Source organism: Cohnella massiliensis, from assembly GCF_900169535.1.
Taxonomy (GTDB): domain Bacteria; phylum Bacillota; class Bacilli; order Paenibacillales; family Paenibacillaceae; genus Cohnella; species Cohnella algarum.
The window spans coordinates 860,675-918,345 of the sequence record NZ_LT821258.1; the positions used below are offsets into that span (position 1 = coordinate 860,675).

The 57,671-nt window shown below is 51.0% G+C and carries 51 protein-coding genes and 1 pseudogene (2 of these 52 running past the window's edge); 15 read left to right on the forward strand and 37 right to left on the reverse strand.

What is annotated here, in order from left to right; genetic code table 11:
- Both B7E11_RS13465 and B7E11_RS30270 read right to left on the reverse strand, forming a co-directional pair.
- Positions 1-691, reverse strand: the beginning of a protein-coding gene (locus tag B7E11_RS13465; RefSeq protein ID WP_245809710.1) for a helicase-related protein. 5,249 nt of this gene lie to the left of the window's left edge; the window shows 691 of its 5,940 coding nt (coding positions 1-691); the start codon lies at positions 689-691; its stop codon lies off the left edge, out of view.
- A 149-nt stretch (positions 692-840) separates the two neighbouring features.
- Positions 841-1,182, reverse strand: coding sequence for a TnpV protein (locus tag B7E11_RS30270; protein ID WP_245809711.1), 342 nt, complete (start codon positions 1,180-1,182; stop codon positions 841-843).
- Positions 1,183-1,501: 319 nt separating this feature from the next.
- On the opposite strand from B7E11_RS30270, the gene B7E11_RS30275 reads away from it, so the two are divergent.
- Positions 1,502-2,065, forward strand: a complete 564-nt coding sequence (locus tag B7E11_RS30275) for a hypothetical protein (RefSeq protein ID WP_080835128.1) — start codon at positions 1,502-1,504, stop codon at positions 2,063-2,065.
- Here the strand turns inward: B7E11_RS30275 and B7E11_RS13480 are convergent.
- The 4 genes from B7E11_RS13480 to B7E11_RS13495 form a co-directional block, all read right to left on the reverse strand.
- On the reverse strand, positions 2,052-2,318 hold the full coding sequence (locus tag B7E11_RS13480; RefSeq protein WP_080835131.1) for a helix-turn-helix domain-containing protein: 267 nt from the start codon (positions 2,316-2,318) through the stop codon (positions 2,052-2,054). The genes B7E11_RS30275 and B7E11_RS13480 overlap by 14 nt on opposite strands.
- A gap of 21 nt (positions 2,319-2,339) precedes the next feature.
- Positions 2,340-2,780: a hypothetical protein gene (locus tag B7E11_RS13485; RefSeq protein ID WP_080835134.1), complete on the reverse strand. Its 441-nt coding sequence runs from the start codon at positions 2,778-2,780 to the stop codon at positions 2,340-2,342.
- Between the two features lie 211 nt (positions 2,781-2,991).
- A complete protein-coding gene (locus tag B7E11_RS13490; RefSeq protein WP_080835137.1) occupies positions 2,992-3,477 on the reverse strand; it encodes a hypothetical protein in 486 nt (161 codons plus the stop codon).
- 24 nt (positions 3,478-3,501) lie between these two features.
- Positions 3,502-6,939 carry a DUF5704 domain-containing protein gene (locus B7E11_RS13495; protein WP_080835599.1) on the reverse strand — a complete coding sequence of 1,146 codons (3,438 nt, stop codon included), beginning with the start codon at positions 6,937-6,939 and terminating at the stop codon, positions 3,502-3,504.
- Between the two features lie 160 nt (positions 6,940-7,099).
- Here B7E11_RS13495 and B7E11_RS28975 point away from each other — a divergent pair, with 160 nt between their 5' ends.
- Positions 7,100-7,357, forward strand: a complete 258-nt coding sequence (locus B7E11_RS28975; RefSeq protein WP_139787176.1) for a hypothetical protein — start codon at positions 7,100-7,102, stop codon at positions 7,355-7,357.
- Here B7E11_RS28975 and B7E11_RS13500 read toward each other — a convergent pair.
- The 17 genes from B7E11_RS13500 to B7E11_RS13585 all read right to left on the reverse strand — a co-directional run bounded on the left by B7E11_RS13500 (position 7,327) and on the right by B7E11_RS13585 (position 24,639).
- Positions 7,327-8,439 (reverse strand): copper amine oxidase N-terminal domain-containing protein, encoded by a 1,113-nt coding sequence (locus B7E11_RS13500; protein ID WP_080835140.1) that lies wholly within the window; start codon positions 8,437-8,439, stop codon positions 7,327-7,329. The two genes, B7E11_RS28975 and B7E11_RS13500, sit on opposite strands and share 31 nt — an antisense overlap.
- Before the next feature lie 114 nt (positions 8,440-8,553).
- Complete coding sequence (locus B7E11_RS13505) at positions 8,554-9,537, reverse strand: hypothetical protein (protein WP_080835143.1); 984 nt, start codon at positions 9,535-9,537, stop codon at positions 8,554-8,556.
- Positions 9,524-10,072, reverse strand: coding sequence for a hypothetical protein (locus tag B7E11_RS13510; RefSeq protein ID WP_080835146.1), 549 nt, complete (start codon positions 10,070-10,072; stop codon positions 9,524-9,526). The genes B7E11_RS13505 and B7E11_RS13510 overlap by 14 nt, the downstream gene beginning before the upstream one ends.
- Positions 10,073-10,082: 10 nt before the next feature.
- Entirely contained in the window at positions 10,083-10,472 is a 390-nt protein-coding gene (locus tag B7E11_RS13515) for a hypothetical protein (protein WP_080835149.1), read from the reverse strand.
- Between the two features lie 82 nt (positions 10,473-10,554).
- Complete coding sequence (locus B7E11_RS13520) at positions 10,555-11,034, reverse strand: hypothetical protein (RefSeq protein ID WP_054819667.1); 480 nt, start codon at positions 11,032-11,034, stop codon at positions 10,555-10,557.
- Between the two features lie 83 nt (positions 11,035-11,117).
- Positions 11,118-13,187 (reverse strand): hypothetical protein, encoded by a 2,070-nt coding sequence (locus B7E11_RS13525; protein WP_080835152.1) that lies wholly within the window; start codon positions 13,185-13,187, stop codon positions 11,118-11,120.
- Positions 13,177-15,048: an ATPase, T2SS/T4P/T4SS family gene (locus B7E11_RS13530; RefSeq protein ID WP_080835155.1), complete on the reverse strand. Its 1,872-nt coding sequence runs from the start codon at positions 15,046-15,048 to the stop codon at positions 13,177-13,179. Before B7E11_RS13530 ends, B7E11_RS13525 begins: the two co-directional genes overlap by 11 nt.
- A complete protein-coding gene (locus B7E11_RS13535; protein WP_080835158.1) occupies positions 15,045-15,890 on the reverse strand; it encodes a CpaE/TadZ family protein in 846 nt (281 codons plus the stop codon). The genes B7E11_RS13530 and B7E11_RS13535 overlap by 4 nt, the downstream gene beginning before the upstream one ends.
- Positions 15,891-15,923: 33 nt before the next feature.
- Positions 15,924-16,631, reverse strand: a complete 708-nt coding sequence (locus B7E11_RS13540; RefSeq protein ID WP_080835161.1) for a hypothetical protein — start codon at positions 16,629-16,631, stop codon at positions 15,924-15,926.
- An 11-nt stretch (positions 16,632-16,642) separates the two neighbouring features.
- The gene (locus B7E11_RS13545) at positions 16,643-17,749 is read right to left on the reverse strand and encodes an SAF domain-containing protein (protein ID WP_080835164.1); all 1,107 of its coding nucleotides are present in this window, start codon (positions 17,747-17,749) and stop codon (positions 16,643-16,645) included.
- A gap of 45 nt (positions 17,750-17,794) precedes the next feature.
- Positions 17,795-18,403, reverse strand: a complete 609-nt coding sequence (locus B7E11_RS13550) for a hypothetical protein (protein WP_080835165.1) — start codon at positions 18,401-18,403, stop codon at positions 17,795-17,797.
- A complete protein-coding gene (locus tag B7E11_RS13555) occupies positions 18,391-18,600 on the reverse strand; it encodes a hypothetical protein (protein WP_139787178.1) in 210 nt (69 codons plus the stop codon). Before B7E11_RS13555 ends, B7E11_RS13550 begins: the two co-directional genes overlap by 13 nt.
- A gap of 90 nt (positions 18,601-18,690) precedes the next feature.
- On the reverse strand, positions 18,691-19,635 hold the full coding sequence (locus tag B7E11_RS13560) for a ParB/RepB/Spo0J family partition protein (RefSeq protein WP_245809713.1): 945 nt from the start codon (positions 19,633-19,635) through the stop codon (positions 18,691-18,693).
- The gene (locus B7E11_RS13565; RefSeq protein WP_080835175.1) at positions 19,583-20,410 is read right to left on the reverse strand and encodes a ParA family protein; all 828 of its coding nucleotides are present in this window, start codon (positions 20,408-20,410) and stop codon (positions 19,583-19,585) included. Before B7E11_RS13565 ends, B7E11_RS13560 begins: the two co-directional genes overlap by 53 nt.
- 294 nt (positions 20,411-20,704) lie before the next feature.
- Complete coding sequence (locus B7E11_RS13570; protein ID WP_080835602.1) at positions 20,705-22,171, reverse strand: hypothetical protein; 1,467 nt, start codon at positions 22,169-22,171, stop codon at positions 20,705-20,707.
- Positions 22,172-22,928: 757 nt separating this feature from the next.
- Positions 22,929-23,408 carry a hypothetical protein gene (locus B7E11_RS13580; RefSeq protein WP_139787179.1) on the reverse strand — a complete coding sequence of 160 codons (480 nt, stop codon included), beginning with the start codon at positions 23,406-23,408 and terminating at the stop codon, positions 22,929-22,931.
- Between the two features lie 892 nt (positions 23,409-24,300).
- On the reverse strand, positions 24,301-24,639 hold the full coding sequence (locus B7E11_RS13585; protein ID WP_027093224.1) for a helix-turn-helix domain-containing protein: 339 nt from the start codon (positions 24,637-24,639) through the stop codon (positions 24,301-24,303).
- 224 nt (positions 24,640-24,863) lie between these two features.
- Here B7E11_RS13585 and B7E11_RS13590 point away from each other — a divergent pair, with 224 nt between their 5' ends.
- The 8 genes from B7E11_RS13590 (at position 24,864) to B7E11_RS13625 (ending at position 35,588) form a co-directional block, all read left to right on the forward strand.
- Positions 24,864-25,889: a phospholipase D-like domain-containing protein gene (locus tag B7E11_RS13590; RefSeq protein WP_027093225.1), complete on the forward strand. Its 1,026-nt coding sequence runs from the start codon at positions 24,864-24,866 to the stop codon at positions 25,887-25,889.
- 232 nt (positions 25,890-26,121) lie between these two features.
- The gene (locus B7E11_RS13595; RefSeq protein WP_027093226.1) at positions 26,122-27,444 is read left to right on the forward strand and encodes an S-layer homology domain-containing protein; all 1,323 of its coding nucleotides are present in this window, start codon (positions 26,122-26,124) and stop codon (positions 27,442-27,444) included.
- Positions 27,445-27,713: 269 nt separating this feature from the next.
- Entirely contained in the window at positions 27,714-29,195 is a 1,482-nt protein-coding gene (locus tag B7E11_RS13600) for a hypothetical protein (protein ID WP_027093227.1), read from the forward strand.
- Positions 29,196-29,211: 16 nt separating this feature from the next.
- Positions 29,212-30,942, forward strand: a complete 1,731-nt coding sequence (locus tag B7E11_RS28980) for a hypothetical protein (RefSeq protein ID WP_139787180.1) — start codon at positions 29,212-29,214, stop codon at positions 30,940-30,942.
- A gap of 29 nt (positions 30,943-30,971) precedes the next feature.
- Positions 30,972-31,907, forward strand: coding sequence for a hypothetical protein (locus B7E11_RS13610; RefSeq protein WP_027093229.1), 936 nt, complete (start codon positions 30,972-30,974; stop codon positions 31,905-31,907).
- 90 nt (positions 31,908-31,997) lie between these two features.
- Positions 31,998-32,198 carry a helix-turn-helix domain-containing protein gene (locus B7E11_RS13615; protein ID WP_027093230.1) on the forward strand — a complete coding sequence of 67 codons (201 nt, stop codon included), beginning with the start codon at positions 31,998-32,000 and terminating at the stop codon, positions 32,196-32,198.
- Entirely contained in the window at positions 32,195-34,603 is a 2,409-nt protein-coding gene (locus B7E11_RS13620) for a DNA primase family protein (protein ID WP_051318316.1), read from the forward strand. Before B7E11_RS13615 ends, B7E11_RS13620 begins: the two co-directional genes overlap by 4 nt.
- 799 nt (positions 34,604-35,402) lie before the next feature.
- On the forward strand, positions 35,403-35,588 hold the full coding sequence (locus B7E11_RS13625; protein ID WP_027093231.1) for a helix-turn-helix domain-containing protein: 186 nt from the start codon (positions 35,403-35,405) through the stop codon (positions 35,586-35,588).
- A gap of 172 nt (positions 35,589-35,760) precedes the next feature.
- On the opposite strand, the gene B7E11_RS13630 is transcribed toward B7E11_RS13625, so the two are convergent.
- On the reverse strand, positions 35,761-35,979 hold the full coding sequence (locus B7E11_RS13630) for a helix-turn-helix domain-containing protein (RefSeq protein WP_027093232.1): 219 nt from the start codon (positions 35,977-35,979) through the stop codon (positions 35,761-35,763).
- 236 nt (positions 35,980-36,215) lie between these two features.
- On the opposite strand from B7E11_RS13630, the gene B7E11_RS13635 reads away from it, so the two are divergent.
- The 3 genes from B7E11_RS13635 (at position 36,216) to B7E11_RS13645 (ending at position 40,273) form a co-directional block, all read left to right on the forward strand.
- Complete coding sequence (locus tag B7E11_RS13635) at positions 36,216-36,422, forward strand: hypothetical protein (protein WP_027093233.1); 207 nt, start codon at positions 36,216-36,218, stop codon at positions 36,420-36,422.
- Positions 36,423-36,488: 66 nt separating this feature from the next.
- Positions 36,489-37,730 (forward strand): tyrosine-type recombinase/integrase, encoded by a 1,242-nt coding sequence (locus B7E11_RS13640; protein WP_027093234.1) that lies wholly within the window; start codon positions 36,489-36,491, stop codon positions 37,728-37,730.
- 443 nt (positions 37,731-38,173) lie between these two features.
- On the forward strand, positions 38,174-40,273 hold the full coding sequence (locus B7E11_RS13645; RefSeq protein WP_080835193.1) for a DNA cytosine methyltransferase: 2,100 nt from the start codon (positions 38,174-38,176) through the stop codon (positions 40,271-40,273).
- Here B7E11_RS13645 and B7E11_RS13650 read toward each other — a convergent pair.
- The 10 genes from B7E11_RS13650 to B7E11_RS13695 form a co-directional block, all read right to left on the reverse strand.
- Positions 40,270-40,740 (reverse strand): very short patch repair endonuclease, encoded by a 471-nt coding sequence (locus B7E11_RS13650; RefSeq protein ID WP_342744468.1) that lies wholly within the window; start codon positions 40,738-40,740, stop codon positions 40,270-40,272. The two genes, B7E11_RS13645 and B7E11_RS13650, sit on opposite strands and share 4 nt — an antisense overlap.
- A 242-nt stretch (positions 40,741-40,982) precedes the next feature.
- Positions 40,983-42,782 (reverse strand): 23S rRNA (uracil(1939)-C(5))-methyltransferase RlmD, encoded by a 1,800-nt coding sequence (gene rlmD, locus B7E11_RS13655; RefSeq protein WP_245809714.1) that lies wholly within the window; start codon positions 42,780-42,782, stop codon positions 40,983-40,985.
- A 204-nt stretch (positions 42,783-42,986) separates the two neighbouring features.
- Positions 42,987-43,904 (reverse strand): diacylglycerol kinase, encoded by a 918-nt coding sequence (locus tag B7E11_RS13660; RefSeq protein ID WP_080835196.1) that lies wholly within the window; start codon positions 43,902-43,904, stop codon positions 42,987-42,989.
- A gap of 42 nt (positions 43,905-43,946) precedes the next feature.
- Complete coding sequence (locus tag B7E11_RS13665; protein WP_080835199.1) at positions 43,947-44,792, reverse strand: sirohydrochlorin chelatase; 846 nt, start codon at positions 44,790-44,792, stop codon at positions 43,947-43,949.
- Between the two features lie 171 nt (positions 44,793-44,963).
- A complete protein-coding gene (locus B7E11_RS13670) occupies positions 44,964-45,806 on the reverse strand; it encodes an Rpn family recombination-promoting nuclease/putative transposase (protein WP_080835611.1) in 843 nt (280 codons plus the stop codon).
- Between the two features lie 192 nt (positions 45,807-45,998).
- Positions 45,999-47,606, reverse strand: coding sequence for an ABC transporter substrate-binding protein (locus tag B7E11_RS13675; RefSeq protein WP_080835203.1), 1,608 nt, complete (start codon positions 47,604-47,606; stop codon positions 45,999-46,001).
- A 116-nt stretch (positions 47,607-47,722) separates the two neighbouring features.
- Entirely contained in the window at positions 47,723-48,658 is a 936-nt protein-coding gene (locus tag B7E11_RS13680; protein ID WP_080835206.1) for a carbohydrate ABC transporter permease, read from the reverse strand.
- Positions 48,659-48,678: 20 nt separating this feature from the next.
- The gene (locus tag B7E11_RS13685) at positions 48,679-49,671 is read right to left on the reverse strand and encodes an ABC transporter permease (RefSeq protein ID WP_080835209.1); all 993 of its coding nucleotides are present in this window, start codon (positions 49,669-49,671) and stop codon (positions 48,679-48,681) included.
- Positions 49,672-49,794: 123 nt separating this feature from the next.
- Positions 49,795-51,516 (reverse strand): response regulator, encoded by a 1,722-nt coding sequence (locus B7E11_RS13690; protein WP_080835211.1) that lies wholly within the window; start codon positions 51,514-51,516, stop codon positions 49,795-49,797.
- On the reverse strand, positions 51,494-53,344 hold the full coding sequence (locus tag B7E11_RS13695) for a sensor histidine kinase (protein ID WP_080835214.1): 1,851 nt from the start codon (positions 53,342-53,344) through the stop codon (positions 51,494-51,496). The genes B7E11_RS13690 and B7E11_RS13695 overlap by 23 nt, the downstream gene beginning before the upstream one ends.
- A gap of 396 nt (positions 53,345-53,740) precedes the next feature.
- On the opposite strand from B7E11_RS13695, the gene B7E11_RS13700 reads away from it, so the two are divergent.
- On the forward strand, positions 53,741-53,998 hold the full coding sequence (locus B7E11_RS13700) for a hypothetical protein (RefSeq protein ID WP_080835216.1): 258 nt from the start codon (positions 53,741-53,743) through the stop codon (positions 53,996-53,998).
- 151 nt (positions 53,999-54,149) lie between these two features.
- Here B7E11_RS13700 and B7E11_RS13705 read toward each other — a convergent pair whose 3' ends face one another.
- Positions 54,150-54,866 (reverse strand): helix-turn-helix domain-containing protein, encoded by a 717-nt coding sequence (locus B7E11_RS13705; protein WP_139787181.1) that lies wholly within the window; start codon positions 54,864-54,866, stop codon positions 54,150-54,152.
- A gap of 274 nt (positions 54,867-55,140) precedes the next feature.
- Between B7E11_RS13705 and B7E11_RS13710 the strand changes: the two genes are divergently transcribed.
- Positions 55,141-56,340, forward strand: coding sequence for an ISAzo13 family transposase (locus B7E11_RS13710; RefSeq protein WP_080835221.1), 1,200 nt, complete (start codon positions 55,141-55,143; stop codon positions 56,338-56,340).
- Positions 56,341-56,818: 478 nt separating this feature from the next.
- Here B7E11_RS13710 and B7E11_RS13715 read toward each other — a convergent pair.
- Both B7E11_RS13715 and B7E11_RS28985 read right to left on the reverse strand, forming a co-directional pair.
- Positions 56,819-57,106, reverse strand: a pseudogene (locus tag B7E11_RS13715) (YerC/YecD family TrpR-related protein); the annotation flags it as partial.
- Positions 57,107-57,336: 230 nt separating this feature from the next.
- A protein-coding gene (locus tag B7E11_RS28985) for a VOC family protein (RefSeq protein ID WP_139787182.1) crosses the window boundary here: on the reverse strand, positions 57,337-57,671 show its 3' portion. Its footprint extends 28 nt past the window's final position; 335 of the gene's 363 nt are visible here — the last part of the coding sequence; the start codon falls outside the window, past its right edge; it ends in the stop codon at positions 57,337-57,339.

A 57,671-nucleotide genomic window follows, 5' to 3' on the forward strand; every position in this document is an offset into this window, starting at 1 on the left:
GCTGCGGCAATTCGCGCCTGGCCATTTCCGCCATTTGCTCCCACCGCTTTTCCTCCTGCTGCTCCGCAAAGGCAGGAAACCGCTCGGCTTCCTTCCGGTTCAAGTAACGACCCGCTGCCAGCAGTTCGCCGATACGTTTCTGCACCTTCATCCACGGCAGCACGACTCGCGTATCCGGGTTTAGGATCGAGCCGCGGGTCAGCGTGATGCCTTTGCTGTCATAATTCATGTGAATATCCGTGCCGATCAGCGCGGGAAGACGCCCGCCGGTCCCGTATTCCCGTTTCAGGAAATCGGCGTTCTCCTGTGCGGACAGCGACTGCTGGAAATGCAGCGCAATGCGATACTTGCCGTTCTCAAAACCGCTGCCGTTTTGCAAAATGGCGTCAATGACCGCTTGCGGCATGAAAAAAGCGGAGGCTTTTGCGTCCTCCGCTTGTTCCATCCACAGCGTCTGTTGCTCGATGGATGGTTCTGACTTTCGCGACAAGTCAAATTCGTTCAACAGCATCATGCTGGCGAGATGCCCGGCGATGACACCCCAATCGTAAAAGCTTTGCGCCGTGCGTTCCTCCGCCGTCCCCGTCCACAGATGCAAAACGTTGCGATACGGTTCAAACCCGGCCTGCACGCCTTCATCAAGCGTCAGTTCGGTGATGCCTGCCGGAAACAAACCGCGCACATACAACATGCGCTCGCGCTCGTCCTCATGAGCAAGGAAAAATGCTGTGATGTCCGACTTGCTCTCCCGCAGCGGCGCGGCTCGGAGCATGCCATTGATGATGGCATGGTCGTGAAAAAACGGAAGACCTCGGTCCTCCGTTTCCCGATCAAACCATTTTAATGATAAATCAGTTCCGCCAGAATCAGTTCCTCCGCCTGCTGCTTCAGGTTGTTCATATGTCCCGTCCAGGCCAGCGGATCGCTCGCCTTGTCCGGTGCCGGGTTCAGCCGAAGCATCTCCTTCATCGTCCGGTCGATCTGCTCCCGCGCTGTCCGGTCGATGTCCGCCAGATGCCGGTTCAACTGCTCCGACAACATCAGATGGGCGTACATGCCCTTCCGCTCGGTTTTCAGGAACGTCTTGCGCATCATCCCGTACTTCCCGATGGTCGTCTCCGCTTCGCTCAGCGTCAGGTTGGGCAGCAGATAATCCCCTTGCGGCGAGTACGTCAGTTCCATGTTCATCCTTCCTTTCTTGTCGAGTAGCTTCATTGTGCGGCAAGGAATCGGGTCTTGCAAGGGTATGAAACGATTGCCCCTCATTTGCACGTTGTGCCTCCCGGCGCAACGCTCGAACGGTCGATTCCACTTCCCGCAGCATCATCTCGGACACATCGCTAATCGCTGCGCCCAAGTGAGACAGCGCAGGAAGCGTGTTGAAATACCCGATGCCGGACAAATCCTCGATGCTGATGTAATGTGCGGGATCGAGTCCGCAACGGGTCATCGCCGTGTAAGCGACGGCCGTTTCGGCCATTTGCTTGAACAGTAATTCCACATGTGGTATGTCCAGGTCTTCCAGCAAACTGTGTTCCCGCTCTTTCATCAACTCCGCCACATAATCGGCGCTGTTGTCATCCACCGCATTCCACGCAGCAGCGAGCAACGCAGCAGGCAGATCCGCACGTGGTTCCATCTCATCCGACGCGCCGAACGCATTTTCCAGCGTTTCGATGACATGAGCCGTATCGCTGTCCTGCAATCGCCAAAGCGACACCTGCGGCTGGCGTCTGCTCTGGGTATCCGATACGTCAAACACATGGCGCAGGCCCAGGTGGTTGCCCCGATCTTCGATCAGGGCAATCCCTTTTGCGCCGCGCTTCACCCAGCGATCCAGCCGCTTGTTCCAAACTTCAATCGGCGCGCAGGCCGTTGCGTCCGGACGTTGGGCGTAGATCAACAGTTGATCCTGAAACGGATATTTATAGTTCCAGGCCGCCGTCCGCAAAAAATCCGCCCAGCGGTCAGGGTGATTCGTCACCGTGCGAGCCGTGCTGGCAGCCAGTTCGACGATGCGCTGCAACTTGGCTGTCATGAGAGCACCTCCCTTACCGAAACGTGATTTGATTGGTCAGGCGAATGCCTTCCTCGGAATAACGAGCCGTAATCCGAATGAGTCCAATAAGTTGCAGTCGATGCAGATTTCGGCGGACAGTGGAAGGAGAGAGACCCACCTCCGAAGCCAGCTTTTTGCCGGACAACAAGACGCAGCCATGCCGCCCGCCCGCGCGGTCCATCAGGTAGCTGTACAATAGCTTTGCTGCAGGAGGGACCTTCGCTCCGGCCAGCAGTTTATACCTGGTGAGATCGTTCATAGGCTTCCTCCTCAGCAGACGCTAACGCTCCGGCGACCGTTCCGACAAACGATCCGGCCGGATGTAGCAGTACAGATAGAAATTGTAGTCTCCCGCATGCGGGAAACAACGCAGGTAGTACCGATGGCGCTCTGTTTGAAAACAAAAGCCGTATACGCCGGAATGCCACGCCCCCGATAATCGGGCCTCCGGATGCGACAGGCAAAAACGGTGCATCTGGCTGCGGCTTTGAAGAAGTCCCTGCTCCGTCAATGCCCGCACAACCGCATCCAGTTCCGCCCGGAAAGCCGGCGTTTTTAGCGCTGGCAAATGCTCGAACCAGTTTGCCCAGAATGTCTCGCCGCTGCTGCCAAAATAACCGCGCAGGTGCCCGATGCAACCCCGTTCCGTATCCTTCTTTATCGAAGCGGAATAAAAATAGGCCGCGTCCTCCGACACGGCCGTTTGCAGTCTTTCCAGCATATTCTTTTCCTCCCGGCTGGTAGGTGTTCGCTCTAGGTTGCGACACACATAGAAGGGGAAAGTCCGATATCTGCCACAAGCCGACGGGAGGAAAGCGGCTGTTTTTTCCGCCCGCCAAATTCAGTAAATAGCAGTACACCAACTTGGCCGCAAGCGGAAGCGAGGCTCCGTCCAGCAGCCGATAACGAGTGAGATCGTTCATTGCGTCCTCCTATCGTTGCGTTTCCGTTTTTTTCTTCTGTGCGGCAGGCGTGGAAGGCGCTTGCTGTTGCTGCTCCACCAAGCGCTCCGGCCGGGCATAGCAGTACAAGTAAAAGTTGTAATCCCCGGCAAAGGGAAAGCAGCGCAAATAGTAGCGGTGATCCTGCGTTTGCATGCAAAACCCGTATACATCCGTGCTCCAAGCACCGCCGATGCGCGCCTCCGGGTGCTCGCTGCAAAATCGTAACATATGCTTGCGGCTTTTCAGCACCTTCTGATCGCCGATAGCTTGAAAGACCTTACCCAATTCTTCTTTAAAAGCAGTCGTTTCAAAGGGAGAGCGCCGGGGAAACCAGGTTACCCAGAACTCCTCGCCCGACCGCCCAAAATCGCCGCGCAGGTGGCCGATGCAGCCACGTTCGATCTCCTCTGCGGCAGAAGCGGAATAAAAATAAGCCGTATCCTCTGGCGCGGCACTTTGCAGCTTTTCCAACATGTTTATCCCTCCCGTCTGGTGAATTTAATGGGTGCCTCCCGTCCCAAAGTCGTCGTAGCTGGACAAATTGGCATGATAAAAGACGACGTCGCCGTCCAGCAGGGAGAACGTTGCCCCGTATGGATCGACGAAGCTGCGCTGAAACCCTTCCATCCGCCACTGATTGTCCAGCGGCGCGTTTTTGTATTGCAGATGCGGATGGTTCAAGTCTTGATCGCGGATCGTTTCGATGTTGAAATTGACGATGATATACCCATCCTTTAGAAATACGGGCGCATGGTCGTCCAGCCGGTGCGTGCGGCCGTACTCGGCCAGATTGAAGCCTTTCGGCACCACGTACGGCGCGGCGGGCAAACTGTAGTCCCCCCGCCATCGCTGAACCGAAGCGTTGGCGCGGGCCGCACCGATGCCGGAGGGCACCTGCGTGCTTCCGACAAACGTCCGAAGCTGAGGCGGCAGCAGCATGATATCGTAGCCGCCCACATAGGTCGGCTTCTGCGCATCCTTTACATATTGATCGATAAACGTCTGCCTGTCTCCGGGCGAACCGTTTAGCGACCAAAGCGTTGCGGCGGTGTCGGTCAACTCCTGCTTCGGCACATTGCGCAGGCGAGCGTCGAGCGTCACATAACGTTTCTCCGCATCGTCGCTGGAGCCGATACGAATAAACCGCCGACTGCCTGAATGATAGTACAGATCGACTTCTTGCCTGTTCTTCCCCTTGCTGTCCACAAAATAAAACGTCGGTGTAATGAGGATGCCGTCGCCCGAGCCGAACATGTTGCCTTTCGTCATGACTTCGAATTTGAAATGGTAACCCGTTTTGACCGCTACGTTTTTCTTGCCGCTCTCGGGATGACTGCTTTGCCGTACCGGCAGCACGTAAGGTGGGGTATTGCCGCGCGGTGCGCCGTCAATGCCTTTCGTTCCGACCCAATAGGCGTTTCCTGTCGGCGTCGCGCTGCCCTTTTGGGTGCGGAACACCGATTCCCATGCAAAATCGGCAATGTCGGTGATGCGGAAATCATAGAGACGTCCGATCACTTCCACTGGAACCGCTTGCGCAGCCACATGGTTGGACAAGTCCAGGTTGGCATTCATTTGGGACGTGAAGGAGGCCGGACTATTCTCGGCAAACGTTCGGAATAACACGTCGTAATGGCCCTCGTCCACCCAAACGGGCAAGTAGAAGGTCGTCTGCAACTGGCCGACCGGGATGGACACCCACGTGTCCTTGGGGACGAACGTCGTACGATCCGCTTTGTACACATCGAACGGAAAGCGTACCTGCTTGTCCCTCATATACTTGGCATAATCCCGATTGCCGTAGCCCTTGATGTCCTTGTGCGGGCCGCTTGTCGGAATCGTTACGGTAAAGGGCCGGTCCAGAATGAGCGCAGCACGTCCGGCGGTTGGCTGCGTTTTCTGATTATGCGCCTGGTCGTCGGATACGGACGCCCAATTGACGACAGGCGTATGCACCGTCACCGGATTGATGCCGCCGATCGGATAGCTCTTGTTTTCCCCGCCGCCAATGCCCTTGACCAGCGTATAAAAGATAGTGCCGGTGCTCGGTTGATTCGCTTTGTTTGTTTTGAAAGCGTCAATGAGATAACCTTTGCCGTACAGCACATCTTGCCCAATCATCGGCGGGGCCGGTATCGCCCCCGGCGTCGGCGCTTTTTCCTCAACGATTCGGTTGTCCATGATTGTATTTCCGTTAAAAACGAACGAGTCGTTTTTTACCTTGATCTTGCCAATAGCTCTCTCGGCCTCGTTTGTCCAGTCCTCGTTCGGTACGGAAGGCCGGCTGGAACCGCCGGAAATCGTTTGTCCGGGCAGCGTCACATTCGAATAGACCGGATCGGTCATATGCGCGCTGAGCGACGCATCATGCGCAGCGGAAACGGTTGGCGGCGTATAGCCATTCGGCTCCAGCGTAACTGTTCCCGAAGGAAGCGCATAATTGGAGACCGTCGCCTTTTGAATGCCGTACACTTCGAGATTTTGAATCGTCCAGAAGCTGTACTTGCGTTCAATCGAATAGTTTTTGGTGACCGTCTGTGTATCTGAACGCGGAACGGTAATGGTGGTCGGATTCCCGTCCGCATCGGGCGGGCCGGATCGCGTCTCCGTCCAGGTGAGGGTATATGTTTTACTCACCTGAATCGGGTATTGCTTCGTGCCGGTCGTTTCCGTGAACGTGTTGCGATACAAGTACGATTTGGCCAAAGCGTTCACATACAGGTTCTCTGAAGTCGGAATGCCTTGCAGCACATCAAATTTTTCTGCGCCGCGCGCATCCGCCTGAATGACAGCAGAAGCGCTTGGCTCCATCGCTTCGGCCTGCTGGGAAGCGCCGGGCTGCGGTTTTCCGTCGCCGTCGCCTTTGCGTACCGTATGATCGGATGTCGAGTCCCCCGTATTGCCGTCCACATCCTTCACAACGACGGTGATTTGCACGCTCACTTTGTCGCCGGACGTGAACGGGATTTTGATCGGAATCGTTTTACTCGTTGACGTGCCGGAGAGGTTTCCGGTTTTGTCGCCCGTTTGAACGAGCCTGGCATTTCGAATATCCGTGATTTCGTATGACTGCAAATTTTTTAACGACTTGACTTCAAAAACAAAATTCCCGTCCACTTCGGTCACGTTTTGGTCGACCGTTTCCGGCGCTTCAATCCGGGACACGACCGTTACCGAGGAGGGAATTTTGTAAATGCCGATAAAGTTGGAGCCGCCCGATCCCACCAGAATGGAGCGCTCTTTGAGCTTGGGGTCGCCTTTTTCCTGAATGAACAGCTTCTCGTCGGGTTTGTTATTGTTCGTAATGTAAGAGCGGATGATTTCATACGTCTGACCGCCGGAAGTGATTTGTCCTTCGAACGTATGGTTCGCTTCCTCGCCGGTTGCGAAAACGCCTTTGTCCACTTCTTTGAGTTTGGTGCCGTCTTCTTTTTGATAGATGGCCTTCACCGGATTGTTCTCCGCATATTCGGCAACCGCGTCCGTTCCGCCCAGATGCACCGTAAAGCTTCGCATTCGCACCTTCGGATTCGTTTCGGGATTTTCTTGCAGCCAGTCTTTCCGCGTCGGGTCCTGCTTGGGCGATAAATAGGAGCGAACGATCGTATACGTTTTTCCGTTGTCCTCAATCGTTTCGGGAAATTCATGATTGATCGTTTCCCCGACTTTGTACTCGCCCTTTAGAAATGTAACTTCCGGTCTTTGAATGACTATGCCGTCTACGGTTTTTGCAATGACATCGACGGGAAATTCCGCGCTTCGATAGGGTACATGAATGCCGAAATAATCGTCCAAGTCGTCCGGGTGCGCCCAAGGTTCGGCTCTCTTGATCTCATCTAACGTATAAAAGGGCCCTTTGCGCACGTTGCCGTTTCCGTCGATGGACACCATGATGGCATACAAATATAAGTCGTCGTTGTCTTTGATGTCGCCCATGCCCGCGTTCCACATGCCTTCCGTGACAAGCGCCTCGCTGATTTCATAAAATGTCGTTAAAGGCGCTCCGGGGATCGGCGGATTCGGGTCTTGACCTACCTGCCGCACTTGCTGGTCCAAAAAAGAAGCATGTTGGCCGCTTCTCGGATCGCCACACTGCTTGGGCGTCGTATTCGAACATAATTGGTCACGGCGCACCGTCCAACCCACGGTTCTGTATTTAATGGACGATGTTGCAGCCGTACTTGTGATTTCAAAGCTGATTTTTCCTGCCTCCGTTCTTACTTTGGGGGTTTCGGCTTTCGCTGCGAAAGGAAAACCCGAAAATAAAAAAGAGCATGCCAGAAGCACGCTCAACGCCGATTTTATGAATTTGTTTCTCTTCATCTACTCCGAGTCCGCCTTTCTGATGAAATAATTGCGGAATAAACTGGCTCCCGGATCGACTTTCAATGTACTGCCCCAATCGCCGCCAACATTCGTGGAAAGGGAAATATCCGCGTAACCTTCGTACCAAACCTGCTTATCGAATTTGCGTTCATTGGGGAACCGCTCATCGTACAGCAAATTTTTACTTTCCGTGAATGAGTTGAATTTGATTCTGAACTTGGAACGTACATAATTATTTCCAAACCCGTCTTTATAGATCATGGAAGGCTCGGGATCAAGGTATCCTTCGATCTGTATCTTGTTTTCTTTAACCCACTCCACATACCGCCGGATATATTTCAATTCCGCATTGGAACTTTGCATTTTCGTGGCGAATACCGCCTGCGCCCACGTATCGTCAATCGTTTTGTAGTCCACATTCAGCCACAGCGCGCCGAACATTTTCAGCCGGTTCATCCATATATCCACGTTTTTCTTATTGAATTCCGGTATGGTTGAATACAATACCGATGAAACCTTGCTGTCCGTAGGATGCGAGTAGGGACAGGCCATTTCATAGGCTTCATTCGGCACATCGGCCAGAATGTACGGGTAATCTTTCGCGTTCTTCGGCAAATGGGTTGTGCGAATCAGACGGCCCCATTCATCATACTTCGCATTGGCGTCTTCTTGTGTGGAAATGAAGACGGTCGATGTTGGGCTATCCCAATTCACTTCCGCCCCCAGCGCTTCGCTGACAAAACGCAGCGGGACAAACGTCCGGCCGCCGCTGGTGATCGCCTGCGAATCGAAAGCCACCTCTTTGCCGTTGACGAGCGCCTTGCTATCGCCGATGGTAAGCACAATATGCAGGTCGTCCCGCTCAATCGGTACGGTCATCGTTTTGGGCTCCCAGCCTACGTTTGCGCCCATCTGTTCCGCGATGAATCGAATCGGCACGAGCGTCCGGTTGTTTTCATCGACAAATGCTTGTGCATCGGGAAACCAGATTTTTTGTCCGTCCATAACGACGCTGACAAAAGACGGAGGTCGGCTCGCCGCGCTTGCTGTTACGGTGAACAAGCTGCAAAGCATCGCGGCGGCAAGTCCTGCAATTATCCATTTTCTCACGCCATTTGCTCCTCTCTTGATAGGGGTCATGACAAGTTTGGAAGATTTCGACTGACACGTTCATCATAGAACCGATCCGACGGCGTGTCCACTTTCCGAAACATCGCCGTCTCGTTAAGATGGCGAGACCGGACAGTCCAGCGGCATATAGCCTTTTTGCGCGGCCGCTTTTTCGCTGGAAAACGTCTCTTCCACCGGATAAGTAAAGCCGCATGTGCTGCGGTAATACACCTTCATGCTTCCTTTCCTGGCTCCGACAATCTCTGGCTTCTTGAGCAAGCGGCTTCCGCCGAGGGCGTAATTGTTGTAAAACTTGCCTCCCATCGGAATGCCCTGGATGAAAGCAAGCACCCCGACGTCATCCACGGTATTGTTCCAATCTTCCTGTGAAATCGTTGGCAATGTAAACGTGTAGGAGAGACCAAATCGGGAAACCGATTCGTTGTGTTTATTGATCCGGTACGCGAGTTCGTCTTCAATTGCGCGGACGATGGTGCTCCGGCGCACCTGCTCAAATCGCTCCGCATCCTTTAATAACGCAATATTCGTCTGCTGCCCGACGTCGGCCCGCAAGCCTTCGTGCCAGCTCCGGCTGACCGCATCGTAAGCGAGGACGAAATCGTCCAGCGTGAACGAAAGGCTGTTGCCCGTTGAATCGGCGTAAGCATACGGCTTTTTCGCTCCCCAAACCGGTTTCTGTTCCGTGTGCCCATCGGCTCCCGTCCACTCCTCCTCGGCATAGACGTAGAAGCCGTCGTAACCAATCACCGCAATAGCCGGGATATACCGACTCAACACGCCTTGCGCAACGGGATCGTCGGCAATGCCGAAGCTTGCGTACAGCGTCCGATAAAAAGCGGCAATCGCCTCGTCCTTGTTCAGCGCCACCCGCTTGGCCGATTCGTATTGCGTCTCCCGCTGCTGGTTCGCATTGACGGTCAACATCCGCGCAGCATCATCCACCGCCGCATCCAGCGCGGTGTTATAGCGCAGCTCGGAGAGTAGCGCCTTCCGCTGCGTTTCGACCTCGATCCGGTTCACGGTCGCAAACGGCAGAAAAATAAGCGCTCCGACAATGGCCCATTCAATCAGCCTCATTGCGCACCACCCCGCCGTAAGGAATGAAGATTTTTTCGTTCGGACTGATGGCCTGGTTCAGAAAATCGAACAGGATCGTGCCGGGAGTCCGGTTCGTATTTTTAACCGTGACCGCAAACGTATCGCCGACCCGCAGCTTGTAGCGTCGCGCCGGATCGTCTTTTGCGGCCGTGTTGTTCGGGAAGAGAACGGGCAGGATCTGCGCGTTGTAAAACATGTCGTAGTGCACTTCGTAGCTGCCCCGAAACGTATCCGGCCTTGTCGGGTCGTCGTAAACCGGCACGTACTTTTTGCTTCCGTGTTCCATTTGCACATCGAAGGTGTTGCCCGTTGCCGCAATCGCCTCCATAAAGTCCGTATACATGCTCGGCGACACAAAGCCCTTGTCCCGCACTGCATCCACAAATGTTGTCGTCGCCTTCAATACGACCAGTTCCGAAATATCGTCCTGCTGGTCGAAGGCTGCGGAAATGGGGTAGAGGTAGAGCAAAAGAACGGCAATGAGCACCGCGAAAACTTTCGAGAAACTGTTCATGGCATTCTCCTTAGCGTAAAGCGAAAATGAGACGCACCAGTTGTCCGGACGCATCTCGCTGGGCGACTGCCGTATACCGGGCATTCAGCTGAATCCCGGCGGGGACGAACAAGTCCCGATCGAGCGGCGGCGCGTATCGAACGCCGTCCACCACAATTTCCGCGTCTCCCGTCTCCAGCCGGGCAATGGACTGAGTAACCTCTGCGCCGGATACGGTGCCGTCGCCGGCAATCGGCGAAAACGCCATCTGCACGTTGCGATCCAGCGACTTTCCCGACACATAGGCGGTGGCGTTCAGCGCGGCCCCGGTTTGAAATAGCATGAGTCCGCTCGTTACGGCCATCAGAAAGAGAAGACAGGCCACACTCATTTCCAGCATCGTTCTGGGGGCATATTCCATCGGCTTCCTCCTTGAAAACGCCGGGGCGTCCGTCTATACCCGAAAGGACGCCCCGTCAGCGTTGTGATGTCAGTACGGACGCTTACTGCTGCCGGAACACGATGCCGCGAATGACGTTGCTTCTGTCATGCACCAGTTGCGCCCGAAATTTCCCGCTCGGATTCACGTAGTTGATATCCGATTCATCCACCGTATCGCTCATTTTCCCCGGCGCTTCGCCCATCACCGAGCCGTAGGTCACGCTGTCGATCGGAACACCCGTGTTAATGACTTTGCCGTACCACTGACCTGCCGGATTTTTCCCGGTGACAATCTGGATGCCGAACTGATCTTGATCGCTGAACTTGCGCAGCGCGTTGACCACCTGACTGCCCGACAACGTCGTGTTGTCGTACACCGTAAACGCCGTTTGCGACAGCTCCGTCTGGATATTGCTGAAATTGCTTTGCGCCGCCTTGGTGGAGTCTTGCGCGGAAATAAACAATACGACGGCGAGGGTAATGAGCGCGATGGCAAGAAAAATGCCTGCCGCCATCACGAGTGCTTTTTGCGCGTTCGACATGAACCGATCTCTCCTTCAAATTCAAAATGGTGTAGGAAATAAAAAAAGCACTTCCCGTTTGGAAAGCGCCGCAACATGTCCGCTTACTGAATGCGCTGAAGCTGTTCGTAGTATACGGACATCTGGTGCAAGCTGACGATGACGAGCGGAATGACCAGATAGCCGAAAATGAGAGCCATCATCGGCGCAAACCCGATCCATTTTCCCCAGCCTGCCTTTTGCTCGATCAATTGCTCGTACTCCTGTTTGCGCTGCTCCTGCGCGTAAGCCTGTTCCGACTCCAGGTCGTCGAACGCTTCCCGGATCGGCAAACTTTGCGCAGCCAGTTCCAGCTTTTCGACCGTGCGGACGAACGGCACAAACGGCGCATCCTCTTTCAGCTGCGCCAGCGCCTGATCCGCGCCCTGTTCGAAATGGAGCAAGCAGGTTTGCAGCGGTTCCTTGAACACGCGGGCAAACTGTTCCATCCAGATGAGCAGATGCTCGACCGACATCCGGTCCATATCTGCCAGCATGGCGATGACGGCATGCAGTTGATCCACTTCATGCTTCATCTCCATCTGCCGCATGCGCCGCTGGAACAACCGAACGCCGACCGGCATGGCGTAGCCGCCCCATCCCGCGAGAGCGGCGAGGAGCGCTTCCCACCACTTCACATAATGATTGTCCAGCTTCGTGAGCTTGACCATAATGCGCCGAGCCGCGGCGCGAAGCTGATCGTCCTGGCCCGTCATCGGCGATTCGCTGCGGAGCAGGGCCATCACCGTTTCTTCGGTGCGATGCTTCACCTCCTTTACGCGATCGATGATGCGGCGATCGAGCGCCGCCGCCTCGCGCGTCTTGGCTTCCTCCTCCGGCGACAGTTGGCCGAACAGGATGCCCGGCTTTACCGGCGCATACAAGATTTGATGCCGGCTTGCGGCATGAAGCGCCATAAACATCCCGAGCACAGCCAGAAAAGCCATGCCCGCCGCCACGATGCGCTGCACATAGAGCCATTCCAGCCGAAGCGGCGACGCGGTGTCTTTAAGCAGCTTGACCATACGGTCAGCTTCCCGGGAACCGGGGGCGGGACCGAAACGATGCACAAGCCAGCGCATCCATGGCCATTCGTAAACCCGTTTCTCCCATCTTTTCCGGCCGGTTGGTTTTGGACTCACGTCCAGTTCCTGAATGTTCCTCAGCAGAACGTAGGACAGCCATACGACCGCCATCAGGCCGATTTTCACGATCCAGCCGGTCGTGCTCGCATAAAAGGCGTCCATGGCCGGAAAGTAATGGCTGGCCCAAGCTTCGATCGGCCGGGTAAACAGCAGCGGCAACAGCGCGATGGCGGTCAGTCCTTGCAACAGGAAACTGAGGCGCTCGCGGCGCAGCAGTTCCAGATTCAGTTCGGTCGCAAGCTTCCCAAGCGCCTTCAAGTACACGGAACCGGTTGCGGTTCGTTTGTCGCCGTATTCCTTCACCAGATGCGACAGCCCGGCCAAGCCCTGCAAATAGCGGTTCGGCGCGCTCTCGATATACTGCGCCAGCCGCTGCTCGGCGTCGCTTGCCGTGAGCACTTCGTATATTTCGTGTCCGTGCAGCGCCATCTCATACGGCGCACCGTCTGCCGCTTCATAAATGGCTTCTTCCACCATGCCATGGCGATGATAGTGATGACGTACGTCCGAGAAGAATAGACGGAGTTGGCGAAGCAGGCGCGTCTCCAGCCGATGCACCAGATTGTCCGACAGAATGCCATGGCCAACCCAGAAACCGATGGCGATCATGCCAAGCGTGGCCAGGTCGCGCACGCCCAGCGCCAGCGGAACAGCCGCTGCAATCAGCATGCCCCAAATAATTAGAGCCGTCTTCATCGTCTCCAACCGCAGCTTCCATTCGTCGCCAAGCTGGAGAATGGTCATTCGTTTGCGAATATGAATCAAATAAGCGCTCAGAATCGGCACGCGCTCACATAGACGGTACAACTGCTGCATGACGCTATACAGCGCTTGCTTCTTACGGGCTTTGCCCGGTTTGCGCAGCGCTTCATACCGCCGAATGGCCTCCACATCTGAACCGTGGCGGGATACCCATTGAAATGCGGCCGCCATCGCGAGGAACAGCACCGTCGCCGCGCCGAGCAACAGGGACAGCCATTCAAGCCTCATCGCCATCCCCCCAATGAACCGCCAGAAACGCCTCGAACGCCGCCTGATCCGGGCCTGTGAGGCAAGCGGCGATTTCGTTTCGGCTTCGCTCGGACAGCGGATGAACGGCGACATACTGCCCGTCCCGGTATTCGACGACGTTTCGTGCGTCGTATAGGGGGCGATCCGTCGTGCGGCGGAAGTATTCGAGCATCGTCTCCATAAACGCCGCCATTTTCTCTTCGGTCGTAGGTTTATGGCGGAACGAATCCGGGTATGCCGTCTCTTGCTCCACCGGGACGCACTCGGTTATTCGTTCAATGTAACGATGTCCGTCCGCGTCCCGTCTCAGGTGAATATCGAAGTTGATGACGCTGACGACCTGCTGCTCGGCCACTTTTTCGTTTGTAAACACTCTGGTTTTCAGCAACGAATTGCGCAGCGAGTAAACAAGATCGCGGAATGTTTTGGCGTGATGCGTAAACAAAGTGAACAGCGAAGCGACCTGCGCCATCTGCACCATCCAGGCGGCAACCGGGTCGGTCGCCACTTCTCCCAAAATATTGACCGATCCGTCCGTTTTCTTCTGAATGTCCAGCCCGTCTTGTCCGGAGATCGTTTCGGTTTCCCGCAGGCTTAAAATGTTGCGATCCCGATATATTTTCCGAAGCTGAAGTTCAAAACTCATTTCCTGCACCCGAATCGGCAAGATCGCCGGAATGTAGCGCACCATGGCCATCAAGAGCGTCGTCTTGCCGCTGCCTTGTGCGCCGGTGATGGCCGTGATGCGTTCCCCCATAACGAGATAGCGGATCAGCCCGATAGGCAGTTCGGCGTTGTCGTCCTGAATCAGTTGTTCGAGCGCGGCGTTTTGCACGTCGAATTTGCGCACAAAAAAAGCCCACGATTCGCTGAACCGGGGGCGCAACACAACAACGCGGGAGCCATCCGCCATTTCGTTTACCTTAAAACCGTTCGCTTCGGACAGCTGGCCGGGAAAATTATGTTTGTACACGTTCTGGCACACGCGCCTTAGCTCTTGTTCCGAGCCGAAGGACAGAAAGCTCAAATGGATGGACTTTCCTTTATAAAATATCCATACGCTGTCATGCGACCTTGGCACCTCACGAAGCTGCGCTTCTTCCTCCAAACTCCACTCGCCTTCCCACATCACGGGTGGAATGCCGGATACACCGCCCGATACGCCGTCGATTTTCATGTCGCGGATTTCGTCGATGACGCTGAATCCTTTGTATTGCTGATAGATCCGCTGTACAACGATCTGCATTTTGTCCTCGGCGGGCAGCTTGTGTACTTCCTGCTTGTAAATGTCGCGGATTTCGTCGGCGGTAATCCGATAGGACTCGGTTTCTTCGTCTTCCATACTTCGTTTGGGGCGATCCAATTCGTATTTTTGAATCAGTTCGTCCAGCGCTCTCAATCGATGCTGTTTCTTAAACAGATGGAGCAAAATGTCGAACTGATCTTGCGGCGATAATTTTTTCGGATCGTCAAACGGAAGAAGACGGTTCAGGTTATTGTCGTCCAAGCAGTAGCGCTGTTCGAGCAAATCGGCGATCACTTGCTTCACATAGGCCTTATCCCGCAAATCGCCAGACGTGCAGCCCCGCAGCGCTTTTTTCAGTTCCGCACGTTTGTTTTTGCGGCGACGGTATTCTTCTTCCGACAAGCCATAGTCAATCAAGTTGCTGCTGGTCATCTCATGCAGCGCCTCTTTCACGAACGCGGTCATCGAATCCAGCGTGTAGACCGGCTGTTCGTCCGGCTGGTCCGGTAAACGGCGGCTCATGCGCAAATAAAGCAGAACGCCGACCGCGATGAGGATGCCCACGATAAGCAAAGCGTTCAGCATGAACATCATCCTCGATCGTCCTCCCTCCCGCCGAAAAGAGGCTTATCTAATCCGGCGTACCGGACGATCGTCTGTGCCAATGCCCGTACGTGATGCACAAAAAGATTGTTTTCGTGATCGCGCGGCACTTGCCGGTTGCGAAATAAAAAATGGATAGCGTCTCCTTGCTGGAGGGCATCGTGCCATCCTGTATTATGAATAATCGGGTACGCAGGCTCCCGCCGGTGGAACTGACGCATGATGTTTTTGACGGTAAACGCCGAGCGAGGGTCATATTGCCCGAATACGAGCAAAACCTGGCGGCTCGCCAGAAGTTGCACCTCCGCTAATGAAAAAACTTGCTCCAGTTTGAGCAAGTTTTGCGGCAGGCAAACGACCAGCAAATCTGCTTGATGCAAAAGCGCCCGTGTCCATTCCGTCTCATTGCCGCTTCCGCCATCCAGCAACACCAGATCGTAAGCGCGTTTTGTCAGTTCTAAGAGCGGCCCGAGCCAGTCCTGCGCCGACGAAACAAACGATACATCCGGCTTGTTCGATCCCGGCAGGATGTCGAGGCGTTCGGCGAGCAGCGGCAGCGTGTAATCCCGCAGCAATTTTGGTTCGAGCTTGCGGTTTTGCAATAGCCTGAGCAGCGCGTCGATTCCGACATCGGATGGGACATCCACTTTGCTCATCCAGGTCCGCCTTGGATAAAAGCCGCGTTCAATGGCTGCATATTCGCTTTGCAAATGCCCATGCAGCAAAAGACGCGAAGAATATTCAAGTCCGAGCAGCGCGGCGGAGGCGATCAGGTTGCTTGTCGTCCCGGCTTGTCCCGAAATCGGACTCCAAAACACCACGGTAAAACCCATTGCTTCATCTCCTTTCGTGCGACTTTACCGGCTTCACGCACGCTTTCGCGCACGCGCCCATGCCCGCCGGGCCGTTTTGGCATCGCAATCAAACAACTGTTGCAGCATGTCGAGCACGGTCCGGCGATACGTTCCAGTCAGCCGCTTGATGTTGATGCGGCCATGATGCTGGTTGTCGAGCTCTACGGACATGTCCCGTTCGTCCAGCGGAAAACGGAACACGGCATCCTCCCAGCGTACAGCCTGCTGCGGCAACAGCGAATCGATATACGACTCGGGTATGGTGATCGGCAAGGTAGGGGTGATCAGTTTGTAAAACGAGAGCGGCTGGCCCTCCGCTTCGTGAAGGCACAGCCGCTGCATTAGCTCCGCGTTTTTATACATGCCGAGCCGACTATAATTGCTGCACCAAACCCGCTTGTCATAGCCCGGCAACTCTTGTCCTTTCACAAATTCCGTGTGATCGGTGTCAAGCAGCATAATATCGTATGCCGCTTCGTCTACGGTTTGACGGATGGACCGCTCAAGTTGAGCTGACGTGATCAGCCCGGTCGCCACGTCGAATCCTTCAAACTCCCGCAGCGAATTTGAGAATTCCACTTGCGGCAAATAGCCTTGCATGGATTGAGCGAGCGTGGAATCCACGATCAGCACCTTTTGATCCAACACCGTGAGCAGCTTGCCTAACACAAGAAGCAAATGACTCTTATCCGGCGCGCCGAAAAACACGACTTTTTTCATGACGGCCTCCTTTACTGGTTAAAAATGTTCTCCAGTTTATCTATGCCGGGCGACTCCCCCGAGGGTGAAGCTGGCGCTGATGGCGTTGGCTCCGCGGGTGCTTCCGGCCGATTCCCATTCGTCGTTGACGAACCGGAAGGGGAGGGTAGCGGCTGCGCGGCCGGCGGCTCGCGATCATTCGTAGCCGTTGTGCCCGACGGTTGCGGCGTGGGTGTCTTAGATTGCGTGGCATTGCCTTGCTGCGAGACGATCCTTTCGTTTTGCAGTTGCTGCTGAACCGTCACGCTGCCGCTTGTCACGCGCAGTTTGTCCGACTCGCTCATGGCTTTCAGATTGTCGTCAAGTGTCTTGCGAAGTTTGCGGGCAAGCTCGGTTGTCGCTTTTTCGAGCAGGTTCGGATCATGTTCCATCAAATCAAGCACTTTCGGATTTGCGGGATAATTGACCACAGCTGCTTCCTGCAATCCCGGTTCGATATAGGGCAAGGCATACAGCCGTGCGCCTTGCAAATAGGCATCGATAATCGCGCTTGACGTTTGCAAAATATCCTTCTCGTTCATTTCGAGCCAGATGACCGTTCCCGACAACTCCCGTGCTTTCTTTTTAGCTAACAGGACATAATCTTCTCCTGTCGGAAAGTTGATTCGCACGTCGATGTACTGTCCTTTTTGAAGGTTGGAGGGAAGTTGAATGACATGAAATTCTTGCACCCGCAAATCCTTCGGGATCGGCGTGCTCTCGTACAGCATAGATGGCATCAGCGGTGTTCCGGGCTGCAATTCGATTTTGGCGCTTTTGCCGATGGCCGCTTCCCGTTCAGTAATCATCCCGGATGGCACCAGACTCGCGGGCATCGGGACGGACAGGAGATCCTCTGCCGTGACGGTACCACCGGCCGGAATGGTTCGCGACACGGTCCAGACGTTTCTGCGCGATTGTTCCTCTATCGTTTTCAGTTCCTTGATCTGCCTTTCATAGTGCTCCTTCATTTGCTGCTGATTCTGCTCTTGCTCCGATTGCTTTTTCAGAGAATAAATGACCGCAGCCACAAGTAAACAAACGCTTATGGCGATCGCGGTGATAATGAGTGCCTTGCGGTGCCGATACGTCCACGACATCGCTCACGTCTCCTCTCAATCAATCTTAAACTGCTATCGAAATTTTTACCGGGCATCGTCACGGAGCTTCTGCTTTTGCTGGGTCGCAGCCTGATGCTGCTCCAGTTTTTCTTGCGCCCATGCAGGCATATGCTCCGGTTTTATCAGACCCATAAAATCCTCCCGATTCCAGCGAGCCTCTTCTCCGGTATACAAATTGATCACGTAGACGGCGCGACCTCGGGAATTGGCGGAGGTGCCAAAGCCGCTTAGCGCCAGCACAAGCTGGTTAACAGCGGTGCGATATTCGGGTCGCAACCGTTCCGGCCGGATGACAACAACCTGGTGGTCAATGCGCATGTCTTCGCGAATCGGCTGGCATTGGACTTGGGTAAGGGGAGATAAGGGCACCTTGACACTGGCCCTTTCTTCTTTGAGATCCTCCAGCTCCCATTGCACGCGGGAAACAAAGTCATGCACGGCTTCAAGATAATCCGCGCCGGCTGCAAACGCGTAAAATTGCTCGACACCCAACGAATGGTTTCGGGTGCAGGTACAAACCATGTACGGACGCTCGGCATTGGTTTCGTCTATGCCAAGCAGCACTTCCACCTTCCCGATGGAGATGGCCTGAACGACTTCATAGTTGTCCGCCATTCGCTTTAATTCTTCCATCGTCCGTCCTCATCTCCTGGAAAATTGCGGTCATTCTTCGTTCCCGGGCTTCGCTTTGATTGACCGGTTTCACGAGATTTCTTGTTTCGCGTGCGCGGCTGCTCGGTCTCATCCTCCAAAACTTCAAAGCGGTTGAACCCCGGCTTTTCTTGCATCAGGCGTTCATACTGACGACGCCTCCCTTTCGTAAAATACATGTATATCGCCTCCCCAAAAATGGGCATAAAAAAAGCTCTCCGACTTAGGGGAGAGTGCTGCCGAACAGGTTGGGATGCTTCGGATACAAGTTAGCGTTCCTGTTCCCGCTGCCGTTTTTTATACCAGCTTTCTAATAGTTGCACGATCAGGTCTTCCTTCTGCTTTTCGGTAAAGTCCCTCGGGAAGAAACGGTCAATTCGCTCGCGCTGAATGGTCATCTTTTCTTTCTGGTTCGGCTTTTCCTCCGTGAGAATCGAGAAGATGACATCCACGTTAAGCCGCCCATCCTGGCTCAGTTTTTTCATGCGCTGTGCCTGCGCCAGTGAAGGAGTGCAGTCTTCGGACTGCATCGTTTCGTACAAGGCTTGCTGTTCTTCTTCGGACAAGTAAGAAAGTTCTACGGCCGGATTGAAGGCGATCCGTTTATCGTCCACCATTTCGAGAATGGAGGGGGTCAGTTCGGTAAGGCGGATATAGCGTGAAATCTGGTGCGGGCCTTCCCCAGATTGCTCGGCGATAATTTGCCTTGATGTTTTATTTGCCGACTTCTGCGCAATTAGCGCAGAAGTTAAATCCGTTCTGGCTCCTTGCCTTTTTATTGCTTCCAGTTTCATCTTATAAGCAAAAGCCTTCTCGCTAGGCAAGATATATTCCCGTTGCAGGTTGCTGTCCACCATAATAATGGTCGCCTGATCGTCGTCCAGTTCGCGAACGATACAGGGCATTGTCTCCATACCTGCTAATTCGCTTGCCTTCTTGCGCCGGTGTCCGGCTACCATTTCGTAGCCGCCGTCCGCCTTCGGACGTACCAGGCCGGGAACAAGAACGCCGTATTGCTTCACACTGTCCGCCATTTCCAGCATCGCTTCATCTGCCTTCACCTTGAACGGATGGCCGGGAAAATCGCTGATTTCCGACAGAGGAATATCCATCACCTTCTCCCGCTTTTCATCAGCGCGGCTTTCCTCGGTTGAGAATAAATCAGCGACTGTGGTCAGTTTGATACTTGCGAGCCTGTCTTCTCTCGATGTCAATGCCCTGCACCTCCTTCGTAAAGGCGGCATAAGCCTCCGCCGCTTTTCCATCCGGGTCATGGGCATAAATGCTTTTTCCCTTGGCGCTCGTTTCCGCTGCGCGAATGGATAATGGAATCTCTGTGTTGAACACGCGCAACTTGTCCCCGTAATCGCGCCGAAGAACGAGCGCAATATCTTTGGCAAAATTAGTGCGATTGTCTACCATCGTGAGCAGCACTCCGTCCAAAACCAATTTCGGATTGATCTGCCTACGCACGCGGGCAATCGTCTGCAACAGTTGTGTCATTCCCTTGGCGGGCAAATAGTGCGCCTGAACGGGGATAATGACGCTGTCTGCCGCAGCCAGAGCATTGATGGTCAACATGCCCAAACTCGGCATGCAATCGATTAGTACGTAATCGTAGTCAGCTTTAACCGAATCGATGTATGAACGCAAGATCGTTTCTCTGCTCATCGTATTGACAAGCGATACCTCGACAGCAGACAGTTCAATATTGCCCGGCATTAGGTCAACGCCTTCGCTGTGTTGCAGAATTCCTTCCCGTGCTTCGTAGGATTCTTCCAGCATCGTTTTGACCAGCAACGTGGCTAACGATACAGAGAGACTATCCGGCTCATGGAACCCTAACGAATCCGTCAGGTTGCCTTGCGCATCCGCGTCTACTAGCAAAACCTTCTTCCCATCGGCAGCCAAACCGATTCCCAAATTGACCGCTGTTGTCGTTTTGCCCACGCCGCCTTTCTGATTAGCGAGGGCAATCACTTTAGTCATCCGACATTTCTCCTTTCACGCAAAAAGCCGGTTGCGCTGAATATTTCAGGGCAACCGGCTTTTTGAATAGTATCTATATAAAAAGAGAACACCGCAAGAAGGGCGTTCTCTTGAATATTCATATGTTACAGTAACTTCATTTTCAAATATCTCGTGAGCTTGTTCCAATAGATTTAACAATCTATTCACACGACTTCTAAAACAAATTTCAAAACAACGTAAACTCAAACTTATCATTGAGTGGCTGTATTTTTGTTGTCACTGCCTCCGCATTGTACTTAAATAAACCATACTTTACGAATTACGTCTAACCCTCTGATAATTTGCTCGGGTAGCTAGCCAATCCAAAGCGCTCGGTGTTACTCTCCATGCACTAAGGGAGGCAGAGGCATAAATGATCGCTTCCTCCTCACTCCCCCGTGAGTATGTCTCAGGAACAATATGTGGAATATATTTAACACCTACTAAGTAAGCCGGAACGAAAGAGTTCGCTTCGAGAGCTTTATTCAATGATATGGCCGCTTTGCGGGCACTTTTACAGCGGAAAGAAAGCAACGCTTCGCTATACAGCATAAAGCATGTGGCCTCATTATGTTCCGACAAAAATTCGTCAGCTTCGTTATTCATTCCCTCAGCCAGCAAATAATTAACTAGAGTATAGCGAATACCCAGACTATCATTAGGATTCAATCGGAGCAACTCACGACAGCTTGCAATGGCATCTTGCCGATGCCCATTATCCCAGAGGCATTCCGCCAGTCCCGCCAGTGCCCTCATATATGGCCTGGTCTTAGTAATCCCCCAGAAATCACCTGCATTCTCTTCAAAAAACGAATCCCCTAAAACTTGACGCCCCACCTTAACCCCACGCTCGTACAGTTCCATTCGCTCTTCCGAAGATTCGCTGTGTTCTGCCAACAAATTATAGGCATCCGTACAGTATGGCGACAGCAGCAATGCTTTTCGTGCAATCGAGAGACGCTTGCTTCTACTCATCTCTTCCCATGCGTCATAAATCATCTCCTGCGCTCGATCCAGCTTTTCTCTGTCAAACGGAGGAAGCTTCAATTCAAGTATCGTATTGTCATTTCGTCTATTTTCACCTTGTACTAAACTGAAAGGACCGGCATCAACTGTGTTAAAAAGCTTGATAAAATCATCATAAGCCGGAACAGATCGAGGATGTTGCTCCCTTGGCAAGCTTTCCTTCCATTTTTCGAACAATTTACCCGAATCAATCAAGTATTGGCATACTTTCGAACAAAGTTTGTCCACTCCATCCAGTCTATGATCCACTGTTTCACTTAAATAATAGGATAGCAACTGCTCGATATCTCGAAATATTCTGACTCCCGAAGCAAAACCGCTTGGTGGATGTAGAGGCATAATATCCAGATTCTCCAAAGCGGTAAACAAGCCGTCGGTTGCAACCGTCTTCGGTACAAATAATGCGTCCGGCATCCCGTATATAAATTTTTCTTCCGTCTTCTCCTCGCTCCAAGCATAATAAAGAAAATCTGCAAGAGGAAGCAGCCTTTTCGTCGAAGCTATTCGAAAAGCAAATGTTCCGCTATAATGATCGCGCAATATATAGTAAACGAGATGTTCTTTGCGTGATTTAAAGCTGTTTTTCAGATCAACATCCATCGGTTTTTTCTGGTATCTCAAATAACCATCGTTGCCAAAATAATAATGCCTTGAGACGGAGACCAGTAATTGATGCAATTGGTTAGAATACTCGGAAACCAACTTACGATGCATACAATCGACCCTTTCGTATAATGATGCGGCGTCCTTAGATTGCTCATAGCCAACATACATGATTTTTCGCATTTCGACAAGGAAAAGCATGCCCTACTATCATAAGCAAAAAGACTACCAAAAATCCCCCCACAATCGACGAATAAGATCACTCAGGCATTCAGCATCTTTATTTCATGTAAAAAGCCGATCGCGCTGAATATCTTTAATCAGCTTTTTATATTGCATCTATATAAAAAGAGAACACCTCAAGAATGGCGTTCTCTTGAATAATCACGAATTACAAATTAACCCTTAGCAACGTGTTATTCTATAGAAAAACGAATTGAAGGAAGGGTAGGTGTATCGTGGTTACTTTCCCTATTATGTCTATTGGTTTTTTGTTAGTTTCAATTGTGTTTATACGTTATAGCAAAAGCGATAAATTTACCATTCCCCCAACGATCGCGATTGTTCTCAATGGAGTATTAATCTTATCCTTGATCGCATTTATTGCTTTATTTATGAAAAATAGTGATGTGATTACCCAAATACCTGCACCCTGTTACTGGCTTCTATTGTTCGCTGGGCTCATAATTGAAATCTTTTCTTACCTCCAAAAATATATACCCGGTCATTTCATCGCTGCTGCATTACACTGCTTTGTCGGGTTTATCGCCATCTTTTCTATTGGCCTGCCTCTACTTATTCTAACGTTGATTGAAATAATCATTGCTTTTTATCAGCATCAAAGGAACTAAGATAATTAGAGGAACAATTAGTGTTTTAGTTGATATTCTTTCTCTACCCGGTCAATCAGTTTGTTAAATATCTTGTGATTTTCTGGAGGTTCCAGTTTGAAAAATACCCCTGAGTCGAGAACCTTAAAAAACTGACCATTCCCACCGAACTCAAGTACTCTCACAGTTCCGTCCTTCATGTTAAGTTTAACCAAACGGTAGTAATCCGCTGTAGCATTTCCGGTAAGATGAGTTACTTTATTCAAAAGGTTTACGAGATTATATATGTCAGTCTCCGCATTGATCACTCCGCTAACCGGGTCGTTCACACCAGTGGAAATGGTCACACTTGAAATATCCTCTTTTTTTAACATAAATATTTTCTCGTTTGAGTTAACTGGAACTAGAGGCGAAGTATTGGTATTAGGCGTTTTCGACAACGGTAAATTTCCGCAGGAAGCTAAAAGAAATGAAACGACCGGTATGATTACAATGACAAGCCAATTGCGTTTCCCCATATCCACGTCCCCTTGTTTTATTTGATCGTTTGCACTATCTTTTGACGAATTAATTACTCAATATGTTTCCTCCTCATTCCTAGTCTTGTTGGGTTTCAGCCGGTTGCGCAGATATTTTAGGGCAAGCGGCATTATGCGAAGTTTCTATATAAAAAAGAGAACACCTCAAAAAAGGGCGTTCTCTTGAATATTCATATGTTGCGTCACCTTCATTTTCAAAGACGGTTTTCGTTAACTTATTCCATTGAATTCAACATGTCTACACACACGACGTCCAAATCCATTTCCAAAACAACGGAAACTCCAATTTTATCTTTCAGTACCTTATTTTTGAAGTCGTTGCCGTCCGCCGTGAAAGTCATAAAACGCGCAAAGTGTTGAAAATAAAGGATTTCTACGTATCGATTCGTTGCATTCCTATTACGCACTCCACATGCACCGTATGCGGGAAGCGACCCCGTTGCCATGGCATCTGTTATAGTCGCATATAACCGCATAAATTCAAGGATTTGGCATGCGTTATATGTTCTGTTCTCTGGATTTACTGTACTTTATCACGAATTTTTGCGGCAGTTTTACGGCAATTACGTCAATGGAGCTAACCCGAATAAGTGAGAAAAGTCTGTCCCTAAAAAAATTTCTATGGCTCATATCCGCTATTCGGGGGAATCAGGGGAACAGGGACACGCTACTTGAATATCCTTGCAGCAATTAAGTCTATTCGATCTAAATATTTATAATTCAGGAAGACAAGCGTCAATTTAGGGGGATCAGTAACGATACTTGGGGGACATGTGAAGCCATTATGCCCTCAAAGATTCTTTCTCAAACATCCTTTCTTAAACTTGTGGGATTCCTTCGCGCAGGTTATTTCAGCAACTGTTCCCTTTGCTTATTTTCCCCGCTCCTGTTGCTTTAATATCACCTTAGCTACCTCTAAAATCATCGACTGATCGGCCTTGGGTCGATTACTCAACAGTTCCAAAAGCTCCCCCAATGCATCTTCTCTTACTATCGGGTCCAGCGAACGAAACAATTCCTCCAATGACAAATTTAAGCCATGGGCGATTTTATACTGACTCTCAATGGTCAGGTTTTTCTCTCCCCGCTCCACTTGTCCTATATATTTTTCACTCAAACCGGCCAATTCACCCAATTGTTCCTGACTTAACCCTTTTTCTTTTCTAATTCTTCGAATCCGCTCTCCCAGCAGCTTTGCTATTTCCGTCACGTCAACCACCTCAAGGAAAGCTTACCTGAGGCATACCAAACTATTAAGGAACTAAAAATATCTATTTGACCATAAAAAGAAATTAGTAGTACCATTATTGTGGTCAATATTTCCTAGAAGCGATTTAGAATTTTGGCACATGCCTGTGTATGTTAATAATGAGGGGCTGAAAGATAGGAGCTACCCACCTGCAACAATTCTATAATGACCGAAAGGAGACAAACATGACCAAGCTTTATCATTCTGAATTCGTTTCAAACTTAAAAAGCGACATTACTAAGGCAAAGAAATCAATCATCATCATTTCACCGTACATAACATCGCTTGCAGTGGATAGTCTTCTAAGCGCTATCACAACAAAGCGCCTTGAAAAAATAGTTGTAACGCTCCCCTTTGGAACTGAATATTTAACCGGAGCAGTTGAATTAGAGGCACTAAAGCAGCTTCAGAAGTCCGGATTCAAGCTAAAGTCGTTAAACCTCCTTCACTCCAAAATCTACGTGATCGATAACAAAATCGCTTATATCGGCTCGGCAAATTTTACCGGCAAAGGCTGGGGCTTGATCGAGAACAGTAATATCGAAGTGATGGCCAGAGTTCAGCTTTCCGAAGTCGATGTCGACGAGATTAAAGCAACCTACTTGAACCGTTGCAATTCTCTTGAGCTTGAAGAGTTGGAACAACTAATTTCCGATGGAAGTACCTTGAGGCTGTCTTTCGAACAAATCCAAGAAAAATTAAATGACTTTATCAGAGAAAAAGTTGGCTTGGCTGAAATCAAAAACAAGTATCAGGCATTTCTCCAACACCTTAAGGAACAAAAGAAAATTGCATCATATGTCCATGAGATGAACACAAAACAGTATGGAAAAAATGTGTTCCACATAAAAAAACAAGGAGATTCTTATACCGCCAAGTTAATGTATTCAAGAAGAGCAAGCCCGGATAAAACACATCCCCATAATTACAGATTTGAACTTAGTATAAGCGCCATCGATCAAGCAAAGAAGAACAACCTAGATTTCATCATGATTCTCGAAGGTTTGGAAGGTAAAGGGAACCGCTATGTCAGACTCCCTGCAACGTTTATGAAAAACAAAATACTGAAAAGCAATTATATTAATCAGCAGTCAAAGCTGCAATTTGCCATAAGCGAGAACCAGAGCGGCTTGTACATTAGATGTTTCAACGGAGCGGGAAAGGAACAGAACAGGTTCAACATTTCCGCCTTCGAGAACAAATTATTTTAGCATGCTTTACGTTGCTAGAATTCTACGAAATGCCTGTGTATGGTGACCATGAGCAGAGGAGGCGCAAAAACTTGGGAAAACCTGCCTACTTCGGGATTGCTCCTCTTTCGGCACTGCCACGAGGAGGGATGTCACACTGTAACTGTGTTTCTTTCACTTTCACAGCAGTCGGAACAAGTCACTTAGTCCAGAATGCAAAGCACAACCATACTTCAACAAATGGAGGAGAAACATGAAATCGAAAATTGTATCCAGCTTGTTGGCCACAATGTTAGTCCTGAGTGCCCTTCTTCCTGCAAATGCTTTTGCGGAGTCGAACATCGTCAATAACGGAACGATCAACAATAACGGTATCATCAACACCGGCACAATTGTCGTCCAATTCGTAGACGTTCAGGTCAACAATTGGGCCTATGAAGCGATTTCAAGCATGAGCAGAAGAAATGTCGTGAGCGGCTACGAGGATGGTTCATTCCGTCCGAACAATCCCATCAGCCGCGAAGAATTTGCCAAAATGATTGCCGTAACCTTTTCTCTTGACTTGTCCGTGACACAAGATGTTTACTATAGCGATGTGCCTCCAACCCGATGGTCATATCCATACATACTGGCTACAAAGGAGTATGTCACTGGATACTACCCTCCGAAAGGCCAACCATTCTTCGACCCGACCGCCAACGCAACGCGGGAAGATGTCGCAACAGCCTTGGTGAAAATCATGGGGTTGAGTACGGAAAAATACAGTTCTCACTTCACGGATGAGGACGACATTTCTCCAAAGCTCAGAAAATACGTAAACGTGGCTGCTGATCATAAATTGATAAGCGGTTATCCTGACGGTACCTTCAAACCGCAAAATCCGATTACGCGTGCCGAAATCGCAGTCTTGTTGTATCGGGCGATAAAAGGGATAAGCGACGACGGTAGGGCTGATTCTCCAGATCATCAATCAGAACCAGTTGGGCAATCACCCGATCAGACAGCCGAAAGCCAAAATTCATCGTTCAAAGCGCCAGACCTTTGGGCCGATGTCGTCAAAAATGACTCCCTACCGGGAGAACCAATCACGATTCTTATTAAAGGCGAAACCACACCAAGATCAACCGTGACCATCAACGGAGACAACGTCATGGTAGACCTCGATGGCAGTTTTAGCGTCAATATCCCTGTCACAAAGGACGGCACTTACAATTTTGAAATCAAGTCCAGCTATAAGGGACTCGACACCGTAATAAACAAGAGCATAACGATTACGATTGACCCTCCCAAACTTAGTTTAGAAGAGCCTGACCCGAAATACGTAACCTACAACACAGGCTATAATATCTGGTTTGATTGGGTAGACAAATATGATAGCCAGCCGACATTGTACGTTAATGGTGAAAAAAGGACATACTTGCTTGGCGGCGGTCGTGGAACCAACGGTTATAGCGGTTCATTCCAAGTTAGTCTTCAAAATGGGGAAAATGAGTTCACCATCAAACTGGTTAACAGATACGGAAAAGAAAGCAATACCGTGACAAAGGTTGTGTATCACCAACCAAACAACAGATGAAGGGACTGATAAAGTTGACTGATCAGAACGATGCGCAAAAATTAAACTCCAACTCAACACAGGATGCCATTGACCGGGTGCTAGAGGAACTTCGGAAGGAACTCAAAGCGGAGGGCAAATCAGACAAGGAAATCGAATACATTTTGGATAGATTCAGTTAGGAAGAATTCATAACACCCGGTAGAGGGACGTTTCATCAATACCTCTTCCGGGTGTTCGTTCAACCTGCAATCTTGATAAGTCATGGCTTGACAAGGAGGCAACTGTTTGTGAAGAGATTGAAGACGATGAGTTTTACCAGCTTACTGGCGGTTGCTGCATTCGTAACAGTGAGTATCACATTAGCAGTCAATAACTGGAGCATAAAAGAGATATTAAGGAGAATCATGCCACCTAATGAAAAATCAATTGTTCAAAAAGTGGAACGAGAATTTTGGCATGCGATCAAAACTGAAGACTATGAGAGAGCCGGATCACTTGTTGTTCTGTCAACTACCGTACAGATACCGGAAGAAGAGCTTCGTAAATTTCGCAATAAATTGAATCAAGTTCTAATTCCTTCAAAATTGGATTTGTTTGTAGTAGATCAGTTGGAATTCTCGGAAAAAGTTGTTTCCATAAATGACCGTTCTGCCAAGGTAGTCTGGATTTTTACAAATTTCTATGAGGGTGAAGTAAATAGCAAAGTGACGTTGGAATTTAACATGATCAAAACTGAAACAAATCAGTGGAAAATTGACTTGCAAAGCTTTCACAAAAAATTAGATGAAAACTTAGACTCAAGAAATCAAAATTCAGTCGATGAAGCTGCAAATGTGGAGACTTCGAAATCAGCAATTGGAAAGGAGACTACACATCCAACAAGTCAACAACCACAACAAAACGAACCAAGTGCACCGGAAGAAGATGCCGTTCTTTCTTTAGAGGGCTGGACCGCAGGAGAACGGTTCTCGGAAGTTCAACACAAAATTCCTCAGAATGTATCCATTGAATACGATAATTTGTGGGATACTTACATAATTAATTTGGAAGGAAGCTCACTCCAATTCACAGGCGGAGGAATTTTGGATTTCATACTGGTTTCCAAGGACGGTTTGGGGCTAAGCAACGGGTTGAAAGTTGGAGCTTCAGAGGGAATAATTAGCGATTATATGGGAACACCATCAGCTCTACAATTTAATCCTGATTACACCTATTACGATTTTGAAAAAGAAAACTACGATATTATCATCTTTACCAAAAGCGGTATGGTCGACAGTATACGAATGAAGTATAAAGGCGAATACTCTCAGCAAGACCAAATCGCCATCTCCAAATTTTATAAATCGATTAATAATAACCCAGAGAATGGAGAACACGAATCGACAGCTTCGTCTTCCGGCCAAAAAGTGCAGACACAGGCAAAAAAATTTGATAAGCAGGAACTAAATAATATATGGCTTGATCTTGCGAACAAAGTTGCAAGCTACACGGTTATTACTCGAAGCAACAAAACGGATAATGAAGTACTGAAAAGATTAAATGAAGTTTTAGATGAACTAGAAGATATCTTATCGCTACTGGAAAGTTCCGAACATGAAAACGAAGATAACTCTTTGTACTGGAATGTAAGGAACCATGCCCAGCAGGTGGATGATTTGTATTTTAATAAAGCTTTGGGGCTACAGCTTAAAATAAATGGAGAAGAAGAAAAGGTCTACTCCCCTTTTCTAAAAGAAGCCGATTCCATAGAAAAATCACTTTATAAATAAGCATTTACCTATATCGATGAGCTGGGGAACCATTGGAACCCCGGCTTATTTTTATAATTCGTTCTCAAGATATCTTCCTCCCCTGCTACTTCCGAAGCCGGTGATTTTTCGGAAATCATCAACAAAGAAAGGACTGGTTAAAGTGCATCTGACCAAGCAAGATAAAGAATGTCTAATTGCCTTATTAAGATATCACTTTGGACACAACCGTGTAACAAGCATTAATGAAATTAGGGATGAAATAAGAGAAGCAAACGCAACATTAGCCGCAAAGTTGAAAAAAGCAAGTAAGCACCTTGGTTTCAAAGCTTACCTGACAAAATACTTTCTCAAAAACTTCATTAACGAAGGCTGGCTAACTGTAACCAATGAATGTATACAGGTGAATTTATCTCCCACTCGCTGCTCATTTTGCTTTGCGGCTATTGAGGATGTTTACTTGGTTGATATTGATTTAAATCGATATTGCGGGTGGAACTGTGCCGAAAAATCGCCTTACTATTGCAAACCGTATGAAAGTAACTTGGACATGTACAGCAGTCTATTCGAGCGATTTTCAAAGTGGTTGCCGCTATGCCGACAACTAACCGCAAACATATTAAATGCATCAACCAGTGAGGGTGCGAAAGAGCTATTATCTGAAATTGGTAGATATTTGGATGACGTGTATTGGGATGATTTTCTTCCTCCTCACGAAAACCGAAGCTGTATTGATTCCGAGATTTACCGAATGCTGACGACGCTCCGGAAACAAGCAGACAACCTGCAAAAGCTGATACATGACATTGAAGATACTGCCAACAGTTCAAACCTTTGTGTCCAATGCGCAAAACCAGTCGATGAACGGTACGTGGTTAATCAGAGAGGGCAGTATTTCTGTTCGGAAGAGTGCCACGAAATCTATCATGAACTTTATGCCGATGAATTTAAGGAAATGGATGACGATCACCCGTATTACTTTGATTACTCATCCATCCGTCAGGAGTTTATTTACTGGACTGAATGGAAGTCGCTCCTTCAAAAGAAGGCCGAGTCCTGTTGTTACCTGAACGCCCATGCTCAATGGAATGCAGATGATTTTATTGACGAACTGGACGACATCATATGGGAATACAGGGATTATATCCAAACCGATGGAGATGACGGCATATTCGCCAGAGAGATTTACAACTATACTTTGAAGCTGCGGCATATTCAGCAGCAGCTTTTGAAATGGAGACCGGAACGAGCCATTTATTACGGTCTCTATTTTTATGACTGTGAGCAGGACATAGCCGAAAAACTGCTTGAAGAGATTCGCGCGGCGGAAAGTGATGAGGTTGTTCAAACCTTAGATCAACATTCACACCCCTTTCATGAGCATTTCGATTACATTTTTAAAACGGCACAGGAGCGGGACAGTATATTCAGCCTGCTTTCCCCCTATTTTGAGAGCAAAGGATTTCATTTGAGGACTTATTCCGCCCATTTATGTGACGGAGGCTGTGGCGATTATTTGGATTTGAGTGATAGTCTCTACTGGCAAAACGGATGGTTTTATTGCGAAAGCTGCCTTGATAATTATGACGTTGGAGAACTGAGTTTAGACGAATTAAAGCGCTTGTTAACATACTTCGAGATTCACAATGAAGAGCTACAGCGAATTATACATGATAATCACGGGGACTATGACCGTTACAAAAGCATGATTCGAAGAGCTTGTCGAATTCATCAAATCGAATTTCCTGCTTGGGCCGAAAATTTGTGAATCGATCAAAATTGAAAGAAGGAACAAAAATGGCGAATGAACTTTTTATGCGAAATGGAGAACTGCGACCCGAACACCCGGAAACGGAACTTTTCCCTGATTTTTATGTTGCGCAGCATGCGGAAAAATTTCTTGATTGTATCGAAAAAATTGCTCCTGACGTTGTTAGTGATCTATTAGCTTTAGAAGATGACTTCCGTTCTGCCTTAAAAAAATGCAAAGGAATTGCAACGCTCTATCATGCCATCATGAACCCATGTTCAACTTCGGAAGAAGAGATTGGAAAATTAAGAAATCATATATATGAGTGGGCCAAGAAATACAACCTTATCGATCATGAATTACACTGTAGGCAATATATCCGTGTTGGCTTTTTATTTCTTCGCGACTTCATAGATCATGGAGAGTGCAGCCTGTCTGACTGTGTTGATTATCCGAATGACTCGGAATTCAATTTTGGAACTCTATTTCCCATTCGATTTATTCCAAAACCTGAAATGCTGGTTTATAAATCCATGCAACTCAACAAAACAATGAAAAAACAAGTTTATGAAAATAAGATTGCCGATATAAAAAACTTTGAATCTGACTTGGATAGTGAACTATCCCGCTCAACAACCATTGGCTGCGGTTGGGACCCAAGGAAGATGCCAAGGGAAAAATTCAGAGATATTATTACTGGGCTATTCGAGGATTATCTTAAAATGTCCCTTGACCGGACGGAACAATTTATTAAAAAACATGGTTTCACTGCCTCAACGGGTGAAAGACAAAATAATCATACCGAATGGCTGGTCAGGTATCAGATTCTTAACGAGGATTATAACAAAATCGCTGATTTCTACAACAGCACCGACATTTCGGGAAAATTGATTAACAAACCACTATCTCCTAGCGCCGTTCGTAAGGGCATTCTAAAAATGGCACAGCTTCTTAATTTGCACCTACGCGAATATTCGAAATAGAAAAAAAGGAATTAACGATTTTTTCTTAATTCCACGAACTCAAAGCACCTCCATGACAAAATGAAATCAAATTTACGGAGGTGCTTTGACATGGAAAGAGTTTTATTGACATTACCCGAAGTTGCCAAAATTTTGGGTATCACCAAGGAACGCGCCTATGCGATTGCGCGGAAAGGGCTGCTTCCTACCGTCCGAATCGGTAGACAGATTCGAGTAGACCAAGAACAACTGAATAGCTGGATTAAAAGCGGCGGACAGGCTTTATCCGGAGGATGGAGGCGGTGTCAATGAATAGACCGGCGCAACCTGACCAACAGCAAACGGCCCGCTTCTTTCAACTCCTGTACGGAAATAGGGAAAACGGATGGCTTAATATTTGGGAGAAGCAAGGCAAAAAATCGATTTGGTATCCTGTTGGGAAGCTCCATGAAGCACTATCTGAAATTTCAGGACTTGCTCTAAACAAGCACGATGTCTATTATGGCGTCGGACTTCAAAGGGAAAATAAATCGGGTACGGCACGTGGAAAATCGTCGGATGTGTCCTTTCTTCCGGGAGTTTGGATGGACATTGATTGTTCCGAAGGTAGTCATGCCAAAAAAGGGCTCCCTTCTTTCAGGGAAGCAGAAGATTTCATAAACTCCTTCCCGCTCCAACCGTCTCTCGTTGTTAATAGCGGCGGTGGGTACCATATTTATTGGCTGTTAGAGCAAGGCATTGAGATCACAACTCCTAAAGAAAACAAGCAGGTTTCGGAATTGGTCAGAAATTTTCAAAATGTCCTGCGCCAAATAGGCTTTCAACATGGCTGGGAATTTGATAACACATCCGACTTGGCGCGGATTCTGAGGATTCCGGGAACGTTGAATTATAAGGATAACGTTTCTCCAAAAGAAGTAAAAATTGTTTCGGAGAACGAGATCAGATATTCTTGGGAAGCTTTCAGCAGCTTCATTGAAGAAAATAGCCTATCTGATTTCCATAATGAAACCAATGGCTCCAAGGTTAGTGAATATCCGCCTTCAGATGCAGAACTAATCCTTGAAAAATGCGCTTTCTTACGACATTGTCAAGATGAGGCAGCAACATTAACGGAACCAAAATGGTTTGCCATGATAAACGTTCTTTCCTTTGCCGAAAACGGAGCGGGACTGATTCATCACCTAAGTCAGCCTCACCCAAAATATACCGAAAAAGAAACAAACGACAAAATTAGTCGGGCTCTTGGAAAGAACGGAATAGGCAAACCCATGACATGCGCCACAATACAAGAACAGTGTGGCGATTCCTTGTGCCGAAACTGCCCTTATAAAGATCGCATTAAATCCCCGATTGTGCTTGGAATGAAACAACAGTACCCTCTTACTGACTTGGGGAATGCGGAGCGTTTCTGTCAACAACACAAAGGGAATATACGATTTCATGCCAAAAAGGGAACCTGGATGATATGGGATGGTACACGTTGGAGAGAAGACGATACCGAACAAATCATTCAATTGGCAAAGGAAACCGTTCGCTCCATTCATAAGGAATGTGATTTTACGGAAGATGAATCGGAACAGGTCAAAATACGTAAATTTGCCTTCAAGTCTGAAGCCGAGTCGAAAATCAGGGCTTTTCTGAAGCTAGCACAAGCAGAAAAGGGTATCCCCGTCCTCCCTGATGAACTGGATGCTGCCCCTTGGAAATTGAATATATCGAATGGAGTAGTTGACCTGAAAACGGGTAAACTGCTTCCTCACGACCCAAATTACTTAATGACCAAGATTGCACCCGTTCAATTCGTTCCCGGAGCAACCTGTCCGAACTGGTTACGGTTTATTCATAGAATTATGGGTGGCAATCAAGAATTAATTGAATATATCCAACGAGCGATTGGTTACAGTCTTACAGGGGATACGTCTGAACAAGTTCTATTCCTTTTGAATGGAACAGGGAGAAACGGCAAAAGCACACTTCTGACCACCATTCAGAAATTACTTGGTGACTATGCTCAACAAACACCATCAGACACTCTGATGTCCAAAAACAAGACGGGTATTAACAATGATATCGCTCGACTGGACGGTATCCGGTTTGTTTCTGCATCGGAAACGGACGAAGGCAAGCGGTTAGACGAATCTCTAATAAAGCAACTGACAGGCGGAGACAAGATAACGGCAAGATTTCTCTTTCGGGAGTATTTCGAGTTCAAACCTCAGTTCAAATTGTTCTTGGCGACAAACCATTTGCCGAACATTCGAGGCGGCGATGAAGGAATATGGCGAAGAATTCGTCTCATCCCTTTTGAAGTCCGTATCCCGGAAAACGAAATCGACACCCAACTTGGCAATAAACTTCATCAAGAGTTGCCGGGCATATTGATTTGGGCAATCCAAGGCTGTCTGAAATGGCAGGCAGTAGGACTTCAAACGCCCAGAGTAGTACAAGACGCCACGGATAGGTATAGGCGCGAGATGGACACCATAGGGAATTTTATATTTGAACGATGTTTTGTAGGTGATTCAGCAGAATCCACGATTGCTACTCTGTATGAAGACTACAGGCATTGGGCAGTTGAAGCCGGAGAGTACGTTCTCTCTCAACGTGAGTTCACAAAGCGTCTTAGAGAAAGAGGCTTTGAAGACAAGAGAATTGGGAAAAACGGAAGTCGAGGATTCAGAGGCATAAAAGTCAAGCCGCTGGTTACCCGTTAACTTCCGCTACGAAACTGACAATACTGACCATATAATCCTACTACCCGCAAAATCAGTACCAATTTCTTTTTCTGAAAACCTATAATTTTTCGGTCAGTATTGTCAGCAAATACATTTCCTTATTGATTTAGGAAGGCATAGGGTGATTATAATGAGAAAACTATTTCCGAAACCTGTAGTTGATCGTCATTTGGCATTAAGTATAACCGATCTATTCAAAGCCCAACTCCTTACCGAAGGAAACCAGTTTCAATGGGTTTGGCTTAAAAATCAGAATCCACTTGTAACAATATCGCTGATACTTTTTAATAATTCAATTTTTATCACTGGAAATTCAATTCAGGCCGTGTCAGTCCGCTTGACTTACACAACTTGTAATTACGGAGGAACACGCCCTTGGTTCAAATGTCCAGCATGCGGACGTCGGGTGGAAAAACTCTACTTGGCTAAAAGGCTCTTACGTTGCCGACATTGCCATGGACTAACTTACATAAGCTGTCAAACATCCCGTAATCATCTGATGAAAATGCTATTACAGAGCCGCAGAATCAAGCAAAAGCTGTTCGTTAGGGGACTTCTTAATTCAAAAAAATGTCTTGTAACTCGCCCGAAATGGATGCATTCCTCCACATATCGCAAGCTTCGGAATGAATTCATATGTTCAGAAAGATGCTTATCGCAGGCATTTTATTATCAGTTGGATTCTCTTCTGAAAAAAATGAATTGAGGAAAGTATAACGTCTTGTTAGTAATCGCTTGTCAAATCCGATTACCACAAGACTGAATGGAGTGAAGTAAAATGGAAAAAATCACATTGACAGTTAAAGAAGCCGCGAAGTTGACTGGCTTGTCTGCGACGACGATTTACAACATGTGCGCGGCTGGACAATTGCCACATACAAAGGCAAGAAAGAGAATTTTACTTTATAAGCCAACGCTCGAAAAGTGGCTGGCTGGCGAACTGCCGGAATCGAAACGAGCATAAAAACTGGTTCGGGTGTGAAAAGCAGACCAAAACCCCTATCAAACAAAATGGAAAAAGAGCATTTTCATCTGACCCGCTTCAACGGTAAGGGTTCTTATGATAGCCAGCCCGGAACATCGGAAGCCCCAATATGTCGATTACCTTTTCTTCAAATCCTGTATCACAAATAGACTTACTGTGAAGTCGGTTCTTCTGGAATATACTCTAGGATGTCGCCGGGCTGGCAATTAAAGACCTTGCATAAAGCGTTCAGATGCTCTTTCCCGATCTCCTTAATCGTTTCACGATAGTACGCTGAAAGAGTTGCCGGGCGAATCCCCGTTCTTTCGGAGAGTTCCTTTTGGGTCATTTTATATTTGCCAAGCATGTCTGATACCTTAATCTTTATCATTTCGCAGCTCCTCATCGTTACCTTAATAGTAATAATATATCACTAAGAGAATGATCGATCAATTTTTCGTAATATATTTACTTTTAACGTATTGAATAATTACTCTAAGCGTAATATAATACACTACAAAAGTTATATTGTTACGCTAGGGGGAATAATATGTTTGCTGCCACCAAATTACTGCTGGTGCAATCAGCAAATACGTTAGAACTGCCCAGATCGGCGGTGAAGACGGAATGAATTGCAGTAAAAAAGCTATATGGCTGGCCTGTAACTCCGAATATGGCGAACGCCTTGCGGAAATCACCAAGGAACACGTTTCGCTGGCGAAGGAATTAACTATTAACGGCCGGTTTATGACCGCCAGAGATCGGGAAATCGTTATGAGCCGCGTTGAGGCCCTGCGGCAGGAGCGGGACGGAATTATTTCGCTATTTGAGTAATACGACGTATCGACAGTTATTAGCCGTTGCGCAATTATTTTTTGATAAATAAAGGAGATGTCACAAATGGCAAACCATCGTCAACGCGGCAAAAACTCTTGGGAACTTACCGTAAGCCTCGGACGCGGCGTAGACGGAAAATATATCCGGCGTACAAAGACGATTAGTGTCGAGGACGAGCGCATTCTACGAGCGCCCAAGCGTCTGGAGACTTATTTGGAACAAGAATGGCTTAAGTTCAAAGAGGAAGTGGAAGCGGGAGAATACATAGCGCCAGCTAAGCTCACATTTAGCCGATTCGTAGAGCTGTGGAAGGAAAAATATGCGAACAGGCATCTTGAGCGGAAAACGCTATACTCCTACATGGTGAATCTGAACACTCGTATCTTGCCTGCATTCGGGAGATTTCAACTCGATCAAATAAAACCACTGCACATCGTCGATTTCCTTGAATCACTTGGGAAAGCGGGAAACCGTAAAGACGACAAGGCAGGCACGCTATCGAGCGGAACGATTGAAATGAACCACAGGGTATTAAAAAACATCTTCTCCCGAGCCGTTGAGTGGAAGGTCATTAAGACGAATCCAGTGGCGGATGTCAAAAAGCCAAAAGTTGTCTACAAAGAAATCATTCCATACGATGAAACGGAAGTACGAACTATGTTACAAGCCCTCCAGCGAGAGCCGTATCATTGGCGAATGATGATCACGTTGGCACTTACTACCGGGATGCGCCGTGGTGAACTGCTCGGTCTGGAATGGAAGCATATCGACTGGAAATCCGGCGTCATTGACGTTCAGCAAAGCGTTTCAATCTCCCTGAAAGGCGAGATCATTGTCAAAGAACCGAAGACGAAGAATTCCAAACGAAAAATATCGTTGCCACCTTCGGTCTTGGAGGAATTGCGAGATTATTACGCATATCGCGTGAAGGAGCGGGATAAAATCGCAGACGCTTGGAGAGGCTGCAATGATAGTGAAGGCAACGAACGGCATTTTGTATTCTGTCATATGGACGGAACCCCGTTCCATCACGAGCGTCCCTACCTGTGGTTTCGGGGATTCGTCAAGAAGAACGGTCTCCGCTATATCCGCTTCCATGATCTGCGTCATACTTCAGCAACATTGCTCATAAATCAAGGCGTCCATGCTAAAGTAATTTCTGAACGACTTGGACATGGCAGCATTACAACCACAATGAACATTTACGGGCATGCCCTCCGTTCCGCCGATCAAGCCGCTGCCGATAAGTTCGAAAATCTGTTCAATATTGATGCTAAACAGACAGATCAAAAGACGTCGGGGTAATATTCCTCCCAGCGTCTTTTTCTTTTATACTCGTTTATACCGACTGTTATTTGGTATAATTACCCATGAAGTACATCTACATAGGGAGTAGAATCCGACATGAAAACACTTGTCCTTGAATTACAAGAGGATACTTACAATTCGGCTAGCGATATTACATCCCTTTTGAAAAAAAGCGCGAGCGGCTCAAGAATAATAAAGCTCATTTGCTAATTGCATATATCTATGGTATCATTTCGTAAAAAATATGGACAGAGGAAGCACCTCTTTTTCGCAAATTGCGAGGGGGTGCTTTTTATGTCCTGACGAAGTCTTATAAAATGAAGCTCCCCGCAGCAAACTGCGAGGAATTAGACTCTCAGAGACTAAACGAATATCTTCTCTTCTTCTCTTTTATGCTATAAACTATTATAATATACCTGTTCCCCAAGGAGGTAAAATAATTGAATACCAGATATACCGCAATCGACCTTTTTGCAGGTGCAGGGGGAATGTCGCTTGGCTTTGAACAAGCGGGTTTCGATGTTCTTGCGGCGGTTGAATACGACCCGATACACGCATCCGTTCATCAATATAATTTTCCGCAAACGAAGGTTATATGTGCCGATGTAAGTAAAATTTCCGGTTATGAAATTCTTGAACAGGTCGGTATGAAACCCGGAGAAATTGACGTTGTTTTCGGCGGACCTCCTTGTCAAGGGTTCTCCATGATCGGTAGAAGACTTGCCGACGACGCTCGGAATGTTCTCTTATTCCACTTTTATAAAATAATAAGCGAGATTCGTCCTAAGTATTTTGTAATGGAGAATGTATCCGGCCTTACAATGGGAACCGCCAAAAATCTCCTTCAAACAATAATTAACGAGTTCCAAGGAATCGGTTACGAAATAACTTTACCTTATAAAGTTTTGAACGCTTCTTCTTTCGGAGTACCGCAAAGTAGGAAGAGACTGTTTCTTTATGGAGCATACAAGGGGAATCCATTGATCGAATACCCTACACCAACTGTTATACCAAGAGAAATAAAAGGAATGTCTCCAACTTTTAAGCTTAACGATCTTCCGATAGGACCATCTGTCCAAGACGCTATTGCAGATTTACCCGATGTAGATTTATTCGAGGAATTGTTAGCTCAAGATTGGATTGAGTTCGAAGTAGAACCAAAAAGCGATTACGCCCGTTACCTTGCAGGACTTCTTGCCGATAAAGAAGACCTATCGTGGCCCAGAAATCATAATCGAAAAATTTTAACGTCCTCAATGCGTACCAAACACAACGATGAATCGAAACAGAGATTTATGGCAACCGAGCATGGACATGTCGAACCCGTTAGCCGCTTTCTCAAGCTTCATCCCGACGGCGTATGCAATACATTGAGAGCGGGAAGCGATAGTAAGCATGGAGCTTTTACAAGCCCAAGACCTATCCATTACCTGTATCCTAGAGTAATAACCGTTAGAGAAGCCGCTCGTTTGCATTCGTTTCCCGATTGGTTCAGATTTCACGTAACTAAGTGGCACGGTTTCAGGGAAGTGGGCAATGCCGTCCCGCCGTTATTAGCAAGAGCAGTAGCAAAACAAATTGCCTTTGCCTTAGGCGGTAATTTGAATCGTCCTACACAAGTTTTAAGCCTTTTGAACGAGGAATTGCTTTCTTTTACTATGGTAGCCGCCGCGAAAGAACATAATGTTTCCAAGGACGTTGTTGGAACAAGAGACCGCGAAGCGATTATTGAAGGAGGTAGTAGAGTGGCATCTAAATACGACAAAATAATCACGGACATTTTTTTCACTTATTATCGAGACGGACTACGCGAATTCGACTTTGTACGCGAAGACATTGAACGATCAGCCGACAAACTTGGTATAAGATTGCCTAAAAATATCGGAGACGTGATATATTCCTACCGATTTAGAAAAGCGTTTCCGAAGGAAATTCTCGATACTTGTTCGGGAGAAGAAGAGTGGACAATCGAAGGAATCGGGGATGCAAAATATCGCTTTAAGCTTTATTCGTCGGGAGCAAAAATCTCTCCAAGCCCCAACATGTTTCAGATAAAAATACCCGATTCCACTCCTGAAATTATCGCCAAATATGCCTTTTCGGATGAACAAGCTCTCTTGGCTAGAGTTCGTTACAACCGTTTAATTGACATCTTTACAGGAATAACGACTTATTCTCTACAAAACCATTTAAGGACCAAAATTCCAAGTATTGGTCAGATTGAGATTGATGAAATTTACGTTGGAGTAAATAAAAAAGGCGAACACTTTATTATTCCAGTACAAGCCAAAATCGGCGGCGACAATATCGGCATCACACAAGTAAAACAAGACCTTGAATATTGCAATTATCGATACCCTACCCTTAAACACAAGGCTATCGCAGTTCATGCGAAAGAACCGAATTTAATCGCTATGTTTGAATTAGTCATTCAAAACGACGAATTGAAGGTTGTCGAAGAACGACATTACATATTAGTCCCTGCATCGGAAATTTCCGAAGACGATTTAAGAATAATGGGAGATATAGGCCATAATTAACCTTTACACACGCCCGAGGGTATTTCTTCGGGCAATTTCTTTTTAACTTTTGAAATAAGATCATAAATCCTATTTATACAACTTTCGAAATCGTCCTTTAATTCATGTTCCCAAATTCTAAGGATGTTCCAATTGTTTTCTTTATAATATCGGGTAATTGACATGTCCCGCTCTCTATTGCGTTCCAACTTAGCTAACCAAAATTCAACATTCGACTTTGGTATCTTACAGTGGATTGGGCACATGTGCCAAAAACAAGAATCGATAAAAACGACTATCTTATCTTTTTTTATTGCAATATCGGGTTTACCTTTAAGATTTTTTACATTTCTCCTAAATCTAAGTCCACGTTTCCATAACTCATGAGTTACAGAATTCTCAATAAGGGATTTTTTACTTTTAACTGCCCTCATTAGGTCGCTTCTTTTTTCTTTAGAGAGTCTATCGACCAATGCCACCCACCTCACATAAAAATTCCAGCTTATTTTGTACCATTTATTGAGGATATAATCCAACAAGTGAAATTTTCAATAGGCTTTTAATCAAACAAGCCATCCTAAATCCTAAGAAAAAGGATAGCTCGATTCTCTAAGCCCATTTATTTTGCTTCAGAAAAAAGAGGTTTACGGCAATTTTACGGCAACCCTCTAAAAATGACTCTGTTACATCTTTTCAAAAGAGCCTGTACTATCTCTCAAACCCTTATATATTAAGGCATCTCGACCCCTGTACCACTCCACACCAGTAACGAGACGACTTCCGTATGCACCGTATGCGGAAACATATCCACCGGCTGCACCTCGACCGTCCGGTAGCCCCCGTCCTCCAGCACCCTCAAGTCGCGCGCGAGGGTGCTCGGATTGCACGACACGTACACGACCCGCTCCGGGCGGAGCTGCAAAATCGTGTCGAGAAGCGCAGGATCGCAGCCTTTGCGCGGAGGGTCGACGACGATGACGTCCGGGGCGATGCCTTCGGCCTGCCAGCGCGGGAGCACGACTTCGGCGGCGCCGACGGCGAAGTCGACGTTCGCGATGCCGTTAAGCGAAGCGTTGCGCCGGGCGTCCTCGATCGCTTCCGGGACGATCTCGACCCCATAGACGCGGCGGGCATGCCGAGCGAGAAAAAGCGTAATCGTCCCGATGCCGCAGTAGGCGTCGACGACGGTTTCCTCGCCGGTCAGCTTGGCGTATTCGACGGCGGTTCGGTACAGCTTTTCCGTTTGCAGCGGATTGACCTGGAAAAAAGAACGCGCGGAAATCGCGAACTCGATGTCGCCGATCCGGTCGTAAATGACCTCTTCTCCCCACAGCACGACCGTTTCTTCCCCGAAAACAAGGGAACTCCGCTCCGTGTTGACGTTTTGGCAAATGCTCGTCACGCCCGGGACCTGCTCGCGAACGAGCCCCACGAACTCGTCCTTGTGCGGAAGATCCCGGCCGTTCGTGATCAGGACGACCATCCGCTGCCCTGTCGCCTCCGCGTGGCGGACGACGACATGGCGCAGCAGCCCGCGCCCGGTTTCGCGGTCGTAGGCGCGGTAGCCGAGCGAACGGGCGATTTCCTTCACCCGGCGAACGGTGTCTTCGTTCGGCTCCTGCTGGATCAGGCACACGTCCATGTCGACGACCTGATGGCTTCCCTGCTCGTAAAAGCCCCCGATCAGCCCGCCCTCATGGCTTCCGATCGGCACCTGCGCCTTGTTGCGGTAGCGCCAGGGGTCGGGCATGCCAAGCACGGGATGCACGACGATCGGCGGGCGGCCGGAAGGATGCGGAGCGGCAGCATTTGCAGCCGGTTGCGCATTCGGCGAACCCGAGCCGTCTCTGTGTCCGGCCCCGCCTTCGCCGGCGGCCGCCGAACCCGCGCCGCTCCGCGTTGCGTCGGCGCCAACCCCGCCGCGGGCGGCATCCTCCCCACCGCCCGCCTCCAGCGGCGCGACCGGCAGCTTGCCGATGCGCGCCAAATTGTCCGCGACGTGCTGCCGCTTCCAGCGCAGCTGCGCCGCGTAGTCCCAATGCTGCAGCTGGCAGCCGCCGCATGCCTCAAAAATCGCGCACGGAGCGCCGACCCGATCGGCGCTCGGCGCGGCCAGCGCGGTCATCCGCGCGCGGCCGAACGATTTGCCGACGCTGACGACGTCGGCCTTCACCCGGTCGCCGGGCAGCGCTCCCCGAACAAAAAGGGTGTAGCCCTCCACGCGGACTACCCCTTCTCCCTCGTGCGTCAAGCCGACGACCTCGGCTTCGATCGCTTGCCCGACACTCACCGGCACGCCGCCATTCCTCGCCTTGTTCGGCGGCTTCGCGTCTGCCGGCACGCCGCCATTCCTCGCCTTGTTCGACGGCTTCGCATCCGTCGGCACGCCGCCATTCTTCGCCTTGCCGGACGGCTTCGCGCCCCCCGGCATGCCGGCTCCCCCGACCTTGTCGGGCTTTTTAACTTCCGCCGGCCGGCCGGCCGGACGCGGCTGCGGGCGCCCCGCCCGCTTTTTGTTCGACTGGCGCATGGTCTGATTACGCTCCGTTCCTTTAGCCCTTTTCGTCAAAAAAACTCTTGCCTATGTACCCGCCCGAAAGTCCCCCAGGAACCATTATTCCCGCAACCCCCGCTGCAACAACCCTCGCCGCCGCACCAAAGGCGGCGTACGACCGCCATCGCGCCGCGTCCCTGAATCCCGAGAAGCGCGGGCGCCTTGCCCTTTTTGCCCTTGTTACCCCTGTTCCGCCGTTTCCGTTCTTTCGTTCGCCAGCAGCGTCAAATGGGACGGCAGCAGCGTGAACGAGCAGGGCAGCTCGCCGCCGAGTTCGCCGTCGAGGTTGAGCTGGACGCGGTCCTCCGACTCCACCTGGATGTTGCTCGTTTGAAAATGAACGATGTGCGAATCCGAAATATGCTCCCCCCGCACGGCCAGCGTGGCGATGCGAATCATCTCCGCGAGGTTGCATTTTTTCATCACGATCACGTCGAAAAGCCCGTCGTCCGTCGCCGCCTGGGGCGCCAGCTTGTCGAACCCCGCCACCGTGTGGCTGTTCGCGATCAAAAAAAGCATAAAATCGCCTTCCATATCCTCGACGCCCTCGGCCTTGATCCGAAGCCGCGTCGGGCGGAACCGGGTCACGCTCTCGAAGCCCTTGATATAGTAAGCCATATGGCCGATCATCGTTTTCAGCTTGCTGGGCACCTCGTACGAAATTTCCGTCAAAAAGCCCCCGCCCGCGATATTGATAAAATAATTCCCGTCCGCCAGGCCGATATCGACCGGACGCGTATGTCCCTGCACGATGATGTCGACGGCGTCCTCCCAGCGCTTCGGAATTTGATGCGACCGGGCGAAATCGTTGCTCGTCCCCATCGGCAAAATGCCGAGCGGGGGCCTTTTGTCGTGGCGGCACAAGCCGTTCACCACTTCGTTCAGCGTGCCGTCCCCGCCGGCCGAGATGACGATATCGAAGCCGCGCTCCACCGCTTCCGAAGCGGCTTCCGTGGCGTCCCCCCGGTTCTCCGTCGCGTGGCACGACGTCTCGATTCCGCCCTGCTCCAGCCGCTGCAAAATAAAAGGAAGCCGGCGCCTCATTTCCTCCCTGCCGGATGTCGGGTTGTAGATTAACCGGGCTCTTTTATACGTCAACTTGCTCCCCCTCTTTGCGTCCGCCTCTTGATTGGTTCCATTTTATCCTCTATTTGCTTCCAGCCCGTCGAGCCATTCCATCGCCTGCCGCACGATCCAGTCCGTAATGCGCGGATGCGGGATAATCGATCCCGGAACGTAACGGCAATCGAGCCCCGCCAGTCTCGCGGGAATGACCTGCGCCGTAAAATACCCCTCGCTCACGAAAGCCGGAACCGCCACGACCCGCGCCCCCGGCCGCCGCTCGCGCAACCGCCCGACCTGCTCGGCCGCCTGATCCGGCCGCAGCATCGCCGCCGCGGCATCGGCAAAGCCGACGCGCTCCGCAATCCGCACGGCCAGCCCGCTCAAATCCCGCTCCCACGCCTCGCGGAACCACGGCTCCTCGCTGCCGTGGCCGATCAGGAGCAGGCTCTCCTCCGCCGGGCTCTCCGAGACGCGCGCCGCCAAATCCGCCAGCGCCTCGGCCACCTCCGCGTCGTTCGCGAGCGGCCTCCCGTACGTTAGCTTCGCGCCGACCCGCATGCGCTCCAGATCCGTCTCTCTTCGCGGCTCCGGATAAGCGCCGAGCGCCCAGCCGATCTCGTCGACATGCGTGCTCCCGGACGACAGAAAAAGCGGCACGGCCAGCACATGCGTCGCGCCCGCTTCCTCCAGCCGGTCGACCCCGTCCTGGATCAGCCGCCCCTCGACCAGCTCCAGGTACGCGCCGACGACCTCGACGGCTTCGGGCTTCTCCCTCGTACCTTCCCCGTTCAACGCTGCCGCTCCGGCCCCCGCCAGCCGCCGCTGCAAGACGCTCCGCGCTTCCTCGACCGTCCGATCCACGCGTTCGACCCATTCCTTCTCGCGGGAACCGTGGCTGATGACCAATATTCCGGGCTTCACGGGCGCGCACCTCTTTCCGGTAACTCTTCGCCGGTCATTTTGCAAACCTTCCTATTCATGCTATCGAAACGTTAACTCAATGTCAACGAACGGCAGCCGGGTTACCCGTTGCAAAAAAATAAGACCGGAGCAGAAGCCCCGAATCTTACTATCGAGCAATTAAATTGGTCTTTAATGGATCTGCTTGCTCAGCGCTTCGATCTCTATTTCGGACAGTCCGGTTACTTTGGAAATGAGCGAAACGGACAAGCCTTCATGAAGCATCTTCTTGGCCACTTCCGCCTTCTCTTCCGCTCTTCCCCGTGATTGAGCATAATCCAGTGCGGACTGCTCATCGAGAAGCGCCTTTTTTCGCATTTCGTAAAGCATTCGCGTTTCCTTGTTCTGGCTTAAAAATTCCAGCGTTGTCATCGCTTTTTTCAAACCCGGCGTATCCATCGCCAATTCCTCCCATCGATCTTTAGGCGCACCGTTAATGAAAAGCAGCCAATTCACCAACCGATCATCCATCTTGTGCGGTGTAAGCCTTAGCTTCGACAATTCCATGAAATGAATTTCGATATCGTCCAGCAACAACTCGCCGGTATGGTCTTCCCGCAGGTGATAGATATTATGAAACCGTTCATTAGGAATCTGGTTATAGGTCAAGATATTAATGGAAATAACCTTCTTTAAACTTTTATAAAACTGCCCTTCCGCAAGCTGCTCCTCATACATCTTTGCCGAATAGTACAAACTGCGCTTCGGCATATCGTATTTATTGGTGACCTGGATTTCCAGATTTACTTGCTTGCCGTCTTCATTCTGAGCGCGGACATCCAAAATAGCTTGCTTGTCGGTTAGAGCATTTTTGTCCATTTGCGGATTTAGCAACACAAGGCTGACAAACGGCTTCGGTTCGGTTTCTCGCAACGCTTCATTCAGAAAGTTGAGCAGAACGTCGTCTTTATTCTCTTCGCTTCCGAAGATTTGTTTGAATACAAAATCTACAGTCGGCTCCAACAGTTCGGTCATCATCTCAACCCCATGGCTTCACGATTTACGAACGAACTTTCCTATTTCCATTATACCACAACAAGAACGGATCATAGACCGGGGTGAATACCATCCAATTTTCCGTCGACATCATCCGGGGCTTGGATTTCATACCTGAACAGAAAAACCGCCGGGCCAAAATCGCCCGGCGGCTCCAACCCAATCTATCCCTTAATTCCCCGCAAGAAACGCGTCCAGCTGCGTCTGCTTCTCGGCGATGACCTTGTCGAGGCCGTTCGCCTTCAGCTTGTTGTAGTACTCCTCCGCCTTCGACGGGTCGATCGAGCCGGTGTCGAGGCCCGGGTCGTACTGCTTGCGGGTGTTGTTCATCGCGGACACCTGCGATTTGACCGGCTCGGCGTTGAACGTGAAGCCGAGGCCCGGCGAGTTGTGCGCGTCCGTGTTGAACTGCTTGAACTGCTCCCATTTGTCCGGCGCTTCCGTGTTCCAGACGTAGTTCAGGAACTGGCTGCCGAGCATCCACGCCGCGCCGATGCTGTAGTTCGCCGTATTGTCCGTCGGCGTGATGATTTCGCCGCTGCGAGAGTAGTGGTCGCCTTCGATGCCGAAGTTGATCAGGTTGTTCAGGTACTTGTCGGAGTGCAGCAGGTTGATCAGCATCATCGCGCGGGCCGGATCGCCGGACGTCGAGGAGATGCCGAGCATCGAGCCGGCCGTGTCGCTGGTGGCGACCGTCCGCTCCGTCATTGCGACTTGGCCGAGCTTGCCCGCCAGGCCGGTGGCGTTCGCCAGCTCCGCGTCCTTGCCCGGCTTGAGCGGGGAGACGACCATGAAGACGTCGCCTTTTTTCATTGCGTCGTTTACGCCGAGCTGCGTCGTGGCCGCGTCGCTGTTGATGTACCCTTTTTTGAAAAAGTCGCGGGTAATGTTCAGCGTTTCCATATAGCGCGGATGCTCGTAGCGGGCCATGACCTTCGTTTCCGTTCCGTCCTTCAGGATGACTCCGTCGATCGTCGAATCGCCCAAATAATCGTACTTGGCAAAATAGTGCGCGTTGAAGTTCTCGCCGTCGCGCATGAAAATCGGGATCATGTCGGGCTTCTTCTCTTTGACGGTCGCGAGAATCGGTTCGAGGTCGGCGATCGTTTTGACCGCCTGGATTTGCTCGGTCAGGCCGAGCTCTTCGGCGATATCGGTCCGGTACACGATGCCGCCCTGCTCCGCCAGCTCCTTGTTCGCCGGCACGCCGTAATTGAAGCCGTCGATTTTCGCGCCTTTGAGGAACGCTTCCGGCAGCGACGACAAAATATCCTGTCCGTACTGCTCGAGCAGATTGCCGTGCTTGCCGTTCGGATCGTTCAGCAGCAGGAAGGCGCCCTTGGCGACGTTGGCCGAGTGGCCGTTCCACTGCGCGGTGAAAATAATGTCCATCGGATCGCGGCTTGCGATCGCCATGTTCATTTTATTGTCCCATTGGCCCCAGTCGATGAAGTTGATGTCCAGCGTCGCGTTGATTTTTTCCTTCAAATGCTTGTTGATTTCCGCCTCTACCTTCTGCTCGTCCTTGGGCGGCGTGCCGGGCAGGAACAGCGTCAGCTCGTACTCCTTCAGGTCGGACGCGGCATCGCTGGGCGCCGCCGAAGCGCTTTCGGACGGGCTTGCGGACGGAGATGCGCTTCCCGAAGGGCTTGCGGACGGCGAGCTGTTGCTGCCGTTTCCGTTGTTTCCGCCGCATGCCGCCAGCACGGCGACGAGCGCGACCATCAGCGCCGTCAGCATCAAAAATGACTTGCGCGGCTTTCTGCTCTTGTTGAGCATCGGTATTGCCTCCCTTTTTTAAATGGATAATCTATGCCTAACCGGCCGGTAACCGGTTGAAGCCGATCGGATCGTCTTGCCGCAGCCGACTGTGCCATTTGCCCGTTCGGATCTTTTTACCCTTTCACCGCTCCTACGGTCAGCCCCTGGATGAAATAGCGCTGGAAGAACGGATAGATGAAGATGATCGGGCCGATGCCCACGACGGCCATCGCCATCCGCGCCGTTTCGCTCGGCATCCGGAAATTCGGGTTCGCCTGCATGATGGCCGAGTAGGCCTGCGCGTTGGAGCTTAAATATTGAATGTCCAGCAAGGTCCGGTACATGCGGAACTGGATGCTCATCGGACCGTCGGACGAAATGAACAAGAGGCTCAGAAACCAGTCGTTCCAGTAGTTGAGCGTGCACAGCAGGCCGACCGAGGCGAGCACCGGAAGCGACAAGGGAATGATGATTTGCACGAACGTCCGGAACTCGCCGGCCCCGTCGATTTTGGCCGATTCGACCAGCGCCGGAGGGATCGAATTCGTGAAAAACGTCCGGATCAGGATGACGAAAAATCCTTGCACGAACAGCGGAATCATCAGCACCGCGAGCGTATCCTGCAGCTGCAGCCCCTGCTTGTAGACGAGATAGAACGGAACGAGCCCGCTGTTGAACAAAATCGTGAAAAACATGATGAACGAAAAAATGTTGCGATGCTTGAAGTCCCGCCGCGATATCGGGTACGCGTACATCGTCATGATCGTAAGCGCGACGACCGTGCCGACGACCGTGACGATGATCGAAACGCCGTACGATTCGGCGATCGCCCACCAGTCGCTCAGCAAAAAGTCGTAAGCGGCGAGGCTGAACTGCTCCGGCCACAGCTTGTAGCCGTTGACGGTCACCGCCCGCTCGTCCGAAAAGGACACGGCGACGACGAGCAGCAGCGGCAAAATGCACAGCGCCGTGTAGAACAGGAAGAACAGATTGATGACGATATTGGAGCCGCGCGAAATTTCGTTCGGGCGGAGCTTTTTCGTACGGGTTGCGGTTGCGGCCGTAGCCATGGGATTCCCTCCTTCGGTGGTCAGAACAGAGCGTCGTCTTTGCTGATGCGCCTAACGATCAGGTTGGATGCCAGCACAAGCACGAAGCCGACGACGGCCTGGTACATCCCTGCGGCCGAGGACATGCCGATATCCCCCGTAACGAGAAAGCCTTGGTACACGTAGGTGTCGATGACGAGCGTTTTGTCGTAGAGCGCTCCGGCGTTGCGCGTCACCTGGAAGAACAAGCCGAAGTCCGCGTAAAAAATCCGCCCGATCTGCAGCAGCGTCATCGTGATGATGACCGGCTTGATCAAGGGCAGCGTAATGCTCCAGATTTGCCGGGCTTTGCTGGCGCCGTCCATATGCGCCGCCTCGTAATACTCGTTGTCGATGCCGACGATGGCGGCAAGGTAAATGACCGCGTAGTAGCCGATGCCCTTCCACGTGTTGACGAGCGGCAGCACGACCGGCCACCATTTCGGATCGGAGTACCAGTCGACCGCCTCCGCGCCGAACCACGGAAGCACGACCCGGTTGACGATCCCGATTTCCGGGTTCAGAAACGCATACACGAGATACGCGAGAATGATCCAGGACAGAAAATAAGGCAGGAACATCGCCGTCTGATACGCCTTCGCCGCCCGGCGGTTGCGCATCGCGTTGAACATGAGCGCAAGCCCCACGCCGATCACGAGGTTCAGGAAAATGAAAACCGCGTTGTACGCGAGCGTGTTCCGGGTAATGATCCAGGCGTCCGTCGTATTGAACAGGTATTCGAAATTTTGAAAGCCGACCCACGGGCTCTCCAGAAAGTTGGTGAAAAAGCTCGGCGACGAGTACGACATGTTTTTGAACGCGATCAGCCCGCCGATCATCGGCAAATAGTTGTTGACGAGCAGCACGATCAGCGCGGGGGCCATCATGAAATAGAAAACCCCGTATTTTTTCCAGTAGCTTTGGTTCAGCGGCTTCTCCGCCCGGCCTGTCTTTCGCCGGGGAACGGTCGCTTGCGCGGCTTGCGCCATCTCCATCACAATCCTTCGTCAGACGTTTTGCGTGACTTCATTGTAACGGGACGCCTTCGCCGCCATCTATCTACTGGGGTGACCGACATAGCACTTTGGTGACATTTGGGAAAAATGGATCGGACTCGCTCACCGCACCGTCTGGTGCTTTTTGCGGTACTCCTGCGGCGTCACGCCGCACGTCTTTTTGAACAGCTTGGCAAAATACGAAAAATGGCCGTACCCGAGCCCTTCCGCGATGTTGCTGATTTTGTCGTTCGTCTCCGTCAGCAGCCGCTTCGCCCGTTCCATCTTCATCTGCACGATGTAATCGGTCAGCGACATGCCCGTTTCCTTGCGGAACATCCGCGACAAATAGGCGGGATTGCGGTACACCGACTGCGCGATGTCGTCGCGGCTCAAATCCCGGTCGAGATGCTCCTGGATGAACGCCTGGATTTTGGCGATGACCGCGGACGGGTCGCGCTGCCTCTCCTGGAAGACGAGCCCCGCCTTCCGGATCAGCTTCCCCGCCCAGCCCTGCATCAGTTCCGGCGTCCGGATCGCCAGCCCCTCGCCCAGCTCCTGCGAAGTCGCGATGTCGGAAACCGGCACCCCCTTGCGCGAGGCGGACTGGTACAGCATATGGACGAACCCGTAATAAAACAGCTCCAGATGCTCCCGGCTCGCCCCTTCGCTCCGGTAGCGGGCCATCGCCTGCTCGATGCCGAGCGCGAGCGCCTCGGTCTCCCCTCCGTCCAGCAGCACGCCCCACTCCGTGAACGAAGGCGCGGGGGGCACCCCGCCCCCGCGCCTTCGTTCACGGAGTGGGGCGTGCTGCCAATTTTTCGGCCTGTCCCGTGGCCTCGGAGTTTTGTATAAGAACCGGCCGCGACCGGGGCGGCGGCGGCCCCCCCCGATCGCGGCGGCGCCCGCCTCCGCCTCGTTCGCGTCGATGACGCTTTGCGGCGCCGCCACGTTGGCCCGCTCCAGCTGCGTCAACCGCTCCAGCGCCGCGGGCAATCCGGCGACCGCCTCCGCGTCGCCGACATAACACGACACCCTGCAGTGAAAATACTGCCTGCAAGCCGCCACATACTGCGCGCACCGCCCCAGCAGCGCCTTGCGGTCCAAAGCCCCGCCGCCCGCATACGCCAGCGCGACGTTCAAATCGCGGTCCTGCAGCACGACGCCCGGCCCGCCTTCCAGCACGATCTCCTCGGCCGCCTTGCGCACCGCGTATTCCATGATGCTCTCGTCGCGCTCGCCCAGCTCCGCGTCCCAGCCTTCGATGCTGAGCAGCACCGGCAGCACGCGCCCTCCCTTGCCGAGCGGAATATCGTACCGCGCGAACTCGCGCTCCAGCCGGCTTTCGGACAGCGCGAACCGGCCCGCCAGCACCTCCTGCCAGAACCGCTCGATCAGAATCGGCAGCTGCTGCGCCCACTGCCGGCGGTACTGATCGAGCATATGCTCGAACGCGAGCTGCTCCTTGCGCCGCTCGATCTCCCGCACCGCCCGGCGGACGATGTCCTTCAGCGCGTCGTGGTCGACCGGCTTCAGCAAATAATCGAAGCAGCCGTAATGCAGCGCTTCCTGCGCGTATTCGAACCGGGCATGTCCGGTCAGAAAAATCGTCAGCGTCTCCGGCGACAGCTCCTTGAGCCGGCGCAGCAGCTCGATTCCGTTCGCCTCTGGCATTTCGATGTCGGAGATGACCAGGTCCACGCGGCCGTTCCGCGCGTGCTCGAGCGCTTCCGACACGCTTTCCGCTTCGAGCACGCTCGCAAACGGCAGATCCGACCAGTCGATGCCTTGCGTAATCCCCTTCAGGGCGTAAATTTCGTCGTCAACGACCAACAACGTCAGCATACGTTTCCTCCTTCGACCCTTGCGCGCCTTCCTTTAATCCCGGCTCCGGCTCCTCGCCGCCCGGCGTCTGGCTCCGTCCCAGCGGCAGGCGGATTTCCACGACCGCCCCGCCCCCGTCCGCGTTGCGAAACGCGATGCCCCCGTCGCCCTCGTACAGCATGTTGAAACGGCGCAAAATGTTCCAGATCCCCAAATGCTGCTCCCCGTCTCCGTCCATATACGTGCCCCGTTCCAGCTCGCCCAGCATCCCCTCCGGGAAGCCCGGCCCGTTGTCCTCCACCCGGAGCAGCACGTACCGCTGCGGCTCGGCCGGATCTTCTTCCGTGACGATGCGGATGCGGAACATCGTGCCGTCCTGGCGGCGCTTGTTGAACCCGTGGATGACCGAGTTTTCCACGAACGGCTGCACCATCAGCGGCGACAGGCGGCAGGCGAGGTGGGCGGGCGCGATATCGAACTCGTAATCCAGCTTGTTCACATAGCGCAGCTTCTGGATTTCCAGGTAGTGTCCGATATGCTTGATTTCCTCCTCCAGGCGGACGAGACTCCGGTGGCTTTGCATGAGGAACCGGAAATAATCCGCCAGGTGAAGCGACAGCTTTTGCACCGTTTTGAAGTCCTTGAGGGCGGCGAGGTTGTAAATGATGTTCAGGCTGTTCATGTAAAAATGCGGGTTGATCTGCACCTGCAAATGCTTGTATTCCGCGCGCTGGACGCGAAGCTGCTCCTCGTACACGTCGATTTTCAGCTTTTCGATCTGCTCCGCCATCTGGTTGAACGTTCCCGACATGAACGCGAACTCCGTATTGGCGTTGCGGCCGGCCGGCAGCCGGACGTCGAAGCGCCCCTGTCCCAGCTTCCGCATGCCGCGAAGCAGCTCGACGAGGGGCTTGAAAATGATCCGCTGCAAAAACACGAGGTAAAACGTCAGCAGCAGCGCAACCATGAGCGGAATCCAGTAGTACAACATCTTTTGGAAAAAGGGGAGGTTTTGCAAAATATACGATTCCTTCATCACGATGACGTAGTTCACGTCCGCGAAAGCCGACGGCTTGGACAGCGCCAAATACGACTCGCCTCCGTACTCGACGTTCCCGTAGGTGCCCGACCGGCTCGCCATTTCCTTCCGAAACTCCGCGTCCGCGAGCAGCGGAAACGCGTTTTCGGCCAGCAGGCGGCCTTCCCCGTCGAGCAGAAACGCCCCGCCTTCCGGGCCGACGTCGAAGCCTTCCAGCACCCGCAGCAAATTGCCGGTTTGCACGATAACCCCGGAGTACACGTCCAGCCCGAGCTCGTGCGTGTGCAGCAAATAATTGGCGCGGGTTTCCCCCTCCACCGCGATCGTGCGCCAGCGGTTCGTCTCGGGAGCCGCCATGTCGCCGAGATTTTCCCGGGACCACTTGACGAGGGCGTCCTGCTTTTCCCGGTAATTCGTGTTGTCGCTGGTCACGAAAAACAGGTCCTCGTTGTTTTTGATGTACAGGAAAATCGTGTCCATGTTGTAGTAAATCCCGCTGGAGTCCAGGGCGAACTGGTTCATCAGGCGGATTTTGGCCATCGTGTAATCGCTGTCAAGAATGCTGAGCGTTTGCAGCAGCGGGATGTCGGAGTGACGATCCAGGCGGGTCAAATAGTAGATGTACTCCTGCAGGATGCGGTCGTTCTCGCGGACGTTCATGTCCAGCAGCTTGTTGTAGTGGGAGGAGATCTGGTTGGTGACGAGCCTCATCGCGTACACGTTGTTGTAGATGAGAAACAGGACGAGCGGCGCGATGATCGCGCAGAAGCCGAATACGATTTTGAACCGGACGGATTGCCAAAAATGCATGCGTTCCCCCCCTTGGGGCTGTCGACTTGCCTGCTCCTAGCATACACAGCGTTTTTGAATCCGGCAACAAAAAAATGGAAGCAAAAAGGAAGGTATGCGTTTTACCTTCCATATCCGCAAAACGGTAGCGCGCACCGAATGACCGGTTTCCGAAACTCTACTCTTACGCCCCATATCCAGCCTCCGCCCCGTCTCCCGGCGCTTCCGCCCGCCTCCGGCCGGTTCCTTCTTTTTCCCGCTTATCGCGATATCCCCTTCGCTCAGAAGCCGCGTCCCCTCGCATCCTCCCGCGTCAACGGCGCACCGTCGCCATCGTCCGGGTGCCGGCTTCTGCGGCCGCCGACTAGAAGGACGGGCCTTTGCGCATACTGATATGCAAAAAAAGGAAGTGCGCTCATGAACGAACAAAGCGGAAAAGCAAACCGGCTGCCGGAACGGCCGGGACGGGAACAGCTTGAACAGGAACAGCTTGGACAGGAGCAGCTTGGACAGGAGCAGTTTGGACAGGAGCAGCTCGGGCATGAACAGCCTGACGGTATCCGGCCGGACCCGACCAACTACGACTATGTCTGGGGCAGCGATCAGGACCAGTACGCGAATCGGTCGCCTTCGGGGGAAGAGGATGGTCCGGAGGAAGAACGACAAAACCCGTAACCCCTCTTGATGGCGATCGCCGGGGTAATTCGGACGGTCGGCGTTTTCTGGATTCAAATCGGCTTCGGTTCGGACATGCAAGTTCTGACGTAATGGAGGGCCGGACCGGCCTCCCCCGCGCGGGGCAGGGGCCGGCCGGTCGTTTTTTACATTAATAACGTTCGATTTTCGCTCCGTCACTTCGTTTGCGAGGTTGAAGAGAGGCGGCCGGAACATATCGCATCGTGCGCCCCTTCGCAGAACGTATGGGGGTAAGCAAGCCTTTGTCTGCAAGTGAACGAAGATTCGAGAGGGCCGTTTTTCGATCGATCGCGAGTTTTTTCGCCGTATCTGCAGGAGTTGGATCACCTGACAACTCCATCACCAGATGCAGAATGGCGCGTTCATAAACATTTAATTCGATAACCTGTTCTTTCGGGAGCATACCCGACCATTTGGCCAAGCCCAAAAGCAACGTTTGCTGACACTGTCTCGGCTTCTCCAAAATAAAGTCCCGGGAAAACCGCAGCAGTTTCCAGTCATCCAGCAGAATATGATTCTGTCTCTCCAAATCGTCGCCGAACTTCCATCTGCTCATCGAATGGGGGCCGAATCCGTCGGTTTCCAAAATCATATCGCTCCCTTTTGGAGGAAGATAAGCATAGTCGCAAAATCGAACCCCGTCTTTAAAATCCCGAATTTCGTATTCCGGATGCAAAAAATTCAGATTCCCTACGGCAGGCCACCATACTTTTTCTAAAAACAGCTTCTCTAAGTAACCATGATCTTCTTTGAGCCTTTTCTTGCGATCTTCCCCGCTGCTCCGTATAGCCTGCTCCATCATTTGATCGTACGCCTGTTCAAACGGATTCGATTGAGAGGCTCCCATAAACATATCCCCCCTGGAAAAGTACATAGACCGTCCATTCGGATATCCTCCGAACGAACGGCCTATGCTTTAGGTCCATCGAACTTTTGATAGTTTGATCATAAACAATTTTGCTTGCCGTTTCAATCCTTAGGGACTGTAGCGAAATAAACACCCTAATAAATTACACATAAGGCTGGAAATGAAGAAAGCGCGATGTAGCGAAATCTGGTAGACTGGTAGAAACAACGGCTTGGCAGGAGAACGGCCTCCAACCCGAAGGAGGAATCCTCTCATGCAGAATACGTTGAAGCAACGTTACGAACAATTGAGCCCCTTTCTGAATGAACGTCAGAGACGATTATTTGCGGCAACTGAAGCCCTCGCTTATGGTCGTGGAGGGATCGCATTCGTCGAACGAGAATTGGGAATCAGTCATAAAGTCATCCAAGCGGGCATTCGGGAATTGAAGAACCCGGAGCAGATCGACCCTGAACGGATTCGGAAATCGGGTGGGGGTCGGAAGCGAACGGTGGATACGGATCCGACGCTGCTGAGCGATCTGGAGAAGTTGATTGATCCCGCTACCCGAGGTGAACCCGACTCGCCTCTGCGCTGGACGAACAAGAGTACGCGTAAACTCGCTGCCGCCTTGAATGAAATGGGGCACAAGACCGACAACAAGATGGTAGCCACGCTATTACACGAGCTCGGCTACAGTCTGCAGGCCAATCGAAAAACAGAAGAAGGCGGTCGTCATGAAGACCGTGATGCGCAATTTCAGCATATTCACGATCAGGTGCAGGCCTTCCAAAACGAAGGAGAGCCGGTGATCTCCGTGGATACCAAGAAAAAAGAGTTGGTCGGCGACTTCAAAAACGGCGGTGTCGAATGGCAACCCAAAGGCAGCCCGGAGAAGGTACGCGTTCATGATTTTCAAATCCCCGAGCTCGGAAAAGTCAATCCATACGGCGTCTATGATCTCAGCGCGAATGCCGGATGGGTGAGCGTAGGCACGGATCACGATACGGCAGCTTTTGCGGTAGAAAGCATCCGCCGTTGGTGGACGGCGATGGGTCAAGCTACCTATCCAAACGCCACGAAGCTCCTGATCACAGCGGATGGAGGCGGAAGCAACGGCTCTCGTGTACGGCTGTGGAAGACGGAGTTGCAGACGTTGTCGGACGAAACGGGGTTGTCCCTATCGGTCTGCCACTTTCCACCGGGGACGAGCAAATGGAACAAGATTGAGCATCGTCTGTTTTCATGCATCACCCAGAATTGGCGGGGAAAGCCGCTAACCAGCCACGAGGTCATTGTCAATCTGATTGCGTCCACGACGACAACAACCGGGCTGAAGGTACAGGCCGAGTTGGACACAACAGCGTACCCAAAAGGAATCAAAGTAACGGATGAAGAACTGGCCCAAGTAAACCTAGAAAAAAATGACTTTCATGGAGAATGGAATTACACGATTTCACCTAGAAATAGGTAGTTTAATTTGCTACAGTTCCTTAGCCGCCGTCTGCCCACCATGTAGTCCGTCCAGTCCCCTTCTTGCCCGCCAAACCCGCCGCCAACCCCCCATGTAGTCCGTCCAGTCCCCTTCTTGCCCGCCATTCCCGCCGCCAACCCACCATGTGGTCCGTCTGGTCCCCTTCTTGCCCGCCAAGCCCGCCGTCTGACCCCCATGTAGTCCGTCCAGTCCCCTTCTTGCCCGCCATTCCCGCCGCCAACCCACCATGTGGTCCGTCCAGTCCCCATTTTTGTCCCAAGAAAAATGGAAAACAATTTAAAAAGTCGAGGCTGCCGGTTCAACCCGGCAGCCTCGACCAAAACGTTAGTTTGTTAAATGCAAAACAAATCAGCCGGCACGCAGCCTCAACCTGCCCTCAACCTTAGCCCTCGGCCTTTTCCTCGGCCTTTTCCTCGGCCTTTTCCTCCGCCTTCTCCTCGTCCGCTCCGTTTCCGAACCGGCCAAGCCGTTCCAGCGTAAGCTTATAACCGTCGTTGCCGTAGTTCAGGCAGCGCTTCACCCGGGAGATCGTCGCCGTGCTGGCGCCCGTTTCGGCTTCGATTTTATTGTAAGTGTTTCCTTTACCCAGCATGCGGGCGACTTCCAGACGCTGAGATAACGATTGAATCTCGTTCACCGTACACAGATCGTCGAAAAAGATGTAGCATTCTTCCACGGTCTTAAGCGTCAGCACCGCCTCGAACAATTGGTCGATCGTCTTGTCGTTCAGTTTTTTCAATTGCATACCGAATCACCTCAATTCGCGGCATCGCTTCCCGATTTCCTTCATTCTACTTTGTTTCGAAAACTTCTTCAAGCATCACCGTATTCACGCTTCACAGAAATAAACTACATCCGCATGAAGCGACTCCGTCTTTTCGTACCGCGCGCAGCGCGCGGTGTTTCGCTCCATGACGGCGGCCGGTCGACCGCATGGCATCCGCTGACGCTCCCCTATCTCGTTTTTCTCAAGGTTCATTGCAAACAATTTAATATTTGATTCCCTCGATATCTTTCGATATCTTTAAAAAAATGGCACAGTCGTTCGGGACCGTATTCACGGAATATTTCGGGCTCGTTCAGGATGTTCGCGCCGTTTTCTTCCAAACGAATGAAAAGTCCGTCCACCTCATGGCGAGATTCCGCTTTGAATGCCAGATGCCGCATCGCTCCCGGTTTCCTTCGCTGAACGAATTTCTCCGAATCACGGGCTACCGTCCAGTCCCGGAGCCCCCTCCGCACATAACCTGTAGCATGCGTACCGATATGGAGCTTGATCCGGGGCAACGCCCGCATGCTTGAACCTACTT

Excerpts from the sequence above, each read along its gene's own strand:
- B7E11_RS30270 (WP_245809711.1), bottom strand. The coding sequence starts at position 1,182 with ATGGAACTGACGTACTCGCCGCAAGGGGATTATCTGCTGCCCAACCTG.
- B7E11_RS30275 (WP_080835128.1), top strand. The coding sequence starts at position 1,502 with ATGTGGTATGTCCAGGTCTTCCAGCAAACTGTGTTCCCGCTCTTTCAT.
- B7E11_RS13480 (WP_080835131.1), bottom strand. The coding sequence starts at position 2,318 with ATGAACGATCTCACCAGGTATAAACTGCTGGCCGGAGCGAAGGTCCCT.
- B7E11_RS13485 (WP_080835134.1), bottom strand. The coding sequence starts at position 2,780 with ATGCTGGAAAGACTGCAAACGGCCGTGTCGGAGGACGCGGCCTATTTT.
- B7E11_RS13490 (WP_080835137.1), bottom strand. The coding sequence starts at position 3,477 with ATGTTGGAAAAGCTGCAAAGTGCCGCGCCAGAGGATACGGCTTATTTT.
- B7E11_RS13495 (WP_080835599.1), bottom strand. The coding sequence starts at position 6,939 with ATGGGCGACATCAAAGACAACGACGACTTATATTTGTATGCCATCATG.
- B7E11_RS13505 (WP_080835143.1), bottom strand. The coding sequence starts at position 9,537 with ATGAGGCTGATTGAATGGGCCATTGTCGGAGCGCTTATTTTTCTGCCG.
- B7E11_RS13510 (WP_080835146.1), bottom strand. The coding sequence starts at position 10,072 with ATGAACAGTTTCTCGAAAGTTTTCGCGGTGCTCATTGCCGTTCTTTTG.
- B7E11_RS13515 (WP_080835149.1), bottom strand. The coding sequence starts at position 10,472 with ATGGAATATGCCCCCAGAACGATGCTGGAAATGAGTGTGGCCTGTCTT.
- B7E11_RS13520 (WP_054819667.1), bottom strand. The coding sequence starts at position 11,034 with ATGTCGAACGCGCAAAAAGCACTCGTGATGGCGGCAGGCATTTTTCTT.
- B7E11_RS13525 (WP_080835152.1), bottom strand. The coding sequence starts at position 13,187 with ATGAGGCTTGAATGGCTGTCCCTGTTGCTCGGCGCGGCGACGGTGCTG.
- B7E11_RS13530 (WP_080835155.1), bottom strand. The coding sequence starts at position 15,048 with ATGATGTTCATGCTGAACGCTTTGCTTATCGTGGGCATCCTCATCGCG.
- B7E11_RS13535 (WP_080835158.1), bottom strand. The coding sequence starts at position 15,890 with ATGGGTTTTACCGTGGTGTTTTGGAGTCCGATTTCGGGACAAGCCGGG.
- B7E11_RS13540 (WP_080835161.1), bottom strand. The coding sequence starts at position 16,631 with ATGAAAAAAGTCGTGTTTTTCGGCGCGCCGGATAAGAGTCATTTGCTT.
- B7E11_RS13545 (WP_080835164.1), bottom strand. The coding sequence starts at position 17,749 with ATGTCGTGGACGTATCGGCACCGCAAGGCACTCATTATCACCGCGATC.
- B7E11_RS13550 (WP_080835165.1), bottom strand. The coding sequence starts at position 18,403 with ATGGAAGAATTAAAGCGAATGGCGGACAACTATGAAGTCGTTCAGGCC.
- B7E11_RS13555 (WP_139787178.1), bottom strand. The coding sequence starts at position 18,600 with ATGTATTTTACGAAAGGGAGGCGTCGTCAGTATGAACGCCTGATGCAA.
- B7E11_RS13565 (WP_080835175.1), bottom strand. The coding sequence starts at position 20,410 with ATGACTAAAGTGATTGCCCTCGCTAATCAGAAAGGCGGCGTGGGCAAA.
- B7E11_RS13570 (WP_080835602.1), bottom strand. The coding sequence starts at position 22,171 with ATGCATCGTAAGTTGGTTTCCGAGTATTCTAACCAATTGCATCAATTA.
- B7E11_RS13580 (WP_139787179.1), bottom strand. The coding sequence starts at position 23,408 with ATGGGGAAACGCAATTGGCTTGTCATTGTAATCATACCGGTCGTTTCA.
- B7E11_RS13590 (WP_027093225.1), top strand. The coding sequence starts at position 24,864 with ATGACCAAGCTTTATCATTCTGAATTCGTTTCAAACTTAAAAAGCGAC.
- B7E11_RS13595 (WP_027093226.1), top strand. The coding sequence starts at position 26,122 with ATGAAATCGAAAATTGTATCCAGCTTGTTGGCCACAATGTTAGTCCTG.
- B7E11_RS28980 (WP_139787180.1), top strand. The coding sequence starts at position 29,212 with ATGAGCTGGGGAACCATTGGAACCCCGGCTTATTTTTATAATTCGTTC.
- B7E11_RS13610 (WP_027093229.1), top strand. The coding sequence starts at position 30,972 with ATGGCGAATGAACTTTTTATGCGAAATGGAGAACTGCGACCCGAACAC.
- B7E11_RS13615 (WP_027093230.1), top strand. The coding sequence starts at position 31,998 with ATGGAAAGAGTTTTATTGACATTACCCGAAGTTGCCAAAATTTTGGGT.
- B7E11_RS13620 (WP_051318316.1), top strand. The coding sequence starts at position 32,195 with ATGAATAGACCGGCGCAACCTGACCAACAGCAAACGGCCCGCTTCTTT.
- B7E11_RS13625 (WP_027093231.1), top strand. The coding sequence starts at position 35,403 with ATGGAAAAAATCACATTGACAGTTAAAGAAGCCGCGAAGTTGACTGGC.
- B7E11_RS13630 (WP_027093232.1), bottom strand. The coding sequence starts at position 35,979 with ATGATAAAGATTAAGGTATCAGACATGCTTGGCAAATATAAAATGACC.
- B7E11_RS13635 (WP_027093233.1), top strand. The coding sequence starts at position 36,216 with ATGAATTGCAGTAAAAAAGCTATATGGCTGGCCTGTAACTCCGAATAT.
- B7E11_RS13640 (WP_027093234.1), top strand. The coding sequence starts at position 36,489 with ATGGCAAACCATCGTCAACGCGGCAAAAACTCTTGGGAACTTACCGTA.
- rlmD (WP_245809714.1), bottom strand. The coding sequence starts at position 42,782 with ATGCGCCAGTCGAACAAAAAGCGGGCGGGGCGCCCGCAGCCGCGTCCG.
- B7E11_RS13670 (WP_080835611.1), bottom strand. The coding sequence starts at position 45,806 with ATGACCGAACTGTTGGAGCCGACTGTAGATTTTGTATTCAAACAAATC.
- B7E11_RS13675 (WP_080835203.1), bottom strand. The coding sequence starts at position 47,606 with ATGCTCAACAAGAGCAGAAAGCCGCGCAAGTCATTTTTGATGCTGACG.
- B7E11_RS13680 (WP_080835206.1), bottom strand. The coding sequence starts at position 48,658 with ATGGCTACGGCCGCAACCGCAACCCGTACGAAAAAGCTCCGCCCGAAC.
- B7E11_RS13685 (WP_080835209.1), bottom strand. The coding sequence starts at position 49,671 with ATGGAGATGGCGCAAGCCGCGCAAGCGACCGTTCCCCGGCGAAAGACA.
- B7E11_RS13690 (WP_080835211.1), bottom strand. The coding sequence starts at position 51,516 with ATGCTGACGTTGTTGGTCGTTGACGACGAAATTTACGCCCTGAAGGGG.
- B7E11_RS13695 (WP_080835214.1), bottom strand. The coding sequence starts at position 53,344 with ATGCATTTTTGGCAATCCGTCCGGTTCAAAATCGTATTCGGCTTCTGC.
- B7E11_RS13700 (WP_080835216.1), top strand. The coding sequence starts at position 53,741 with ATGAACGAACAAAGCGGAAAAGCAAACCGGCTGCCGGAACGGCCGGGA.
- B7E11_RS13705 (WP_139787181.1), bottom strand. The coding sequence starts at position 54,866 with ATGGGAGCCTCTCAATCGAATCCGTTTGAACAGGCGTACGATCAAATG.
- B7E11_RS13710 (WP_080835221.1), top strand. The coding sequence starts at position 55,141 with ATGCAGAATACGTTGAAGCAACGTTACGAACAATTGAGCCCCTTTCTG.